Below are 57,671 nucleotides of genomic sequence, written 5' to 3' on the forward strand. Positions count from 1 at the left end.
GAGAATCGCCAATACGTTCATGGTATAATAGTTTTATAATGAACGCTTTGGCGATTCATTTGTATTTGATAATTCGTTATATTAACTTAAGTTTCAACTACTTCTGTAATTTTTACCGAATCATTGTATTATTGCATGTGTGATTATTTTTGCAGATACAATGTTTTTCTTAAATTTATGCAGATGAGAACAGTAACACTTGTAAAGCCCATTATGGGTATCGTAATGGTTCTGTTAGCAATTGCTCTTTTTGGCTGTCAGAACCAAGTAGAGGAGCCGTTGTTTACCGAATCAAATCAGATGGCAGATATGCCATTGAGCCGTTCAACCTTTGGAGAACTTCCTTTTCTTCAAGGTGCAGATTTATCGTATGTAAATGAGCTACAAGATGGAGGGGTAAATTACACCAAGGATGGTAGCTCGGTGGATCCGTATAATCTCATTAAGAGTTACGGAGCGAATCTTGTTCGTGTACGTCTTTGGCATAACCCTACATGGACCAAGTATTCAACTCTATCAGACGTAAAGCGTAGTATTCGCAGGGCTAAGAATGAAGGTTTGAATGTCCTGTTAGATTTTCATTATTCAGATGCTTGGACAGATCCACAAACAAACATAGTTCCTGAAGCATGGCGTCCCGTCGTTAAATATTCAGATATACTTGCAGACTCGGTTTATAACTATACTTATCGCATTCTCGAACACTTGAATGAGACTAATCTGCTTCCAGAACTGGTTCAGATTGGTAATGAGACCAACAATTCAATAATGGTAGCGGACAATGCAGATCTTATACCCACTAACTATGTTAGGAACACAAAACTTTTCAATGCCGGTTTGCAGGCGGTAGCCGATTTCAATTGGAATAATGGGAAAAGCATAAAGACGGTTCTTCATGTTGCTATGAATCCAAATGACGCAATGTTCTGGGTCGCAAGCCATAAAAAATATGGATTAAAGGAATTTGATATGCTTGGAGTCTCATATTATCCCCAATGGCAGGACTATACACCAGCTCAATTAGGTGAGTTCGCATCAAATCTGTATTCTGCTTATGGTATAAGGCTCTTTGTTGCAGAGACAGGGCATATATGGACTCGTGCATGGAATGATCAGAATATTAATCTCATGAGTAAAATGTGTATGGGATATCCTGATACACCATGCCCTCAACTGCAAAAAGACTATATAATCGAAATAAAAGAAGCTTTGCTTGCTAACGGAGGGGCTGGATATTGTGTTTGGGAACCGTTTTGGGTGTCAGCTGATAATCAAACTCTTTGGGGTGTCGGCTCAAATTGGGAAAATGTAGCATTTTTTGATTTCAATAATAGCTTGTTCCCTCACTGTGGCATTGAAGCTTACGGAGATTTCAACGTTAAGGTTACTTTTGAGGTTAATATGTGGAATGCAGGAAGTGATGCCAAAGGCTATATTACAGGTGATTTTACTGATGATGGCTTTGGCAATTGGCAGATAATCCCGATGAAGCAAGCATCCGAAGGGTCTTCAGTATATTATTTTGATACATATCTATGTAGGAATCAAACAGGGAAATATTATTTCCTTTCTGATTCCACTTGGACGAGTCAAGAATATATCGGAGGCTATCAGCAAGATCGATATTACGATGTTAACACCTCGGACAAATGGCAAAAATTCGCTAAAAATTTTGGAGAGGAATAGCTATATAACGTAACTCAAAAATAATAGTATCCCCCTTCTTAGCCATACTGCAATATAGCAGAAAGCGGACAGAAGGGGGATTTTTCTTATTGAAGTCCGATTTGTTGCATTGAATGTCCGATTTATGATAGCGTACTGCTCTAATTTATTAAGCCTACTGCCTTAAAAATTAGTAATTTTGCATTATTAAATATATTCAGAAAACATGGCTATCAAAAACCTTAAATTTAAATTGCATAGGCTGGCTGTCCTAATAGTGATTGCCTGTATATCGCATTATGTATCATCTGCGCCACAATTGCCAGAACCGGAATTGTCGTGGAAGAATGTTGCTGTAGATGGTAAAAAGACTGCTGTATTCAGTCTTTTTAATGACAGCCGGGGTATTATGTGGCTTGGGACTAATAGAGGGTTATATTTTTATGATGGAGTTACCACACATTCTGTTGGCGAAAACGAATTGTTCGGCACGCAAATATATTCTATAGTCGAAAAAGATAACAGTCTGTTTTTGGGAAGTAACAATGGATTGCTTGTGTATGATTATTCTACAGGGACAGTAAAGCATCATCCGTCAACCAATCCAAAAGAAATTCGGTCTTTGCTACTTGCTGATGATGGACTTTGGATAGGGAGTCTAAATGGAGTGTTTCGGCTGAATTTGTCGAACAATGAGCTTACTGATCTCTCTTCAGGTCTCCCACATAAATCAGTGTACTCATTATTACGAGATAGCCGTGGAATTTTCTATGTCGGAACATACAATGGGCTTGCCAGATGGGACAACCAATCAGGAACATTTCATCCCGTAAAAGTTAAGATCGACAAATCAATGTCTGGCTCTCTTTTCGTCAACTGCCTTCTTGAATCTGAAGATGGAGAAAGTATCTATATCGGTGGTGAAGGTTTTTTATACAAATACACTCCTTCCAGTGAAAGCTGGAATAAAATTATTGATGTTGGGAATAACAATGTTAAAAGTCTGACAAAAGGTAATAATGGACATGTACTGATCGGCACAGACAATGGAGTATTTGATATGTTCAATGATACCATTCGACATTATCGCCATGATTCAAGACATGAGTTAAGTCTGGCTGACAATGAAATATGGTGTATTTACGCGGATTTACAACATAATATATGGACAGGACATGAACGGGGATTTTCAGTAGCTTCAAATTCTACATATATTAGGACTATAAAACTTAGTGTCTTGGCAAATTCTGGGGAGGGAAACGAAATACATGTAATTCATCGTGACAGCAAAAGTAATTTATGGTTGGCCGGGACTAATGGTGCCATCAAGTTGTCAGATAACTCAAAACCGTGTTGGTATCGTCATTCAGATATGTCTAATTCATTATCTCACAACCGCGTCCGCTCTATTCTTGAAGATAATGAAAATCGGATATGGCTTGCTACCGATGCGGGCATAAACAAATTTAATGAGGAAACGAATAATTTTGATGTATTTCGCATAATAGATGAGAACGGGGAGCATAATTCAAATTGGGTCTATGCTTTGATTGAGGATGGTGAATATTTTTGGACTGGGAGTTTTCTTAACGGACTTCATTCAATCAGTAAATCTAAATTAAATGATAAAGGCGGCATTATCATCTCTGATTACTCTTTGAACGCAGAAACAGAGTTTCCGGATGGCAAGGCCTTGTCAAATAATCTCGTAAATAATATAATAAAAGACAGTATAGGCAATATATGGATACTCTTGTTTCGCGACAATGTGCTTACAAAATTTAATCCTGACACAAAAGTCTTTAAACGCTTTGATATTTTCAATTTAACAGAAGGGGGGTATCCCACGAATATATCTATTGATAGACAAGGACGTATTTGGTGTGCATATAAGGGAGGTGTGATCATTTTCAATAAAAATGACAACTATGATATAATAAAATTCCCTTATACCAACAGCGATGAGACTATTTTGGCTCTCGGACAAGTAGGAGATGGAATGTGGGTATCGACTCAAAGTAACGTATGGAGTATTGACGGTCATTCGTTAAATACCACTCTTTTACCTATCCCTCAAAAATCATATACCGCAGTTTACGAAGATACCGTAAGCAATAAAGTTTTCCTTGGCGGCACTGATGAAATTCTTGAGGTTGACAAATCTATTATAGATAATGGATTTGATTTTAAGTCGATAAAGATGATATTGAATGATAGAGGTGCAGGGCTTCTAAACCTGTCTGACATAGAAGGCGGCTGTACGAAACTTAAAATTCCGTATGGCGGGAGCTTTACACTTGTAGTAAGCACATTGAATTATTCACCTGAATCCGTACAGCGTTATATGTACAAACTTACAGAATCGCCTGACGATACTGTTGGTGAATGGATTGTAATGCCGGAAGGATCGAACAGCATCTCGTTTTCCGATTTGAAAATGGGGGACTATACTCTTTTGGTGAAAACCGTAGGTTCTCCCATAAGTCCAGTTGCAATTCCAATAACTGTCAATCCTCCATTGCTGATGTCTTGGTGGGCAATATGTGTTTACATTCTGGTTGCCTTCCTCATCGTCTATTGGATTATATGGTTCACTCGCAAGCGTAACCTCCGCTCTTTCCGTGAACAAGAACGTCAGGCGGCTTTGGAGAATGTTGAAAAAAAGCTGACTTTCCTTTCAACTATCTCACACGATTTGAAAACACCACTTTCTATGATTCTTGGACCAGTCAGCCTCATGAAAGAGAAAGCCAAAGATGCCGAAAGTAAAAAGAGTCTTGAAGCCATATATGATAATGCAGTTCGCTTGAACAATATGATTCATCGGACACTTGAACTGCAACACCTTGAGGATACGGATGAAAATCTACTTATCATATCAACTTTTGATGTAGTAGAGTTCTGTAAAGGTGTGTTTGAAGTTTTTCAAGAGAACAATCCTCAAAAGAAATTCATATTCCATTCATCATGCACTCAATTACTGATAGAGGCTGATGCCGTAAAGTTTGAATCTGTGATCACTAATCTTTTGTCAAATGCCTGTAAGTATTCTGATGATGGTGCTACTATTTCATTAGGTATCAGTTCCCATGACAACGAAGTTGAAATCGTGGTTTCTGATGATGGCATAGGTATTGCCGATATAGACCAATCCCTTGTATTTCAACGTATGTTCCGTGCTCCATCAACATCAAAATTACACGAAGGTACAGGACTCGGTTTGTATCTTATAAAGAAATATCTGGAATTAATGAAGGGCAACATCAACCTCTACAGTAAGGAAGGACAGGGGACCTCTTTTGTCGTGACTTTGCCACTTTCTGAAAAGGCTTTGCCAATTTCAACTAAAAATAATTCCAATGAGGATAGTAATAAGGCAAAAGTTTTGGTAGTAGAAGATAATCTCCAGATTTCTTCGTTCATCACGGAAGTCCTGAAGAATGATTATATATGCCTTGTGGCAGAGAATGGTCGTGCCGGACTCGCCATTGCCGCATCATTTTTGCCCGACCTTATTATTGCTGATGAGATGATGCCGATAATGAGCGGACTTGAGATGGTCAAACGAATGAAACAACATCCACGCCTATCATCAACACCCATAATCATGCTCACTGCTAAATCTGACAATAAGACTGAGTATGAAAGTATAAAGTTAGGTATCGATGTGTTTATGACAAAGCCATTCGAGCCTACGGCACTGCTTGGACGCATAAAACAATTATTGAAATCGAGAACAGATATAAAAGAAAAAGTTAGAATAGAAACCATAACAGAAGCTGAAGCCAAACCAATAGAAGCTGAATCTATTAATGAGAAATCTCTTGCAAAGATTGCGAAGATTATAGAAGATAATATATCAGACCCGGACTTGAATGTCAACCTGCTTTGTGAAAAAAGCGGTATCCCCAATAAACAACTGTATCGTCTGATAAAGAAATATATCGGTACTGCCCCATTGGATTATATCAGGAGTGTTAGGTTACAGAAAGCGGCTGTGCTTCTAAGTCAGCATAGATTTACAGTGTCTGAAATCAGCTATATGGTAGGATTCAAATCCCCCTCCTATTTTGCGAAATGTTTTCAAAATCAGTTTGGTATCAAGCCAAGCCTGTACCAATCAGATGATGAGTCAATAGGCAAAAAACAAGACAATTAAACGCATTTTGCCCTTTTTCTTGTTGTCAAGTCTTGTTTGTTGCATCATTTGTCCGATAATTGAGAGTCCTGCATCTATCAATATTGTAATTTTGTAAACGACAACAGGTACATATTGATTAGGTAGAAAAGATTGTTTTTAAGTTTTAGAAATGGCTAATACCATTTGACCACCTTAAATATTTTCAAATTAAACAACAATACGCATTTCTAATGGACAAAGCAATCGGCCATGTCGAAATAAGGAGTTGGTTATTGGGAATACTGTTCTCAATTCTCCTTATACCAGTTTCGGCTTATGCCCAAATTCAAAGGACAGTTACTGGTACTGTCATTGATGAAACCGGGGAGCCTCTTATCGGCGCAACGGTTAAAGTTGTAGGTGAGCCAATAGGTGCTTCCACCGATTTTGACGGATACTATGTCCTTAAAGTGCCTGCAACAGCGAAACAACTCGCATTTTCATATGTGGGTTACAACAATCTCGTGGTTGATATTACGTCAAATGTCATTGATGTGACAATGAAACCTAACAGCGAGGTTCTTGACGAAGTTGTTGTAATCGGTTATGGTGTCCGTAAAAAGGATGATCTTACCGGGTCTGTTTCAACCGTAAGTGAGAAAGACTTCAATAAAGGTATGATTTCATCACCGGAAGAGCTTGTAAACGGAAAAATTGCCGGTGTGCAGATTGTGAATGGCGGCGGTTCTCCAACATCCGGTTCAACAATCCGAGTCCGAGGCGGTGCATCTCTTAATGCGTCAAATGACCCTCTTATTGTATTAGATGGTGTACCAATGGAGGTCGGCGGTTCTGTAAGTGGAAGTGGAAACTTTCTGAGTCTTATTAACCCCAATGATATTGAGAGTATGACCATTCTAAAAGATGCGTCATCTACTGCAATTTACGGTTCAAGAGCATCTAATGGTGTCATCATCATCACTACTAAGAAAGGAAAAGGTGATGGTATAAAGGTTTCATTCCAGACAACCAATTCTCTTTCTACCAAGACCAAGACTTCTGATATGCTCTCTACCGATGAGTTTATCGGAATTGTAAATGAACTTGGTACAGAGCGCCAGAAGTCTCTTCTCGGCAATAGCCGTACTAATTGGAATGATCAAATATATCAGACTGCATTCGGAACAGATAATAACCTTAGCGTTTCAGGGCGAGCTGCTTCGTGGTTGCCTTTCCGTGTTTCGGCCGGAGCATATTATCAAGATGGTATATTAAAGACCGATAATGCAAAGCGTTTTACCGGTAATCTCAATCTTACACCATCATTCTTCCACGATGAACTTCGTTTTCAGTTCAGTCTTAAAGGTACATATTCAAAGAACCGTTTTGCAGATACTGACGCGATATGGGGCGGAGCAACTCTCAATCCTACAATTCCTGTATATTCCGGTAAAGATGCTTTCGGTGGATATAATGAGGCTGTGGATGTAAATGGAATACCGGTTACAGGAGCTCTTGCCAATGCTCTTGGACGACTGAATCAATATAAATCGACATCAGATGTATATCGCGTCATCGGTAATATTGATGTGGACTGGAACATTCGATGGGTGAAAGGCTTGAGACTTCACGCAACCGGTGGTTACGACTGGTCAAAAGGGGAAGGGCATATATATGTCCCCAAAGAGGCTATATCATATTATACAACAGGCGGACGAGATTACAAGTATGGTCCTCAGAAGAACTATAACCGGCTTCTGACTGTTTATGCTAACTATAACCGTGATTTTGATGCAATCAACTCAAATATTGATGCAACATTCGGTTATGATTACCAATATTGGAAATATACAACTCCGTTCTATGCAATATTAAATGCCGATGGTGTGCAGCAATCAACTTCGGCCGCAACGGATCAGAGGCACTCGCTCATATCGTATTATGGTCGTTTGAACTATACGTTAATGAATCGCTATCTCTTGACTGCTACTGTGCGTCGGGATGGTTCGTCACGTTTTTCTAAAGATAACCGATGGGGAACGTTCCCGTCCGTGGCTCTCGCATGGCGTATCTCACAGGAAAACTTCTTTGAACCTCTTCGCGGTTGGGTTAATGATTTGAAGCTAAGAGCCTCGTATGGTGTTACCGGGCAGCAGGACGGTATCACAAACTATGGCTATATCCCGGTTTATACTCCAGGTCTTGACGGCGCACAATATCTTTTTGGCGGTAATCCTGTCTATACATATCGTCCTGAAGCCTATAACCCTGATCTGAAATGGGAAACGACTAAGTCTTGGAACTATGGAGTTGATATAGCACTCCTTGAAAATAGATTTACATTCTCCGCAGATTACTATACCCGCAAAACCGAGAATCTTCTTGCTACAGTCCCGGTACCGGCCGGAACAAATTTTGATAAACTAATGCTGGAAAATGTTGGCAATGTTGATTCAAAAGGACTTGAACTCGCTCTGACAGCTCATCTTATAAGCAATAAAGACTGGTCGTGGGATGTGACTGCAAATGCAGCATGGCAACAGGTCCGTATTAAGAATTTGACTTTGACCCCCGGAGCTCCAAGTCCTGATACAGAAGTTGGACCTTGGATTGATGCCTATCAGATGCAGGTATTCTCTACCGATTATGCACCATATTCGTTCTATCTTTATAAACAACTTTACGACCAAGAAACTGGCAGACCGATAGAAGGACTTTATGCAGACCTTGATGGTGACGGACAGATAACCAACAATGACAGATACCACAGCCATTCACCCGCTCCTGATTGGATCCTTGGGCTTTCCACTCAGCTTAGATACAAGAAATGGTCTTTATCAACCTCTTTAAGAGCCAACCTCGGAGGTTATATATTCAATGGAATGGCTATGAATACCGGTGCTTGGGAAACTATGAGCTACAATGATTATCAGCTGAATAATCTCAATCGCAGTTTTCTTGACACTCGTTTTACCCGTCGTCAATTCCTTAGCGATTATTATCTTGAGAACGCATCATTCCTTAAAATGGATAATCTCCAACTCGCATATGATTTCGGTCAGATTTACAAAGGCATGAATCTCCATGTTTCAGCTATGGTTCAAAATGTATTCACAATAACCAAATATAAGGGTGTGGATCCGGAATCAAGCAACGGAGTTGACACTGCTGTTTATCCTCGTCCCCGAACATATTCAGTAACTATCGGTCTCAATTTCTAATATAACAACAATGAAAAGAATAAATATATTATTGGGCCTTGTCATGGGAATCGGGCTATTGCTATGCGCATGTACTGACGACCTCGATCAAATGCCCGTAACCGAAACCACATCAAATGATGTGTATTCGGAAGCAGCGAACTATAAAATGGTTCTTGCAAAAATCTATGCTTCCTATGTTCTTGCAGGGCAAGGACAAGGTGGCGATAACGGCGACCTTACCACTATCAATGGACAGGACTTCTCACGCGGATATTTTAATCTTCAGGAAGCTGCGACTGATGAGGTTGCCAATACTTGGTTATCCGGAAACAACCTTGTTGATCTTACATACATCAACTGGAGTGCAAAAGACTCATGGGTATCGGACACTTATTATTGGTTGTTTTTCAACATTGCTCTATGTAATGAGTTTCTCCGTAACTGCTCAGATGAAGCAATATCAAAGTTTTCATCTTCCGAACAAGAAGAAATCAGAGCGTACAAATCTGAAGCTCGTTTTATGAGGGCGTTTAGCTATTGGATGGTTCTTGATTTGTACCGTAAGGGACCAAAGGTTGACGAGAATACACCCGTGACCGGATTCATTCCCGAGGCGTATGATGGAATAAGCCTTTTCGATTTTGTTGAAAGCGAGTTACGGGAACTCGTTTCCGAAGGTTCTTCTTCTTTATCTGACACAAATGAGTATGGCCGTGCAAGCAAGCCAACTGCTTTGGCACTTCTTGCCCGCCTTTACCTGAATAGCGCGGTTTATCGTGGTTCTGTAGATACTAAATACTATACAGAATGTATAACAGCCTGCCATAAGGTAATCTCAAATCCGGCATATTATCTTGAACCTGACTATGCAAAACTTTTCAATGCAGACAATCATAAACGTTCCCACGAAATTCTGTTTGCAATGGTTTGTGATGCGACAACATCGGTTACATGGGGCGGCGGCACTTATCTCGTTTGCGGTTCATGCGGCAATTCAAGCACACAAGATCCGGCCAAATATGGTTTGACAAACGGATGGGGTATGTTCCGTGCACGTGGTGAGATTACTTCCAAGTTCGGCGATGTAAATAATACAAATGATACACGAGCTATGTTCTATACTGATGGTCAGGAACAGTCCTTCACCGGCGCTATAGACAATCAATCTGAAGGTTATTTCTTTGAGAAGTTTACGAACCTTACTGATGAGGGGGAGGCTGCTTCAAATTCTGCAGCTACCGGATGCTCAACAGATTATCCAATGCTGCGTCTTGCTGACGTATATCTTATGGCAGCGGAAGCATTCCTGCGTGGTGGTGCCGGAATTTCGCGGTCAGAGGCCCTTGACCTTGTAAATGAGGTCCGTCTCCGTGCATATAACAATGATGAAAGTGGCAAAATTTCAGATGCAGATTTTACTCTTGACTTTATGCTTGATGAGCGTGGTCGCGAACTTTATCTTGAATCTGTAAGACGCACGGATCTTATCCGCTTTGGGAAATTCACTTCCAATGCCTACATCTGGCAGTGGAAGGGCGGAGTTTTGGACGGTCGCTCAGTTAACGACCGATACAATATTTATCCTATCCCGGATACAGATCTTACAGCAAATCCTAATCTTACAAATCCTCTATATTGATATTGAATCATGAAATTTAAGAATATAATAAGGACGTCTTTGCTGTCAGTAATCATGGCTCTAAATCTGGTTTCATGTGACAGTGACATCGATCCGGTGTACGTTCTGCCTACCGATACGATTTCATTGGGTGGCGCTTCAGGGGATATAGTGTTAACCCCCGATAACCCGCAGGCTCTTGCCATGACTATCTATTGGAGTGGAGATGGTCGGATTGCACTAAGCGATACGCTTCTCCAAGCTCCCATAAATGCTTCCGTGGAAACAATCCAGCTTTCCCGCGATGAGCAATTTTCTAATGTCATAGACCTCAGCGTTGATAAGGGTGTACGTTCTCGTCAATTTCTGTGTGAGGAACTGAACTCTCTCTTAGGACGTCTCGGATACATTGCTGATGAGAAATCTCCACTTTATATAAGAATTCGGTCTGTTCTTGCAGCAAACATAGAGCCATCTTATTCATCTGTGATAAAAGTCATGGTTCAGTCTTATAGAATACACCTTATTTTGGGAACTGTCCTTGACAAAGATTGGAATGAGACTTCCATGAAACTTGCATCGCCTGAAGAAAACGGCATTTATCAGGGATTTATGGGAGTTACCGGTTGGACAAACTGGTGGTTCCGGGAGGCGAACAATATCGTTTGGGGAAATCTTGGTGAAGCAGGTAAAACATTCCACGCATCCTCTGCTGATGACCATTGGAATTTTTGGTTCCCGGATCCTGCCGGATGTTACTTCACAACACTGAATACTCAGGAAGGATGGTGGAGCGGTCTGCATATTGATAATCTTACCGTAGCTGGAGATATTTCAGGAGAGATGGAATATAATCTCAAGACCAATCAATGGTTCTTGCCGGTAAATTTATCAAGTGCATCGACTGTAACAATTACAATAAACGGTAAAGGACACCTCTATAATAAGGAAACAACAGATATGGGACCTGCAATAGAGCAGAATGTGGCATTTGGCGGGGATAGCGAAAACCTTACGTTCGGTGAAACAGGTTCGAATATATCAGTAAGCCTTCCAGCCGGAGAAACTATGCTCGTTCTTGATTTGACAGACCCATTGGAATTTAAGGTCGGTGCTGGCGAAGCCGCTCCTGAACCTGAGGCAGAACCGCGTCTCTATTTCTCCGGAGTTGTGAATTGGAATGGTTTCGATGACTATATTTCACTCTATGATGAAGGCTCATTAGCCTATGGAGGAGCTCATTGGATAGATTCCGAATGGGGATATCGTGCATACCCACAGCCAGACTGGGCTACGGCATATAAAGCAGCCGATGGAGCAACACCATTAAGCGGAGGTCTCATTCTGGCAGAATCTGACGGTAATATTCCAGCACCGGAAAAAGGACTGTATGTGATGGATTTCATGATGAAAGAAATGACATATAAACTTACTAAAGTAGAAACTGTTACTTTCACGGGGCTTAACGATGACTGGTCAGAGCATGTAATGACTCAATCTACGGATAATCCTGAAGTATTCACAGCAGAATTCGTTAAGGAGAAAGAAACTCCCTGGGGAGTAAAAGTTCTGATCAATAATGATTGGAGCCTGTTCTTCGGAGGCGGAAATGGAAATCTAATGCTCGGTCATTCTGATGCAACTACAGGATTTGATGGAGACAACGCCCTGACCATTGGTGAGACATACATCCTCAGGGTTGATCTCGGAACACAAACATATTCATATTCTCTTAAATAAAAGACTTCAATGAAAATGACAACTATAATTTCCGTTTGCGCATTGGCTGCATCCATTGTATGTGGATCATGCTCAGAGGACGGCCCTGTTACTAATCCAAGACAGGAAACCACAACAACTATTGAGAAAGAAACAGGGTTCGCCAGAGGCGCAGATGTCAGCTGGCTCACTCAGATGGAATCAGAAGGTCGCAAATTCTATACTCCCGGGGAAGACCGCCAGGAAATGGAGTGTATGACCCTTCTCCGTGACCACTGTGGTGTTAACTCAATACGTTTACGTGTTTGGGTCAATCCTAAGGACGGATGGAACAGCATCGACGACGTGGTACTCAAGGCACGTCGAGCAGAGAATCTTGGTCTGCGCACCATGATTGATTTCCATTTCTCTGATACATGGGCTGACCCCGGTCATCAGGAAATGCCGGACGCGTGGAAAAATCTCTCGTTTGATGAGCTGACCAAGGCAGTTGCGAATCATGTTACTGAAACGCTCAATGCTTTGAAAAAAGCAGGTGTAACACCTGAATGGGTACAGGTTGGTAACGAAACCACACCTGGTATGATGCTTCCGGTTGGCTCTGTTGACAATCCAGTACAACTTACACAACTTAATAACGCCGGTTATGATGCAGTCAAATCTGTATTCCCGGATGCTAAGGTCATTGTGCATCTTGATGGAGGAAATAACCAGTGGGCATACGACAGAATGTTTGACATTCTTGAAAGCAACGGAGGCAAATATGACATGATTGGGATGTCTCTTTACCCCTATTGGGCAGAGCAGCAGGGCGAAACCGGAGGATGGTTGAAAGTTGCAGATGATTGTATCGCAAACATCAATCATTTGAAACAGAAATACAACAAACCGGTGATGATTTGTGAGATAGGGATGCCTTATGATCAAGGAGAAACTTGCAAGCAACTCATCACTAAAATGATGGCCACGGATGTTGAAGGCATCTTCTATTGGGAACCACAAGCTCCCAATGGTTACAACGACGGGTACAACCTCGGATGTTTTGATAATGATGCACCCACAATAGCATTAGATGCTTTCAAAACTAAATGAAGACAATGAATATACATTCTTTTATAATAGTAATGGCTCTTTCGGGAGCCATTACTTTAAATCTGCACGCCGAGAGGATTGAAACAACCCTAAATACTGGTTGGGAATTTACCAAAGGCAGTCCTGAAACCTCAACGAAATGGCAGCAGGTTCGAGTTCCGCACGACTGGGCTATATACGGACCTTTTGACCGTGCAAACGATATTCAAACAGTAGCTGTTGAACAAAACGGCGAGAAGGAGGAAACCGTAAAAACAGGACGTACAGGAGGTCTTCCATTTATTGGCAAAGGAACATACCGCACCACATTTGATGTGTCGGATACTACCGGACGATGTATAACGCTTGTATTTGATGGAGCAATGAGCAATGCCCATGTAAAAGTCAATGGACGTGAGGTTGCTTATTGGCCCTATGGGTACAATTCCTTTTATGCAGATGTGACCAAGGCTGTCGTGCCCGGTAGCAATGATATGATAGTCGAGCTTGAAAATTTTGAGCGAGCTTCCCGATGGTATCCCGGAGCCGGACTGTATCGCAATGTCCATGTGATAAATACCGACCGTGTACATGTGCCGACATGGGGTACATACATCACAACTCCATACGTTTCTGCCGAGAAAGCCTCAGTTCATCTTGAAATAGAGATTAAAGGTGCAAATAAGGGAGAGAAGATTGACGTTGAGACAAAAATATTATCTCCTGATGGAAAAGTGGTGGCAGAAAATAATGCTCCATACATTGCTCATGGACAGATTCACAGTCAAAACTTTTTGGTTCCTAAACCGAATTTATGGAGTCTCGAAACCCCTGCCTTATACACAGCTGAGACACGTATTCTTATAAATGGCTCAGAAGTTGATGCATATGATACACGATTCGGTATCCGCAAACTTGAATATCTTCCGGATCAGGGATTCTTTCTCAATGGTAAACCCACAAAGTTCAAAGGAGTGTGCAATCATCATGACCTCGGTCCTCTTGGTGCTGCTGTCAACAAGTCTGCTATCCTACATCAGGTAGAGCTAATGAAGAATATGGGAGCAAATGCAATCCGCACATCTCATAATATGCCGGCTCCAGAATTGGTGGAGATTTGCGATGAGCTTGGAGTAATGCTTATGATTGAACCGTTTGATGACTGGAGTTTCCGTCCAAAATCACCTAATGGTTACGGTGCGTTTTTCAACGAATGGGCTGAAAAAGATATTACCAACATGGTCAAGCGGTACCGCAACAATCCATCGGTTGTGATGTGGTCGATTGGCAATGAGGTTCCGAGTCAATGGGGCCCGGACGGAGTATCGGAACTTACTATGCTTCAGAATCTGGTAAAATCTCTTGATGAAACCCGTCCTGTCACCTGTGGCATGGATCAGATTGGTTCGGTACTGGACAATGGTTTTGCGGCTTCTCTTGATATTCCCGGATTTAATTATAAGCCTCAATATTACAGACTGGCTTATGAAAAACTTCCGCAAAAGATGATTCTTGGTTCTGAAACTGCATCCACTGTTTCTTCAAGAGGTGTATATCATTTTCCGGTATCATTTGTTAAGGAGCATAACGCAGTCCTACATAATGACCACCAATCGTCAAGCTACGATAATGAAACATGTGACTGGTCAAATACCCCGGATATTGACTTCTACATGGATGAACAGCCTTGGGTTCTCGGGCAATTCGTCTGGACAGGCTTTGACTACCTCGGCGAGCCATCACCGTATGATACTGACGCATGGCCGAGCCATAGTTCAGTATTTGGTATTGTTGATTTGGCATCATTGCCCAAAGATCGTTATTTCCTTTATCGTTCTCATTGGAACAAAAATGATGCGACACTTCACATACTTCCTCATTGGAATTGGAAAGGTCGAGAGGGTCAAATCACACCAGTATTCGTATATACCTCGTATCCAAAAGCCGAGTTATTTATAAATGGGAAAAGTCAGGGAATACGAGAAAAGAATGATTCAACACTCCAAACCCGCTATCGACTCATGTGGAATGAGACAAAATATGAACCCGGAGAATTGAAGGTCGTAGCGTATGACAAGAACGGTAAAACTGCTGCCGAAAAAATAATAAGGACTGCCGGCAAACCGCATCATATCGTATTGTCAACCAACAGAGATACCCTTGGTGCCAATGGTAATGATCTTGCATACATTACTGTTCAGATTGCTGATAAAGATGGTAATATCATTCCTACAGAAAACCGAAAGATTAAATTTACTGTATCTGGTTCCGGTAATTTCGAAGCGTCCGCTAACGGTGACCCTACATCGCTTCTATCGTTTCAGGAACCGGAAATGAATCTGTTTAGCGGAGCAGCTACAGCAATTGTTCGTAGTGGAAATGAAAGTGGAGATTTGATATTTACGGCAAAGGCCGACGGAGTTAAACCCGCATCGCTTACATTAAAGGTAAAATAAATTTAGGGTAAAAAGATTGTTTAAGGCTTCCTCATCGGGATAGTCAGAATATCCCGATTTTAACATATAATTTCAATACAATGAAAAATAAACTTATAAAAGAATTCAAAAGCAGATTCAATGAAACCCCGTTCTTTTATGCGTCTGCGGGACGCATAAACCTTATTGGCGAACACACCGACTATAATGGCGGATTTGTTTTCCCCGGTGCCATTGACAAAGAAATAATGGCGGCTATCGCACCAAACAGTACTGACAAAATTCGCGTGTTCTCAATCGACATCAATGAGTATGCCGAATTTGGTCTCAACGAGGATGATGCCCCTTCTCAGTCATGGGCACGCTACATTTTCGGTGTAGCACGCGAAATCCTCAAGCGTGGCGGTGTGGTCAAAGGGTTTGACGCCGTTTTTGCTGGCAATGTGCCTCTCGGTTCAGGTCTCAGTTCTTCAGCCGCTCTTGAGTCCTGCTTTGCCTTTGCTCTCAACGATTTGTTTAATGACAACGGTATCGACAAGTTTGAGCTTGCCCGCATCGGTCAGTCAACAGAGCACAATTATTGTGGTGTCAACTGCGGCATTATGGACCAGTTTGCATCTGTCATGGGGCAGAAGGGTAAGCTGATGCGCCTTGACTGCCGCTCGATGGAGTTTGAATATTTCCCCTTCAACCCCGAGGACTATGAGCTTGTTCTCATCGACTCGCGTGTGAAGCATGAACTCGCCGACTCCCCCTACAACAAGCGTCGCCAGTCGTGTGAGCGCGTGGCAAAATGTCTTGGTCTTGAAACGCTGCGTGATGCGACAATGGAGATGCTTGAATCAATCCTCCCTGACATAACCGCCGAGGATTATTTCCGCGCAAAATTTGTCATTGAGGAAAAGGATCGTGTGCTTGCGGTCTGTGATGCTCTCACTGCCGGCGACTATGAGACAGTAGGCCGGAAGATGTATGAGACCCACCGCGGTCTGTCAAAGGACTATGCTGTTAGCTGTGAGGAACTTGACTTCCTCAATGATATTGCCAAAGAATGCGGTGTCACCGGCTCGCGCATCATGGGCGGAGGCTTCGGCGGCTGCACCATAAACCTTGTGAAGAAGGATCTGCGTGATAGCTTCGTGGAGATAGCCAAAAAGAAGTTCAACGAGAAATACGGACACGAGCCGAAAGTCTATCCCGTTGTCATAAGCGACGGAGCGCATAAGGAGGAATAGTTATGGACAGCAAGAAAACAGTATTGATATCAGGGGGAGCCGGTTACATAGGCTCCCACACGGCGGTTGAGCTTATCAATGCCGGTTATGACGTGGTTATAATCGACAACCTTACCAACTCGGAGCGTGATTCTGTCGCTGGAGTTGAGAGAATCACAGGCAAAAAAGTAGCTTTCGAGGTGGTTGATACCTGCGACAGAGCACAGCTCAAAACGGTGTTCGACACCTACACGTTCGACACAGTCATACATTTTGCCGCATACAAGGCCGTCGGCGAATCAATGACTGAACCGCTCAAATATTATCAGAACAACCTTGTTTCGTTCATGAACATCGTTGCAATGATGAAAGAGTATGGCCGCTCCAATATACTTTTCTCATCGTCGGCAACTGTCTATGGCGATGCTGAACATCTCCCCGTTACCGAACAGACTCCACGTCAACCAGCGACATCACCATACGGCAACACCAAGCAGATTGCCGAGGATATTCTTCGCGACTGTTGTCGTGCATACGATAATGTCAAAGGAATAGCGTTGCGCTATTTCAACCCTATCGGCGCACATCCGTCAGCTCTTATCGGTGAGTTACCTCGTGGTGTTCCAAATAATCTTGTACCGTTTATCACACAGACTGCCGCCGGTATCCGTGAGCGGCTGAGCGTGTTCGGCAACGATTACGACACTCCTGACGGCACTTGTCAACGTGACTATATCGACGTTGTTGATCTCGCCAAGGCTCATGTCGCCACAGTCGACCGCATGACCTCCGGAAAGATGAAAGAAAACTATGAAATCTTCAATGTCGGTACAGGGCGTCCGGTCTCGGTACTTGAACTTCTCACCACATTTGAGAAAGTCAACAATCTCAAACTGCCTTATGTAATCACCGACCGTCGCCCTGGCGATGTGCCTGCTGTATGGGCTGAGACATCACGCGCCAACGAGCTCCTTGGATGGAAGGCAGAGCGTTCTATCAACGAGACACTGAAAGCGGCATGGGAATGGGAAAAGCATGTAAGAAAAATCAAATAAATAATTCAATGAAACCAACATTATTCGTTCTCGCCGCCGGAATGGGCAGCCGTTATGGTGGGCTGAAGCAGCTTGATGGTCTCGGACCTCATGGAGAGACTATAATGGACTACTCAATTTACGATGCCATCCACTCAGGATTCGGTAAGGTGGTGTTTGTTATCCGTAAGGACTTCGAGCAAGATTTCCGTGACAAGGTGCTTGCAAAATATAAAAGTCATATCCCTATGGAAGTGGTGTTCCAGTCAATCGACGAACTGCCCGATGACTACACCTGTCCCGATGACCGAACAAAGCCATGGGGTCCGGCTCATGCCGTAATCATGGCTACCGGAGTAATCAATGAACCGTTTGCAGTAATAAACTCCGATGATTTCTATGGCCGCAATTCCTTTGAGGTACTCGCCAAAGAATTGATGCGTCCTCGCGATCGCAAAGGCGACTACTGCATGGTTGGCTTCCACATCGGCAACACAATGACAGAGAACGGTGGGGTTAACCGTGGCGTATGCCAGACCAAAGATGGATTGTTAACTTCTGTTGAGGAGTGCAAGGATATCGCCTACAACGATAATCATGAGATTGTCTACACAGATGCAGACGGGAAAGAGCATAAGCTTGAAGCCAATGTACCCGTGTCAATGAATATGTGGGGCTTCACGCCTGATTATTTCGACTTCGGTATCCGTGAGTTCTCACGTTTCCTCTCGGAAAAGATCAATGTCCCAAAATCTGAGCAGGTAATCCCTGATGTAGCTGACGCACTGATTAAATCTGGCGAGGCAACGGTTAAGGTTCTTGACACCGATTCACGCTGGTTCGGCGTGACGTATGTCGATGACCGCCCCGGTGTAATTGCAAATTTTGCAGATCTTCATAAATCAGGCCTTTATCCTGACAAACTCTTTTGATTTATTTTAAGGTAAAATAAGATTGTTATGAGGGGTTCTGATATTTCGGAGTCCCTCTTTTTTTAAGACTTTACTATTATAACCATATTTTCAACATGAATAGAATTCTCATTGTAGATGCCTCCGAATCCGACCGTCGGCTTATGTCGGGCTTGCTTGTCAAGTCCGGCTATGAGCCGATTGCCGTTGGGACGATGGAGGCTGCAAAAGACGAGGTGGCGAAACTGCCACCCGGAGCAGTGATTGTCGCGGACGCTTCACTCCGTGACAGCTCTGCAAAAGAGTTAATCAACTGGCAGAAGGCCGAAGGATTCACGTTCCCGGTCATCGCCATAGTGAACAACCTGAACGGTCCCGACCTTCTTGAAGTGATGAAAGGCGGCGGAGCGGTAGATGTGGTGCAACGGGCCGGCATTGACAAGCAGCTCGTTGAAACGGTAGGCAAATACGCCAAGCCGGAGAATATCGTAATCCAGCTTGACAACGCCCTGATTCCTCGGAGAAGCAACAGCTTCCGTGAAATAGGAAAGGCTATCGGACGAGTCGCCACCACGAACGCCAACTGTATCATTTTCGGAGAAAGCGGTATGGGAAAGGAACAGATTGCACGACAGATCTATCTCCAAAGTTCGCGGACACAGAAGCCTTTGAAGGTTCTTGAAGCCGGAGGCGCGCCGCTTGTCGGCAAGCATGACCCGGAGTCAGACCGCAGCGAAATCTATAACCGCATCGAGGGTTACTTTCAGGAAGTGAAAGGCGGTACACTGATTATCAAGAATATCCAGTTGTTGACATTCGAGACGCAATCAGTATTACTGCACATTCTTGAACAGGAACACCCCGATGTGAGAATAATCAGCACTGCAAACGGAAATCTGTTGAAGATGGTAGCGGACGGTAGCTTTCGCGACAATCTTTTCTATATGCTCCGGCAGAGGAGCATTACTGTACCATCTCTACGAGAATCAACGGAGGATATAGCTGATATTGCGGACTATCTTCTTCAGAGATATGCTCAGAAGAAGCAGCGACCGAAACAGCATCTTGACGCATCTGCGATAAAGGTATTGAAGCTGCATCCGTGGCCCGGCAACGTCCGAGAACTGAAAGACACTGTTCTTTTCGCCGCCTTCCATGCAAAAGAGGTTGCCATTACCGCTGAGGACATCAGATTTGACGATGCAACCCCCGAAACAGCGGAGGATTTGACCCATCGCAATCCCAAGTACGAGCGGGACAATATCATCCGGGCATTCAAAAGGGCCGGTACATGGCGAGGCGCGTCAAAGCTACTTGGTATATCCGAAAGAGCCTTGTTTGAGCAACGTAAGAAGCACGGAATCAATGCTGATGGAAAAATCGAGTCTTGACAACCTCAGGAAAATTTCGTAACTTTGCAACGCAAATAGCAAATAAATAGCGATTGAAGCGTCAATCGTCTTAACCATATTCATATCATAACACCGCATTTTGTTTTGACGAAAATCTGGTAAATTTTTGAATACAAGAGCAAATGCGTGAAAGTTATGCTATGCGCAAGCATAGCGTGCTGTCACGTTTTCTTGTATGGGTTTTACCAGAACCTTCGTTAATAAGCGTGATTAGCACGCTATTTTTTTTACCCTTATCTGAACCTGATACCATAATATAAAGTCGGCATAAATCGGCAAGCTGTCAGAATTGTTCTTCTGCCATAAAGATTTAACTTTCAAAATATTTTGCCGATATAAAATTCAGCAACACAGCATATTGTCGATATTAACCATCGTTAAACAACCCTTTTCATAATCCCTTCGGTTATAATTGCAAACGAGGCGCAATCCTCGATAAGTCTAACGTAAAAACATATAACCGCATGGAGATTACAACTCCCCCAAACGCATCAGGCTTCAGCAGGAAGCCCAAATCAAAGAGCGGCAAATCAGACCGCAGCCGCAAGACCCGCAACCGCAGACCCGGCAACAATCCTATGGATGAACTGCCCGCGGATGCCAACGCGTGGCTGTTCGGATCAATGTTCCTCATGGCAGCCGCCAGACTTCTCGCACCTTTCTTTTCATACAGACAGGCGAAAACCACGGCAACGTCCGCCACACCCGAATAAGCGTATGGCGCAGACTACCGACAAGGACGCGGATTTCAAGACTGCCGCGCAAGCCTATGTCTCACTCGTAGAGCAGCGTGCCAGAAGCCCCTGCCTTTATCCCGCGAGAGACAGACCGCGACTGACCTTCCACGGAGAGCCTGTAATCCTTCTCGACGACATCATAACCGGGCTTGACATCAGCGAGAAGACAATAAGGCGATACCGCGACGCAGGAAAAATCAAGGTCTATGAGAGCATAGAGGGAAACATCAAGTTCGTCCTTCAATGCGACCTCGACGAGTTTCTCGAAAAGTGCTTCATTAGTTCGTCCCATCCAGACTACAGGACTGTGAAGTGCAGAACCAACTCCGGCGGAAACGCCAAAACAACCACCACTAAATCATAATTCATTATGGACCAGACTCCCGATCAGCAGGAAGTGCTGATGGCCCGCGACAACACAAGCGGGAAAGTCGGGGCGGTCGTAGGGCAGAATCCCGACGGCACCCCCAAGATGGCGGACGTAAAGTCAACGCCTCTCAGTGAACTCATCAAGTTCAACAAAGGGCAGAACCCCCTCGAAGCGTTCATGTCGAATTTTCTCCGGCAGGCCAAGAACCCTACGATGTTCAGCTTTTTCAGACTGCCAGCCGACAGGTATGAAATGGTCGCGCCCGCAATGGCGGACATAATTCAGGAAGCGGAGAAAAATGCAGAGATGCTCAGACCCTACGCGGTGGAAACGGACGTCCCCGCCCAGACGGTAAAACCTGAGCAACAATCAGTTCCGGAGCCTCCGGCTCAGCAGGAACAACAGGCAGTCGAGACACCCCAGCCGCCACAACAGGCACAGACCCCGGAGCCTGAACAATCAGCGCAGGCACAACAGTCCCAACAGCCTGAACAGACACTCGCGGCACCTGTCAGGAATGCCCCCATAAACGCGGACAGCATCGACTGGGACAAGATACAGAAGCAATGGGGCATCACACGCGAAGATCTTGAAAAATCAGGGGCACTCGACCAGATGGTCTATAACCACAAATCGCCGCAGCTTTTCACTGTGACGCCACAATTCGGCGACGAGAAGTTCTCGATTCAGGCAAAACTCTCTTTCCGCACCAACCCCGATGGCTCATATTCACTTGTGCCACATTTCGTCCGCAACGAGCCGCAGCTCGACAAGGAATACAAGGGCTATACATTCACCGGCGAGGACAAGGCTGAGCTGCGCAAGACCGGCAACCTCGGCAGGGCGGTGGAACTTGCCGACCCCAAGACCGGGGAAATCAAGAGATGCCTCGTGAGCATAGACAGGCTCACCAATGAAATCGAGTCAATGCCGATAGACAACATCTATATCCGGCGCAAAGTGGCGAACATAGAACTCGACATGCAGGCAGTCGGCATACTGAAGAACGGCGGCACCATACGGGCGCAGAGCGTCGAACTGCCAAACGGCGCGAAATTTGTCGCCGACCTGCAATACAACGTATCCAAACGTGATGTCGTTTTCGTCAACTCCGATCTCTACCGCCAGTTGCAGGGACAACAGAACAGCCGCCCGCAACAAGACCAGTGGCACAATGCCGACGGCACTGTCAAACGCCTTGCCCACTGGTGCAAGATAGAACTGAGCGAACAGCAGCAGAATGACTATCTTGCCGGTAAGAAAGTCCTCGTGGGCGAGGCAAAAGACAAATTCGGCAACGACTGCACCGTCTATTTCCAGTATGACCCGGAAAAGCGCGCACCTGTAACCACGCGGATATATCCAGACCGCAACAATGTGGTGGGCATCGCCGAAGAAAGCAGGACACAGATGGCTGTCAACAATGACGGTGCCACAAACGAGGCCACCAAGAACGTGAAAGAGCCTCTCCAGCGCGGACAGACCGCGCCAAAGGACGAGAACCAGCAAAGGCAGCAGAAGCCCAAAGGTCCCAGACCCTGACAGCCTCTCACCATCCGTCCACAATCAACATACACTGTGATTCAACCGATACGGTAGCCGGGTTATGACTGTAATCCCGACCACTGAATCCACGTCACGTCCGTAAATATCCCGTCCGGCAACCGTATCACCCAGACAAGTTATCCCTACGGCACGGGGATAAGGGCAATCCTGTCCCCGTGCCTTCAATAAATTCACCCTAAACCCACATTAAATTATGATCCTTATTATCTGCGAGAGCATTCTCGCCACCAAGACCGTCGCCATAGCACTTGGCGCAAACAACGAGACAAGCGAGGGCATCCACACCTCAGGTACATTGACAGTTGCCACAGTGCCGCCCCGTTTCATCCGCCACACGCCCCTCGGTGAGATGGCTGACGGAAAAAGTCCGTTCATCCCGGAGAAATTCAGGATGTCCGTCACCGACAAGGAACTGGAACGCGAGCTGAAGCCCCTGTTCCGTGAGGCATCCGAAGTGGTGTTCGCCTCCGACGGCGGAGCCGACGCACAGGCGCGCTTCTTCAACATCTGCCGCCACTTCCGTGTGGGCTGTCCCCGAAGCCGTATGTGGATGACCCGGCTCAGCTACGGCGCAATCCGCGGGGCATTCCATTTCCGTGAGTCGGGCCGTCACCTCCACCGCCTCGCCCAGACCGGACTCGTGTCAAAAGGTATGGATATGCTGTTCGGCTACAATATCAACCAGACCTTACTGCACTTCGGGATTCCCGCCTGCAACCTAACCCGTCAGGAGGCTGTCTCGCTCTTGTATCTCGGAGAACTCTCCGACCATATAGACTATGTGCAACTGCCGGCAAATCCCGCATATTCAATCCTCGTCAACGCAAACAGCGGCACGGTGTTCGAGTCCGCAGAGTCATGGGACGATGAGGCGGATGCAGGAGCCGCGCTCGAATCCGTACCCACAGGCGAAACAGTACCCGCCACACTGACCATAGAGGAGACCGACAGGTTCAACATGCGTTTCCACACGCTCCTGACACTCCAGATGGACGCCTTCAACAATCTCGGCTTCATGCCCGGCAAGACGCTGAAAGTTGCGCAGAAACTTTATGACAGGGGGCTTATATCGTCACCTCTGACCGACTGCCCGCACCTTCCCGAAAAACTGCGGGGCCACATCATGACGGTGTTCCCCGATGCCGGAGGCTACCTGTGGGGAGACAACGGGGCGACAATCGACAGCCACGCCATAATAACCCTGCGCGCCGCCGACGAGGTGCTGACCGCGAGCGAGCTGCAACTCTACCGTCTTATCCTCAACCGTATGAGGGCAGTAATGGAGCAGAACCCCGTCCGCAAGTATGCCACACTGGAGTTCACCGTCGGCGACAACCGTTTCAGCCGCCGCTGGGAGATAACCGGCGACGCCTATGACGTGACCGAGACAGGCTCTTTCCAGACTCAGGTCGAGATTGCCGATGCAGGGGTGTATCCCTTCGACCGCCCTGTGGAGTCAAGAGCGTTTTCCGATGTCATCTGCAATCTCACGACAGTGGCAGGCTGTGTCGATGAGTTCATGCACACCGGTGTGCCGTACACGAAGGAGACAAACGATTACGGCAGCGCGATGGGCAGTCTTGTTAACAAGGGACTCGCCATGCTTGACGGCGACGGGATATACCTCACCCCCGAAGGGCAGGCAATCTATGACCAGTTTTTCGGACACGAGATAGCCGAGATGATACTGACATGGCAGTTCGAGGCGAACTACCTCTACGAAGGCGACCAGACCGGACGCGGTGTAATCGAAGGCTTCTCCGGCGCGCTTCTTGACCTGATCGGCGAACTTGACCCCGGATGCGGGGCATAATCCGCTGTCTCCGGCATTCCTATCCAAAAATAATCGGCACTACATAGCTGAAAATCGGATAGAAATCGCTAACTTTGCCACTGAATCGCAGTCATAATTTATTTTGATTGTGGATTTAGTGGTGAGGCAGCGGGAGGGATACCCGCTGCCTTTTTTAACATCCTTATCCACCCACCGCTAAATCCCACAAATAATTATGGAAGTATTACTAATTGAGAAGGATACTCTTGACTGTATTCTCGACGAGCATGAGCTTCTATGCAATATGGTCATAATAATGGCTAACCGCCTGCGCCGAAAGGAAACTGCCGATATGATGACCTCAGCCGAGGTCTGCGATTTTCTCCATATAGGCAAGACAACCCTGCAATCGCTCAGAAACAACGGAAAGATAGGCTATATCAGAATAGACGACGGAAGCGTAAGGTATCCTGTGATAGAAATTATCCGTTATATGGAGTGTAATGGCATTCATTCTAATAGTGCCGCCTATGGGGAATGAGATTATAACCAAATCGGATATGCGTATTATCGCAGCCCGTTCGCAATCACAAAAAGCGTTTGAGGCAGTCGGTATAATACGAGACAGCCATCACCCAGTGCTTGGTGGCATCTGTTTTCTTGATGACAAGGAAGTTGCAGAACACCTAAAAGTGACAAGGCGGACAGTACAGAACTATCGGGACCGGGGGATTCTGTCATATTATATGATATGTGGCAAATGCCTCTATCCTGAGCATGAAATACAACAGATGCTTGACGAGAATTTCCATCCGGCATATTACGATTAAGCAGCAAACAAATGATGAGCGGCAACCGAGAATTTAACTCGATTGCCGCTCTGTCATTTATGTGACATTACGATTTTTTGGGTCGTCCGCGCTTAGGCAGGGGAGGACGCTCGAACGTGGTTGGCTTCTCTGGCAACGGTTTGATGTCAACTTTCAGACTGTCGAATTTATCTCTCATGCGTCCCATATCTTCGGATACGGTCTGGTCAAGCATTGTGGCATAAATCTGAGTCGTGGCAATGTCTTTATGCCCCAGCATCTTCGACACTGTTTCGATAGGCACATGATTGTTGAGCGACATTGTAGCGAACGTATGGCGCGCGATATGGGTTGTCAGATGCTTCTTGATGTCCGCTTTTGATGCTATCTCATCAAGATACGAGTTCATGCGCTGGTTTGAGATGACCGGGATTACGGTATCCTTTTCCACAACACGGGGATGGCTCCTGTATTTCTCCATCAGTCTGCGCGGTATCTCCAGTATCGGGATAACGCTCATCTCGTCTGTTTTCTCACGGGCCTTGCGTATCCACATCTCTCCTTTGTCATCAGTGACGATATGTTCGCGTTTGAGGGTTGAGATGTCTGCGAACGCCAGTCCTGTGAAGCAGCAGAACACGAAAGTATCGCGCACGAGGTCGAGACGGGGAAGTTCGCTGAGGTCAAGCTCTATGATACGCTGGAGTTCGGTCTCAGTCAGTTTTTCCCTCTTCGGCTTTGTGCGTACATAGCGTTTGCCTACGAATGGATCATCGTCAATCCATTTGTTCGCGATGCCGGTGCGTACCACGCTTTTGAGATAGCGGATATAACGGACGGCGGCATTGTTGGCACAACCCTTCTTTATTCGCAGGAAATGCTCGAAGTCGTCAACCATTCCGGAAGTCAGTTTCTTCATCGGAATATCTTTCACATCCTGATTGTCGATGAGGAATTCCTCCAGATACTTTACGCATCGCTCCCAACGCAGGCGCGTACCCTCGCAGATGTCGCCGCGCTCGTTCCTGTCCTTGACCTTCTTGTTCAGCTCTCTGAACGCTTCACAGAGCATCGTCGGCTTTTGCAGCTTGCCGAGGAAGGCTTTTTTAAGGGTGTCGGGATTTACCATCTCATCACGCATCACGAGCTGATTGTGTATCTCGCAGATTTTGGTACGGATGGTGTCAAGATAACGGTTCAGTTCAAGGTCTTTCTTTGTTTTACCTTTCGACTGACCTTTGGACGCGTCCCAGTTGGCGGGGGCTACATACCTGTTGGTATATACCTCCGCACGTTGCCCATTCATTGTTATTCGTAACAGAATGGGAAATTCGCCCTCCTTGTTCGGGCGGCTTCTCCTGACCATGAAGTTCAGAGAGAAGTAACACTCATTGGATAATTTCATTTGTCATGTGGCTTTAATGGTTAAACTAAAGATACATAATTTTTCTCGGTTATACAAACTGTAAATCCGAAGGACAAATGAAATTTCCGGGTTTGCGAGGTGGCAAAACAACCAAATCCACGAATAATGTAGAATTGCCACCTCGAATTGCCACCTTTTCATAACTATTTTTAACTATGACGATAGCTAAAAATGCGTCAAGGAACAGCTGAGGACAATATGCCTAACAAACTCTGGCTGATGTTCAGGATTATTCTTTTGCCACCTGCAACCACCCTGCGAGGTGGCAGATATATAATGGTTTCTATCCTTGTAAGGCTTTGAAAAATAATGAAATATAGTCTTTCGAGGTGGCAAATTATGGTGGGAATTTTATTGCCACCTTTTTGCACACCCGCAGTTTCAATATTTTGCGCCGGACGGGGACAAGGGTAAAAAGAAAAACCTCTGAAAATCAACGATTTTCAGAGGAATTCGTCGGTCTGATAGACCCTTCTGTGACCCCGGAGAGGCTCGAACTCTCGACCCAATGATTAAGAGTCATTTGCTCTACCAACTGAGCTACGGAGTCATGTGCATGTTGTCCTTTGACTTTTGCGATGCAAAGTTAAACACAAATTTATTTATGGCAAAATTTTTTGCATATAATTTGCAATGTTTTTTGTTTTGCAGATGAATTTTGAGGATGAATCCGTAATGCTGATTCCTTAAGGGTGTTATATTTAGGGGCAATCAACGGTAACGGCAGTCGTTTATGACTGTATGGACGCAGACGATATATAATTTTTGCTTTTCAAAATATAATTACAAGAAATACGGATAATCATAGGCCCACAGGGTATCGTATGATTATCCGTATAAGTAATTAACCTAAATGTTATATTTCGGGATAACCCGGATTCTGTTTCAGATTGGGATTGGTATTGAGTGTGGTGCGTGATAGGGGCAGCCACATTGTATGGCTGTCGTTATCAGGCTCTTTGTCCCACCAGCGACCGGTGTTGTATACTCCGAACCGGCAAAGTGTCTGGCGGCGCAACCCTTCGGCAAGGAACTCTCGTCCCCATTCGTCAAGCAATTCCTGCTTGGTGAGCATGCTTCCATCCTCCGGATACAGGCTGGGGGAACCGGCAGGATAGTTGCGTCTTCGCACTGTATTGAGCAGTCTTTCGGCTTCGGCTTTATTGCCTTGGTTGAAGCGTATCTCGGCGAGGTAGTATATCACTTCAGGCAAGCGCAACATGGCGTAGTCCGATTCTATTTTGTTGGGGTCATCGGAGGGGTAAAACGGGTATTTGATTATGCACCATCCCGAATTCTGGTCGCCGGAGGTCATGGTTGATGCAGCAGTGACAGCGCCGTTAGATGGTTGCGGCGAGGGACTTGACGGGTCTGTATCGCGAAATATTCCCACTTGGTCACGTATATATAGCTCGTAGGCTCCGTTATCGGAAGTTACATTCTTGGTCACCCCGTTATCATCGTATGGCAGATATCCGTAAAGGAAGAGCCCTTCACGTTTACTGTTGCCCAGATTCTTATATTTTTTCAGCCTTACATCGTCAGGATACTTCATGAACTTGCGTACAGGTTTGCCAAGTTCAAATGCATATTCGTTGCCGTCAAGGTCAAGGCCCGGCTGAAGGGCATATTTGGGATTGCAGTTGCCCCAGTCGGTGAAGCCGAAGTATTTTGGAGAGAGAAAGGGTGCTACCTGCCAGAACATTTCGGTGCCGTAAACCCAATGCATACCGCCGAAAGATGACGGGAAGCCATAGAGTATTTCGTTGGAATTAACATTGTCCCAGTCAAAAGGCGCATCCCAGCGCGAGTCAGGTTCGTAGAATCCGTAGTCGCCGCGGAGTATAGCCTCACAGTACTCTGCGGCTTTATCCTCCATATTCTCATCAATCCACCAGCTTGCATTCATATACAGGCGGGCTAGCAGAGCCGCGCAGGCCCCTTTTGTCCATAATCCTTGATTGATGCCGTTGCCATTTGCACCTTCTTTGGCATTTAATTTAGGCAGTGATTCAAGCAATTCCGTCTCGAGGAAGGTGAATGTCTCTTTGGGTGTGGCCTGAGAGGGAAGTTCCGATACTGGATAATCTGTCACGATAGGGATATTATGGTACAGGTCAAATATGGTCATGTACATCCAAGCTCTCAAAACCCGGCTCTGGGCTATGAAGTCGTCGATTTCATGTTTGCTGACCCCGAGTTTCTCTCCGTCGATATGGCTAAGGTCGGAGATGCTTGAATTGCACAAGCCGATGCCACGATAGGTGTCATCCCATGTCCATCTTACAAATCCGTCGTCGATAGTCCATGTATGGTAGTGGTAGCGGCAGAATTCGCCGCCGTTGTACCAATGCTCTTCGCGCTGTACCGTCATGTAGTGGTCGGCCGAGAGCTCACCCATCCAGTACAATCCTTGTGTGTTTAGCCAGTATGCGTGGCCAAACGGGCGCAAAAAGCCTTGTATCACGTTCTCCCGTGTTTTGTAGAAGCCTTCCTGAGGGATAATGTCATATGTCTTTTCGTCAAGATCGGTACAGCCGACCGATAAGAGCAACAGGGTGGTCGCTATTATGTTTCCAAGAGTTTTCATGTTGATAAGAATATATAAATTTAGAAGTCGATTTGCACACCAAACAGATACTGACGTGTCGACGGATAGTATCCTGTCTTACTATACGGAATGCCGGGTTGAAGTCCATTGACGCAATAAGCGTCGGGGGCCAGCCCCCGGTTATAGCTACGTATCGAGAAGAGATTGCGTCCGGTAAGATAGAACCGTACTTTTTCGATATATCGGTTTATCTTCCATGTATAGCCCAGTGTTGCCACATCAAGTTTGACAAAATCGCCGTCATGCACGAAGTAGCTGCTATGTACATTTTTTCCCTCGGTTATATGGGCGTTTTCGGAATAGGCCGACTTCAGTACGTTGGTGCCGGGAGCCGCCCCCATCACTCCATAATAAAGATCCTGAGCATCATAAATCTGATAACCGAAAGCTCCGCGGAAATAGAGTGTAAGGTCAAGGTTGCGATAACGGAAGTTATTTGTGAGTGAAGCGGTAAATTCAGGCATGCCGTTACCCACTACGCATTTGTCGGCATCGGTGCCTTGCGATACGGGTATCTTCTCGCCGCTTTTGTCGTAGACAAGCCAGTTGCCGTTGTCATCAACTCCCGCATACCTGAATGTATAGAAGTTTCCTACGCGCTGGCCCTCTTCTATGCGCTGTACCGGACCGGGGTTGCCGGGATAGGTGGGGAAGCCGTCCATCCAATAGAATTTCTGTCCTTCGTACAGCCGGTTGGAGAATGATACAAACTTGTTGTCTGATGTCGAGCCTATAAAACTTAGGGTATAATCGAAATCTTTTGTCCTCACGGCATTATAACGGAGTTCTATTTCGATGCCGGTATTTTTCATTGTGCCGACGTTGACATACGAATTGGCTATGACATTAGGCGGCACAGGCACACTATAAGTGCCGAGGAGGTCGCTCTGCTTGCGGTTGTAGTAATTGACGGATCCCTCCAGTTTATAGTTAAGCAGGCTGAAGTCTATGCCGGCATTCCAGTTCTTGCCTTTTTCCCATTTAAGGTTTACGTTGGGATTGGAGTTGATGCCCCATCCTTGTATATATTGTCCTTTATAAAAAATGAGGTCATAAGATGCCATGGTGGCAAGTGACTGGTAGCTTGCGAAGTCCTGATTTCCGGTCTCTCCGTAATCGGCCCTTATTTTCAGGTCGTTTATCCAGTTTATGCCACGCATGAAGTTTTCCTGACTTATGCGCCATCCGGCCGATACGGCAGGGAAGTTGCCCCATTTGTTATTGGCGCCGAATTTCGATGACCCTTCGTGGCGTATCGAGGCGGTAAGGAAGTAGCGGTCATTAAAGCTGTAGGAGAGTCGCCCGAAGAATGCTATGAGTTTTGAGTCGTTTCGGTATGATGACATGCCTTTGCGGCCGGCTGTCGCTCCCATATAGGCTCCTGCTCCAAGATTGTCGGCTCCGAGAAGATCAGATGCGAAGTCTTTGTTTTCAGCGCTTAATCCGTCGTTGACAAAATACTGGTAGGAATATCCGCCCATAAAGGCGACGCGGTTTTTGGCGTTGCTGAAGCCGTAGTTGACAAGCCATTCGAGTGACTGCTGTTTGTTTTTGTCATAAGAACGCTTGGCCTCACCGTCAAAACCGGATTCTTGGGCTACGGTAGATGTCGACGGACGAAACCATGAGTAGTCATTCTGTATAATCTGCTGCGCCAGAGTTATCTGGGTGCTGAGCGAGTGACGCTCATCCTTGCATAACGCAGGAAATAGATTGACTTTAAGTGTGCCGTCCCAGTTCAGGAAGGTGCGTTCACCGCCATTCTGCTCGATTTTCAAGCGTTCTACAGGGTTGTTGGTCGCGTAGGCTGTGATGTAAGTGTATTTCCCGGGATTGTCCTTATCCATTACCGGAATAGTGGGGTTTATCATTATGGCTTCACGGAATGCATCGTAGTCGGCGTTGTTGTACTTGACATTGCGAGGAGTCACATTAAGAATGATTTTATATAAATCGTCTTTTCCGGTATGGTTCACGGTCATGCGTGCGCCTACCTGACGCTTGCCGGCTCTCAGGTCGATGCCGTCAGTGTCTTTATAGTCGACCGTGGCACGATAATTGGTGCGTGATGTGCCTCCCGACACGGTAAGTGTATGACTATGCGATACTCCTGTCTTTGAAATGGACTTGAACCAGTCGGTGTTTGCTCCATAGTCATCGCCGCGGTTGTATTTGCGGAATTCGTCGGCCGACAATACATCCAGCTCGCGTATAGGGTCGGTTATGTTTATGAAGCCGGAATAGGACGTGTGTACATTGCCGTCTACAGCTCCTTTCTTGGTCGTAATCACCACTACACCGTTGGAGCCGCGCGTACCATAAATGGCCGAAGCCGCGCCATCCTTAAGGACGTCAATGGACTCGATGTCATTTTCGTTGATGTTGTCGAGGCTTCCTCCGGGCACTCCGTCGATTACCACCAGCGGTCCGAGGCCGGCATTGCGCGACGATACGCCGCGTACCTGCATGCTGACGCTCGAGTTAGGGTCGGCACCGGTGGAGTTTTCAACTGACAGTCCGGGCACTTTACCTTGAATCTGCATGGCCGGATTGCCATTGCCTATCTGGAGCATGTCTTTGCCGGATACGTGCGACACGGCGCTTGTAACCTCCTTTTTCGAGATGCTGCCATAGCCGATGACTACCACGTCATCGAGCATATGTGACTCTTCGTTCATTGCGATGTGGAGCGGTTTGCCATTATTGGCTGTCACTTCAACGGTTTTGTATCCTATGTATGATATCGAAAGTACGGCGCCGGGCTGAACGCTAATGCTGAACCGCCCGTCGGCATTGGTGACTGTACGATTGTCTTTCGTGCCTTTTTCCCATACGGTAGCTCCGATAACAGGCTCGTTTTCGGAGTCAATGACTGTACCCGATACTTGCTGCTGCGCCCACAGTGCAGGTGTGATGCCGCACAGCAACAGGCATAACACAATCCTGAAAGCCGGCAACAGCTCTCTTAAATTAAAATTTTTCATGTTTGAGTGTAATAATTGGTTAGAATTATAAAATGCCGGAGTGATATTACTTCTCCGCAAAAGTGTTGAACGAATGGGGCTTGACAGTGGCTTCAAGATAGCGGTCGCCGATTTTTACTGAGATGCGGTCGGGGGTGTCCTTGAAGTTGCCGGCAAAAACTATATGTTTTCCTTCGGCGGTTCTTGCTACAAGCACCGGCTTGTTGTCGTCGCCAAGGGCTTTGTAAGCCACAATATCCGTACCGGGGGCAATAAAACCGGCATAATGTCTTACCGCATGATATTCAGGAGTATAGATGGCGGTGCGCTTATTAGAGTCCACGCGTATCAGTGCGTTTTGTTTCCATCCCCACGGACTCTCGCCATTGTCGGCGAGGATAAAGTTCCAGAAAGTATATTCGTTGCATCCGTTGCCGAGATAGTGGTTTATCAGTTCAAACGTGTGTTCGCCGGCTTTCCAGTCAAAACTGCCCCAGCCGCATTCACTCTCCGAGCACATGTAACTCCATTCAGGGTGCATTTTGCGTATGTGAGGCAGTACCTCGCGTCCCTCCCACTGGAAACCGATGCCGCTTATTTGAGACTGAAGCTCTTTGTCGGACAAAACGGCCTCAACATGGTCGCGTCGGTTAGTATTGAACGTGCCCATGTACAGTTCTACTTCAGGATGCAGGCGTTTAAGTGTCGGAGCCAGATAATCGCGGTTGAATCTAATTGATCCGTCGGCTGTCCATGCGCAGCCCGGATATGGCGTATAACTGTATGCCTCATTCTGGTATATGACGCGGTCTATCGGTATATTCTGCTCGCTGTAGGCGTCGATGAACCTGCAGAACATATCGGCGTAGGCCTGCAGATGACGAGGGTCCTGAATGAAATAGTCATTTTCGGCTATCTGTCGGGGAAATACTCCGTCTCTGCTGCCTGTAAGCTTCATTTCGTCAGGATCGGTTTTTGTATCGGCACCTGCATAAAGAAGATAATCAAGTTTCGGTGACATATTGTTGTACTGACTGCTCAATACGGGATAGTCCCCGTTTATTTTCATCCAAGAAGGAGGACTCCAAGGCGACACCCAGAAGCCGAGCGAGGGATTGTATTTCTGAGCCGCACGTATAAAGGGTATTATAGATGTTTTGTCGCGGTCTATGTTGAAGTAGCGCAGTTCAAGGTCGCCCTCGACTTCGTCGCAGCTATACCAAGAACGGGCATAGTCGTTAGCGCCCATAGATATGCGTCCGCGCGTTATACGCAAATCGCCGTCGGGAGCAAACACTCGTGCCAGTATTGTATCCTGTTCCTCTCGGGTAAGTATGCACAAGGCATCCCAATCAAGTTCATTGAATGTTACTCCCCAGCCACTGAATGTGACTATTTTTTCTCCGTCACGGACCGATATGTCCGGAGTGCCTGTCGGCTTATTGCGTAATTTCAATCCGGATTGGCACCACTCTTTTCCCTCCGTACTCTCAGTCCATTGATATGTCTGCGCCTGTACGGATGAAACAAATGTAACAAAAGCTCCTGCTGTGAGGAGAAAACTTCGCACTTGTCGATTCATGTTCATTGATAGATTTAATTTGTATTTTTAGAACATGCAAAATAAGTGAGAGCCCTGAAAAAGAGCGAAATAAATGCGTCACAAAACCATATCACAGAAATCTCTCAGGTGTAATATGTTACATTTATCACGCTATATAAGTTACATTTGTTATATTATCAATGAGCTGCGTCACACGGCGCGGTACAATCATTGGCCCTTTTTTGATGTAGAGTCATATGTCTTGGCGATTTTATATTGGCCGGGCAATACGCCAAACATCTCTTTAAATAATTTGCTGAAATAAGTGGCGGTGGAAAATCCGCAACGTTGTGCCACTTCTTTTACAGGCAGTTCTGTGGCAGCCAAGAGAGCGGCAGCCTTCTTAAGCCGTATGCTGCGGATAAATTCTACAGGTGATTGTCCGGTCTGTACCCGCAATTTACGGTACAGATTCATGCGGCTCATACACAGGTCGCTGCTGAACTGCCCGACATTGTAATGCGGGTCGGAAAGATGCGCCTCCACCAAAGCTACCGCTTTATTGAGGAATTCCTTGTCGAATTTTGGGAGAGACGTAGCATCGGCACGTATATCCAAAGTATTAAGCGCTACCTCTTTGCGCCGGCGATGCAGTTCGAGCAGCTGGCTTATGCGTCTTGAGAGCCACAATACTCCCAGCACAAGCGATATGGCGATTAAGCCGTAAATAAGGTAAGCCCACCATGTCTCATACCATGCCGGCAACCGGCGCAATGTCAGGCTTATATACGGCTCTCCCCAACAGCCGTATCGGTCGGTAGCCTTCAGCTCCAGCTGATAAATGCCTTTGGGAAGACGGTTAAAGTATGCCGTGTTGCTGCCTGCGGGCAAGTAGGTCCATGATGTCTGCCATCCTTTGAGCCGATAGGCATAACTGACTTGACCGGCATGAAGATGGTCCAGAGTCGAAAACGCTACTTTACAATCGCCCTGATGCGGCAGCAGATCAACTTCATTCTGTTCAGTGCCGATAAAAATATGTCGGTCGCCCGCAGTTATAGATGTCACAACCGGCCGTACTGAAGATGCCGTCGTGTCATCAAGGTCGGCCGAGGAGGTTATGATGCAGAATGCTCCCATGCCGCCCACGCACACCTTGTTGCCGTCTATAAGTCGCACACAATGCATGTAATCCATCTTAATGCGGCTGTCGGAACTGTGAAAAATGCGGAAAGCATTGTTGGTAGGGTTATACTCTTTTAAATATTGGTCAGTGAGTATCCATATATGGCCCGATTTGTCCGCCTGTAGACTCTTTATGCTTTCACCGCCCCACAGACAATGATCATTCTCACGTGTCAGCACATTATGTCGCGGCTGATAGCTATATATGCTTCCTTGCGATGTCGCGGCCCATATGGTGCCGTTTGGAGCCACGGCTATCGAGCAGTATTCATCGCCTTTATCAATAACAGTTATCTCGCCGTCTGTTGACACATGGATGAATCCGTCTTTTCCGGCAACGGCATATATCTCTCCGCCGGTAGTCGCGGCCAATTGTCTTATTGATCCGGTGCCTCCGCACACTTTGTTGATGTAATTGCCCGATACCGACATTTCATATATGGCATCCTCAGTACCTATCCAAAGGCGATTGCGACTCTCGTGCAGAGCGGTTATATGTTCGGCTCCGGTTACGGACAAGCAGTACTCAATATGGATGTCCATGTCTTTATGAGTGAAACGCAGGAGCCGGTTTGCGTTGACAGCCCATATGCCCGACCCTGTGGAACACTTCTCGATCCACTTCTCTGTATACGGATAGTTCTCGACATTCCGGCTGGCGTAGGATATGCGGTCGGTAGCAGGATGATATAGTGTAAGATTATCTCTTCCTTGCCATATCCAATAATAATCGTCTTCTTTCACCACGGCATCAGCCATAACCGGATATCCGGTAAGACGTTTTGTCGCATCTACAGGATAACGCTCAATCTTGTCCTCGTCGAAAGATATGATGAACGTGTGAGGTGTGTATGCCGGGACCCAGATATTATTGTCGCGGTCTCTGAAAAGCAGATCGATCACTTTCTTACCTTCGGGAAGAAAAGAAGCGGTCGATACAGGTTGCAATTGCCCGTCGGTCATATGATAAAGATAGAGGTTGTCAATAGCGGCGACCCATAACATACCGTAAAGAGAATCATATATAAGATTGAGCACAATACCGGCTCCGCTATTGTCCGGTAGGAATTCTGGCAGTTTCTTGATGTGCCAGCTGTCAGACGACAGACTGTCGGGGGCTGTACAGCTGAGGACGCCGCCACCCCATGTCCCGACAAAGAACTTTCCGCTGTGTATATCCTCATACATGCAGGTCGGATTGGAGGGAAAGTCCCATTTCTCTTTTATGAAACTGTCTGAGACAGGATCATATTTCAGTATCATGCGGCCGGTACACAGCACACGCAGATTATGTCGGCTGTCTTCATGAAAATAGCTTCCGCTGACAGATGTGCCGTAGATGTTGAGGGAATAGTCTCCAATGACTTTACCACTGCAGTCCAAGTGAAACAGTCCTTGCGGGGTGCTGGTCCATATAGTGCCGTCGGAAGCCGCAAACACTATCCATACCTCGCTGTGGCGCAGTCGCTGGTCATCAACGGCATGTATCGAATAATCATGCTTGTCTATGTAGTAAAGGCCTGTTTTCGTACCGAACCATATATGAGGATGTTCTTTTCCCTCGGCAATACAATAGATGTGATTGCTCAGGATAGAATCGGACCCGATTATATTGAACCGGGAATAGGAGTATCCGAATGGCGAACGAAATACGCTCAGTTCATAACCGTCGTCACGGCACAATCCGCCACCTTCCGTCGCATACCACATATATCCCTCGCGGTCCTGTAGAACCCGATGCACCGGCGATGTGGGGAGCAGATGCTGTGTCGGTAGTTCGGTAACCAATATTCGTTGAGCCGACATACTTGCGCTTACTGATATCAGGAACAGCAAACTTAGCCATATAGCGGTTAGCGGGACTGGTTTCTTCATGCTTTAAATAACATAAGGTTTTACAAAGATAGCCAAAACCCTAAAATTTCGTATCTTTGAGGCGAAAAAAAGAGTGTTTATGAAGACGGTGAATATAATTATGGCAATGGTGTTGACGGTGACAGCGATTGCTGCCGGATGTATGACGTCGAAGCCTTATCGGAAATGCGAGGGTGTCGTATGGGGAACCACGTTTCATATAACGTATTCATCCAATGCTGTGCTTGACGATTCAATACGTGCCATAATGCGTGACGTTGATGAGTCGCTGTCGGCCTACAATGACTCGTCGCTGGTAAGCCGCATAAACCGATGTGAAACCAATGTGACCGACTCTATGTTCCGGAGGGTGTTTACTGAGTCACTGCGCATAAATAAAATAAGCGGCGGCAGATTTGATCCGACAATAGCTCCTCTGAGCCGGTTGTGGGGGTTTGATGCCGGAGAAGAAATAAGCCGTCAGCCTGAGCGGGAGAAAGTCGACAGTATAATGCGATTGGTGGGAATTGACGCGTGCAGCCTTACGGAAGACGGTCATGTCATAAAAAAGAGTTCTCAGACTACATTTAATTTCAGCGCTATAGCGAAAGGATATGGCTGCGACTTGATCGGAGATATGCTGTCACGTAACGGAGTGACCGATTACATGGTGGAGATAGGCGGGGAGATAGTGGTGCGAGGTAAAAATTCACGAGGCTCAGACTGGCGTATCATGATCGATGCACCTGTCTATAACGCCGATTCTGTAGTGCACGACGGTATGGCGGTGATAGAGATTGACTCGTGCGCCGTAGCTACATCCGGCAATTACAGAAATTATAAGATTATTGACGGCGAGGTCATGGGGCATACCATAAATCCGTTTACAGGCCAGCCGGCCAAAAGCAATATATTGTCGGTTACGGTATTAGCACCTCAATGTATAACTGCCGACGCAATTGCCACGGCATGCATGATAATGCCGCTTGACAGCGCAAAGATCATGGTGGAGAGGCTTTACGGAGTATCGGCTATGTTTGTAACCGCCAATGATAACGGAGACTGGGAACTTGTAACGACAACAGGCTTCCCGGAAATAACGCATTAATTCCGAGAAACCCGTCTATAGTTATCCGATAAAATGTTCTATTACTTTCTGATACGAAGCACCGGGGCCACGCTGCGATCGGCATCGGCGGGAAGATTGACGGTAAGGCCGTCAGATGTACGCGAAAACTTCACTTTGCCGTAGCCTATGAGTTCCACGCTTTTGATGCGGCGTTTATGGAATTTTGAATTTTCCGATAATGATTTTACTGTCACGGTGTTGTCGTCAGGCCATGCGAGAGCTATGACGTAGAGATTCTTGGGGGTCTGGGTGAATCGTATGTCTTTGGATGTTGCGGCTGTGTAAGCCCCTTCATTGAAGCCTTGTGCGTTTATGGCTATGTCCGACTCGGCTATAGGTCCTTCTCCGAATATGTGCCACGGGCGTGTAGAGTATATGCACTCGCTGTTTACAGCCATCCAATCGCCTATACCGTTGATAATCTCTTCTTCTTTTTCGTCAAATGTGCCGTCGGCTCGGAGCGGGATGCTAAGCAACAGATTGCCGTTTTTGCTGACAACATCGACAAGCAGCTTGATGACTGATGAGGCAGATTTGTACCAGTTGTTTTTGTATATGTCGGTATTGTAGTGCCATCCTCCTATGCACGAACAGGTCTGCCACGGCTTTTCGGGGATATCATTGGGCGCACCGCGCTCAACATCCCACACCAAAGCCTTCTTTTGCTGATCGGTCAGAATCTTGCCGAACATCACTGCCGAGAAATCACCGGAATGAGTGGCTTGATTGTGATTGTAAAAATGGGCGGCAATCTTCAGTCCGGCGTCGCTTACGGGATAAAACGGCACTCCCGTTACATCAAAATACAGCAGATCGGGGTTGTAGCGGTTTATTACGTCAAGGGTGCGGTTGTAAAAGTTGGTACAATATTCCACCGTAGGTATTGCTACACCGTTGCCCCAGCCCCACTGACGGTGAATCATGCCGTCGCTCCAAGTGCCGTAACTGTCTGGATGGTTCTGGGCGTATAGGTTCTGGGGATCAAGCCCCTCCCACCATTTGCCTTTGCCGTCTTCAGCTGTCAGGCGTCCGTCGTAGGGTACTCCCGCTTTGGCTCCGTTGCGGTCATAGCGCCGGGCCGGCTCGTACCATGACCACGCATGGTCGGCATGTAGGCTCACGCCAAACTTCAGTCCGTGTTTGCGACATGCTTCGGCCCATCCGGCAAGTAAGTCACGCTTCGGCCCTATGGCTTTGGAGTTCCACTCCTGATATTGACTGTCCCAGAGGTCGAAATTGTCGTGATGATTGCCAAGTGCGAAAAAATACCGGGCGCCTATTTTCTTATATAGTCCGACAAGCCGGTCTGGGTCCCACTTCTCGGCTTTAAAGAGCGGAAGTATGTCTTTGAAGCCTACTTCAGAGGGATGACCATAGTTTGCCACATGATGTTTATATTCATTACTGCCCTCAATATATAATGACCGAGCCATCCAGTCGCCTGAGCCTTCGACGCATTGCGGTCCCCAGTGCGCCCAGATACCAAACTTGGCATCGCGAAACCATTCAGGTACTTCGTATTGTGACAATGACTCCCATGTAGGAGCATACTTGCCGGTCATCATGGGCTCCTGTGCTTCCGATATGCATACTTCGTATTCCTGACCGAAAACGACTGTCGGAAGCATGAACATGGCAATAAAAAAGTTGCGATAATACATATTGATAATGGTATTGGTTTATTTTGAGGCAAAAGTATAAACTCTCAATTTTATTTTAGGTAAAAAAATCGTGATAATAATAGGACAAAATCGATAATGCGTGTGCTCGGTTTTTGCAGGTAGAATAATCTTTATTTAATTTGCATTATATTATAATGCTATTTTAATGATTTCTATAAATAAAAGTCCGGATCTGCTGATGCTGAATGTGGGGTATGCCCGTCATGACGGCGATTGGAATTTCCAAGATGTCAGTAGTCCTTTCTCTCGTCTTTACTATGTTACGCAGGGCTCTGCAGAAGTATTATTTTCTGAAGGTAATGTAAAGTTACGTCCTCATCACATGTATATGATACCGGCCTTTAAGCTGCATACAAATTCTTGTGATTCTAAATTCGAGCATTATTATATACATATATATGAAGCGTCTTCAACGGGAACCGGCATAATGGAAAATTTTGATTTCCCGATTGAATTGGATGCAACTCCGGTAGATTTGGAACTTTTCAAAAGCATATGTGAACACAATACCTCAATGGTGTTGAAAAATGTTGATCCGCGTATATACGATAACAAACACTCCCTTATTGAGTGCGTACGGCTCAATAGAGGACGACCTTTGTCTGACCGGATGGAATCGACGGGTATAATATTACAATTGATGTCAAGTTTCATGCGACATGCCCGACCTAAATATGCAATATCTGACAAGCGTATACAACTTGCGCTGGAGTATATCAGTCAAAACATCATGGAGCCTATATCGCTCGAAAATCTTTCGAAAGAAAGTTGTTTGTCACGTGATCATTTCATAAAACTATTTAAACAAGAACTCGGTTGTACTCCCGGACAGTTTATAATAGATCAAAAGCTTAAAAAAGCCCGCCTGATGCTTGCGGCAGAAAACATATCCATAAAGGAGATTGCTTATTCTCTCGGATATGATGATTACTCATACTTTATCCGTTTGTTCCGCAAGCATACATCAATGACTCCGCATCATTACCGCAACAGCTTCAATAAGTAAGAGGCAGTCTGTACGGAGTGTCAGTCAAGACCGTAGCAGTCGGGGTCCATAAAGAAGCGTATAGTGCCACCTCCGGAGGGTGCCGATGTCTTATTGTCATTGCCGGTAGTGCCGGTATTGGTGACAGCGGTTACATGACCGATATTTTTGATTTCTTCAGCCACTTTCTTCTCGCGATTAAAAGTCGGGCTCTTCTCAAAAGCTTCAATAAAGCGGTCGTCATCCATCTGGTTGGGCAGCATGACAATATAACGTGCCTTACCCTTGCTGTCTTTTACAAGATCAAGAGCCTTTGTGCCGTAATCGCGGGCTATGTCCGAATTATCTTCAGCGGCGTCTTTTTTGCCTCCGAAGTGTACTGTGCGCGAAGGTTTGCTCTCTTCGTCGGAGCTGTCGAAGCCGGCTGCAAGTATGGTTATTTTCACCCGTTCCTCAAGTGCCGGATCGTAAGCCGTACCCCATATGACATCCACCTCCTCGTTTATACTGTTGATAAATGTAGTAAGCTCATTGGTCTCTCCGGCCGTGAGCGGCGACTGGGCGTCGGGGTTATAATATAGGTTGAACAACAGTTTCTTGGACGAAAGGATGTCGGTGTTGCGTAACAATGGTGAACATAGGGCGTCTTCGATAGCTTTTGTCACGCGATGTTCGCCTTCGCCGTATCCGCTCGATATAATGGCTACGCCACCGTCACGCAGGGTGGTCTCGACGTCTTTGAAGTCAAGGTTTATTTTACCTTTTGTGGTGATTATTTCCGATATCGAGCGAGCGGCGGTGGTAAGTGTGTCGTCGGCTTTGTCAAACGCGTTGTCAAACGTAAAGTCGGGATATATCTCTATAAGACGCTGATTGTTGACCACAAGCAGTGCGTCGACATACTTTGACATCTCTTCTACGCCGATGTAGGCTTTGCGTATTTTGTTTAGTCCTTCGAAAAGGAAAGGTATGGTGACGATGCCTACCGTAAGAATGCCTTTCTCGTGGGCTATGCGTGCCACGACCGGCGCGGCTCCGGTACCGGTGCCTCCACCCATGCCGCCGGTGATAAATACCATCTTCGTGTTGTCGTTGAACAGCTCCGCTATTCGGTCGGCCGCATCTTCTGCCGCTATACGAGCTTTTTCAGGTTTGTTTCCGGCGCCGAGCCCGTCGCCTATCTGTACCTTTGATGGCACGGCAAGATGCTCAAGAGCCTGACGGTCGGTATTAAGAATGACAAACGATACATTTTCAATATCCTGTTTGTACATGTGGTTTACGGCATTGCTTCCGCCGCCTCCCACGCCGATTACTTTTATTATGGGTTCAGATGCTCTGTCTACGTTAAAGCCCGCATCGGACATCAAAGGTATATTGTCTTCCATCGATTCGTTCATTTTATAAGTTTGTTGAAGAGAGTCATTTATCAGTCATCGGGATCGTTTTCTACAAATAGACCGGCAAGGGTGTCCTGAATACCGCGCCATATGCCTCTTGTCTTTCCGCCCTGATGGGTCGTGTCATCGTGAGTTTTGCCGCCCTTGCGTCCCGAGCCTTTTTCGTCATCTTTCTTGGGCTTGAACCCTTCGTGGTCGTCGGCAAACGGGTCGACAGCCGGCTGTGGTGCAGGCGCCGCTTCGGTACACTCAAGTGTGTTCTGTGCTGCGGCATTAAGCAATGCCACGATGTCGATCATGTCGAAACTCTGCAGGCGGGGGTCGGATATGCGTATGGTGCTCGGTATTGCTCCGAGACGCACAGTGACACCGCTTTGTTCTGCGAGAAGATCGTTAAAGCCGCGCAATTTGGCACCGCCACCTACTATTATGATGCCTGCGGGAAGGTCGGTCGATATGGAGTAGCCCGCATATTTGGCCTGTTCGATAATGTTAAGCACAATCTCCCCTGCGCGTGCACGTATGTAACTGTTCACTTCTACCACGTCGGCACCGAAGTTGTGCAGTTGTCGAGCCTTGGGCTCGGCGTTTACGGCGTCACCAACTATGCGTTTCACTTCATCGGCACGTTCCTCGGTGAGATTCGTGGCCATTATATCGCGTGTGATGTTGCGCGAGCCTATGGGTAGAGTGGCAAGATAGTGTAGCGCTCCGTTTTTATATACCGATACGGTTGTTGTCTCGGCTCCGAAGTCGACGAGCATGCATCCGAGTTTCTTCTCGTCGGTTGTCACGACAAGATCGGCTATGACATTCTGCCTTACGTATGTGCCTTTTATAGAAAGTTGCTGGCGCTCAGAAAGGGCTATGTCAAAGTTGCGCAATATCTTTGGCTTGCATGTTATAAGATTTATGTCGGCCCTTATGCTTTTACCGAGAGTGCCTACCGGGTTGGAACATTCGAGATTGTCTACTACAAATTCACGCGGACACACGTCAATCACGCTACGGTCTGACAGGCCGCACTGCTTGGCCTCTTCGTTGATCTGCGCTATAATCTGTGCGGTTATTGCGGTCTCGACGTCATACTGTCTTACAACCTGTCGAGAAGTAGTCATCGTAGACCTTCCTCCGATGGATATGTATACACCCTTTATTTTTCGCGGATGTATATTCTGGTAGTTCTCGAGCTTGCGCATAAGAGACTTCACCCGGTTGCTTACCTCCTCGACATTCTGTATGGTACCGTACCGCACAATCTCCACGGCATAGTCATCCTCTACGGCAAGCAGGGTAAGTACACCATCGTCGTTTACTGTTCCGACGGCCGCTCTTATGTGTGAGCTTCCGATCTCCAAGGCTACGATATATTTCTGTTCCATTTAATATGACGTATAATTTTAATTACTTTTTTTATTACCGGCTGTCTTTTTGTGCTCCACGGCTACTCCGGCGCTGTCGCCGACAAGCATGGTGCCAATGTCGGGCAGCTCTTTTTCAGCGTCAAGATCGACTGCGCTTATTGCATGGTGAAGTCGTTTTACGCGTCGTGTGGCTACAAGCTGTCCTCCCCATTTTACAGTCAGGGTGTCATAAAAGTCCCATCCTTTTACGGGCAATATCTCTTTGTAGGCTCTTTTAAGCCGGTAAAACTTGTTGTCAAGGTCGTCCATGTCGCCTATGTTGATGACATGTCCGTGTATAAGCGGTATTAGGATTATGTTGCGGCGGTCCTCGACCTTGATGTGGGTTATCAGCGAGCACCAAGTGGAGTCGTTGTCGATATATCGTACCAGAGGCAGGATATCGCGGGGATGAAACAACGAGTCAAAGCGGCCTGAAATGACCGGGACATCGGTGTGATAACGGGCGTTGGCCGATATACGCTTGCCGTCCTTGTTTATGTAATAGGACCGGTCGTGCTCGAATATACGGGCTACAGGGTGGAGCGGATCCACCTCGATAAGCACGCGGCCGTCGGTAGTTGTGACACACCGCACCGACTCGATTTTGTCTATGGTCGACAGTATGTTTTCAATACTGTCGATGTTTATGCCTTTAAGCAGCATGCCCGGCGCGCGGTCGGGCAAGTCGCCTATTTCACGCGCTATCTCCCGTGCTGTCACAAACCGAGTGCCCACGGTGTCGGTGACCCGGATGTCAACACCCGAGCATCGAGCCGCGTCAGCCTGCGTACGTGACCACGATACGGCCACGACCACATAGGCCAGCAATAAGACGGTTATAACACAGCGCAGAATCTTGTTCATCGGCCGGAATATGCTATTTTTACTATTTCTGGCAGGCTGTCGCAAATGTCGCCGGCGCCTGCAGTCAATAATATCTCAAAGTTACGATTTTTAATCGTTTCTGTCAAATCACGCTTGTCAATGATGGTTTTATCGGCGGTTGTTATGCGGTCAAATATTATCTTTGAGGTCACACCGGGTAGCGGTTGTTCACGTGCCGGATAGATGTCAAGCAGTATGACTTCGTCGGCAAGCGACAGGGCTTCGGCAAATTCAGGCGCGAAATCCCTTGTGCGGGAATACAAGTGGGGCTGGAAGGCCACCGTAAGTTTTTTACCGGGATAGAGTGCCTTGACAGAAAGTATAGATGCTTTCAATTCATCGGGATGGTGGGCGTAATCGTCTATTATCGCCCTTACCGGATCATCCTCTTTAAGCCAGAACTCGAAACGGCGTTTGGGGCCGAGGAATGAAGCCACCGCCTCGCGTGCTTTATCGGCGTCCATTTCGCCTGTCAGATGACATGCCGCAAGAGCCGCCACTGCATTTTCAATGTTGATTTCTACAGGCACACCAAGATTGATGTCGCGTACAACGCAGTCGGGGCCTATGAAGTCAAACACGATAGAGCCATTGCCTCGGCGTATGTTCTCGGCATGAAAATCACCCTTGTCGCGTGAGTAAGTGTATACCGATACTCCTTCTACGGGCCGGGGCACCAGTTTCAGACCTTCATGAAGCACGAGCGCACCACCGGGGCGTATAAGCGATGTAAAATGGGCGAAACTCTCCAGATAGGCTTCTTCTGTGCCGTAGATGTCGAGATGATCCGGATCCGTGGCAGTAATGACGGCGATGTAGGGTGACAGACGGTGAAACGAGCGGTCATACTCGTCAGCCTCTATGACAGAGTAAGGAGATGTGGCGCTCAGTATGAGATTGCTTGAATAGTTGCGCAGTATGCCGCCGAGAAAAGCGTTGCATCCGACAGGACAAGTGTTCATTATGTGGGCCGCCATGGATGAGGTGGTTGTCTTGCCGTGAGTGCCGGCAAAGCATAATCCGTATGTGCCGCGTGTGATGCGCCCGAGGACTTCGGCGCGCTTCACTACTTCGTAGCCCCGTTCACGGAAATATGACAGCTGCGGATGACTGTCGGGGAGTGCCGGTGTATAGACGACAAGCACTCCGTCGGGATTGTCACGGAAATCCGCGGGTATTGCCTCCACAGAGCTGTCAAACACGATGTCGACGCCCTCTTTCTGCAAAGCACCGGTAAGTTCCGTGGGTGTGCGGTCATATCCTGCAACCTTATAGCCCAAAGAAAGGAAATAGCGCTCGAGAGCGGCCATACCTATGCCCCCGGCTCCGGCAAAATATATCTTTTTCTTATCCATCAAGAATTGAGTCAGTTTTAAAATACCCTTTAATCTTTTTCAGCAAGTATGTTATATATCGTGTCGACAATCTTTTCGTCAGCGTCGCGAAGAGCCATCTCCTTTACGTTTCGGGCCAATGTCGCGCAGCGTTCTTCATCGTTAAGAAGCGCCACAACTTCGTTGCCGAGTCTTGCCGGAGCATCGGAGTCAAGAATCATGACCGCGGCGTCACATTTCACCAAAGCTTCGGCATTTTTACGCTGATGGTCTTCGGCTACATTGGGCGACGGAATGAGTATTGTCGGTTTTCCTAACAACTGAAGTTCTGAAATTGTTCCGGCTCCTGCTCGCGACACCACAACGTCGGCTGCTTTATAAGCAAGATCCATGCGCGATATGAACGGAGTGGCTTTTACCACATTATTATATTTGTCGGCCATTTTTCGGCACTCGTCGGCATACAGTTTGCCGGTCTGCCACAATATGTAACCGCCCGCATTTTCAATCTTGTTGAATGCTTTAGCTATGCTTTCGTTGATGGTGCGTGCCCCGAGGCTGCCACCTATCACAAGCACTATCTTGCGGTGAGAGGGCAGTCCGAGTTCTTTACGGGCTTCCTCTTTTGACATGTCGGACGACAGTATGTTCTGCCGCACGGGGTTGCCTGTAAGGATTATGCTTTCCTGCGGGAAAAAGCGCTCCATTCCGGGATAGGCCACACATATGGCCTTGGCCTTCTTTGCAAGCAGCTTGTTGGTCACGCCGGCATAAGAGTTCTGCTCCTGCAGCAAAGTGGGTATGCCATGTTTCTGCGCTTCTTTGAGCATGGGTCCGCTGGCATATCCGCCTACGCCTATGGCCATGTCAGGCTTAAAGTCGCGCAGTACTTTCTTGGCGCGAAGCATACTTTTTGCCAGACGTGCCAGTACCCTGACATTGCTCAGTATTTTTTTTCGGTTGAAGCCGCTTACGGGCAATCCGATTATATCATAACCCGCAGCCGGTACACGTTCCATCTCCATGCGGCCCTCCGCTCCGACAAAGAGTATTTCCGTGTCGGGATCGCGGCGACGCAATGCGTTGGCTATGGCCAGTGCCGGAAATATATGTCCTCCGGTACCGCCTCCGCTTATAAGTATTCTATAATGTTTCATAATTGGTTTATTCTGTTAAAATTGTACGGGATTCGTGGCCCTCATGTCTTCAGGCAGCGATGTAAGCTCCTCTTTCACAGCCTGTCGCGAGCCGTTTTGGACTGCTGTGCGGCTTACGCTCAGCATTGCTCCAAAAGCTATAGAGGTGACAAGTATTGATGTGCCGCCCTTGGAGATAAGCGGCAACGGCTGTCCCGACACAGGGAATGTGCCGGTGGTTATAGCCATGTGAAACAAAGCCTGAAGCACTATCATCACTGCCATGCCCATAACCAACAGTACGGGAAAAGCCCGGTGGCACTTGCGTGCGATGACACCTGCACGTGCGAGCAGCCCGAGATATAGCAACATCAACGCTATGCCGCCTATGAAGCCGAGGTCCTCCAGAATTATGGCAAAAATATAGTCGGAAAAAGCGAGCGGCAGACGTGCGGTCTCTCGTGAATTGCCGGGAAATACGCCTATTAATCCTCCGTTGGCCTGTGCCATGTAGGCATACATCTCCTGCCGGTTGGTAGCGGTAATTGGCTCTTCGTACTTTGGAACATCGGAGAAGAAGCGGTCCATTCGTGCTTTCCATGTGCCGTGACGCTCATCTTTCTGTCGTGCATCCTGAACCACTACTGCGGTGGTTGCGGCGCTTTCGGCCGGAGCGGAGTTATCCTTAAGAGTCTTGACGGCGAGCAGTCCCACACCGATAAGGCCATATACACCGAGCACAAGCAGGAGCTTTTTCAACTCGGTGCCGCCGATAGTCATCATAGCCACACTTATGGCCATTAGCAATATTGTATTGGTAAGACCCTGCTTGAACAGTACGCCGCCAAAGGCAAGCACCACACAGGCCGATACAACTATGCCTTTGTTGCGTACACCGATGCCCTTGGGCTTCTGCGCTCTTGCCATGATTTTCGCTATCACGAGCACGGCCGAAATCTTTATGAACTCCGAAGGCTGTATGGTGATGCTGCATATGCTGAAACTTCGCCTTGCCCCGTTGACGATCTCGCCGAACATGGTTACATATAGCATGGCGCCTATACTAAGGAAGGCCACTATCCATGCAAGGCCGAAAAAGTATTTGTAATGCACTTTCTCAAGATACCACACAATGGCCACTCCCGCTGTAAGCATGACAAAATGACGCATGATGGGGCCATAGACTCCCGACGCGGCGACTTCACGGCTCGATGCACTGCACAGCTCAATGATGGATATGAGGCACAGCATAATGAATATGCCCCATATCGACTTGTCGCCATGACGCTTGTACGGGATGGCGCTTGCCGGTTTTTCCGGTGCGGGGGCAGTCGCCGTTGCACCACCGTCGGCGCCGAACATTGATATGTCGTTGTCGTTCATAACCGGTATGCTTTTATTTTATCTGTTAAGTCTTTTTACTGCATCTTTGAACTGGCGGCCGCGGTCTTCGTAACTGCTGAAGAGGTCAAAGCTGGCGCAACAGGGCGACAGTAGTACGGTGTCGCCCTGCTGGGATACGGATGCACATGTGTCAACCGCCTCTTGAAGCGAGTGGGTGTCGTATATGGCTTCGACCTTGTCCTTGAAAAAGTCGAGGAGCTTCGTGTTGTCTTTGCCCATGCACACTATGGCTTTTACTTTCTTTTTTACGAGCGGCTCTATCTCGGTGTAGTCGTTGCCTTTATCTTTGCCGCCGAGTATGAGCACCACATTGCGCGGCATACTCTCGAGAGCATACCAGCATGAGTTCACGTTGGTGGCCTTGGAGTCATTGATGTAGCGTACTCCGTCCACGGTATCGACATATTCAAGGCGGTGCTCCACTCCGTCAAAATCCTCAAGAGCACGGCGTATGTCCTCTTTTTTTATGTCAAGCAGACAAGCCGAGAGGCCTGCAGCCATTGAGTTGTACAGGTTGTGCAGTCCGTGCAACGACAGGTCGGTGCGGGGCATGGTCAGCGATATATGGTCGGTGTTGAGTACCAACTGGCCGTTGTCGTCGACATAAGCCTCTGAATTTTTTTCAAAGTGTTCGCCAAACGGATACATGGCCGCCTCTGTTTTTATACGGTCTAACTGAGCGGTAATCACGGGGTCGTCCTGCCAATATATGAAGGCGTCTTCCGGGGTGAGGTTGCGTATTATCCGGAACTTGGCGTTGATATAGTTCTGCATCCTGTAGTCATAGCGGTCGAGATGGTCAGGAGTTATGTTGAGCATAACCGCCACGTTGGCTTTGAAGTCATACATGTTTTCAAGCTGAAAACTGCTGAGCTCGATGACATATACATCATGTTTCTCCCGGGCCACCTGAAGAGCGAGGCTTTTGCCTACATTGCCTGCGAGACCCACGTTTATGCCTGCGTTTTTAAGTATATGGTAGGTGAGCAGAGTAGTCGTTGTCTTGCCGTTGCTACCGGTTATGCACACCATCTTTGCGTCGGTGTAACGTCCGGCAAACTCTATTTCTGATATTACCGGTATGCCGCGTTGTGCTATTTTCACCATTATGGGTGCGGTGGGAGGTATGCCGGGACTCTTTATTACTTCGTCGGCATTCAGTATCAGCTCTTCTGTATGCTTTTCGTCCTCAAAAGGTATGGCTTCAGCAGCAAGCTGTTGGCTGTAACGTGCCGTTATTTTGCCGAAGTCTGACAAAAACACGTCAAAGCCTTTATCTTTTGCAAGAATGGCGGCGCCTACACCGCTCTCGCCGCCTCCGAGCACTACTATCCGTTTCATATTGATTGTTATCTGATTTTTAATGTCACAAATGTTATTACCGCCAGAAATATGCCTATAATCCAGAATCGGACTACAATCTTGGACTCAGGAATGGCTGTGAGCGGACGCCGCAAAAGTGCGTCAGACTCGGCCGCCGACTTCTGGTAATGATGATGCAGGGGCGTCATTTTGAATATGCGTCGTCCGGTGCCATACTTCTTTTTGGTTATTTTAAAGTAGGCTACCTGAAGTATGACCGACAGGTCCTCGATAAAGAAAATGGCACACAGAATAGGCAGGAGCAGCTCTTTGCGTATGAGTATGGCAAAGACCGCTATAATGCCGCCTATGGTGAGGCTTCCCGTGTCGCCCATAAATACTTGCGCGGGATAGGCGTTATACCATAGAAAACCGATGAGGGCGCCGATGAATGCCGCCATGTATACCACCATCTCTTCCGACCCCGGTATATACATTATATTAAGGTAGGAGGAGTATATGATATTGCCTCCGAGATAGGCCATTATGGCAAGGGCCGTGCCTATTATGGCCGAGGTTCCAGTGGCGAGTCCGTCAAGGCCGTCTGTCAGATTGGCTCCGTTGGAAGTCGCTGTAACGACAAATATGACGACGATGATAAATAGAAACCATCCGCCGGCCATGGCATATTTGCCCATCCATCCGGTCAGGTAAGAATAGTCGAAATTGTTGTTTTTTACAAACGGTATGGTGGTCTGCGGGGCTTTTACATCCTCTGCCCTGTATTGAACCACTATCTCATGATTTTCTATATTTTCGACTTCGACATTTTCTCTCATCACTATCGAAGGACTTACAAGCATGGTTATGCCTACAATAAGACCCAGACCTACCTGTCCTACGATTTTGAACTTGCCCTTTAGTCCGTCTTTGTCGCGTCGTGCCACTTTTATGTAGTCGTCAAGAAATCCGAGTGTGCCGAGCCATACGGTAGCTACGATCATAAGCAGCATGTAGACGTTTGACAGGTTTCCGATGAGCAGACACGGTATGAGTATTGATATTATTATGATGATACCGCCCATGGTGGGGGTGCCGGTTTTTTTCATCTGACCTTCGAGCCCGAGGTCGCGTATTATCTCGCCGACCTGCATCAGCTGCAGACGGTCGATTATGCGCCGGCCAAAGACTATGGCTATGAACAGTGACAAAACAAGTGCGGCACCTGAACGGAACGTGATGTAATCCATCAGGCGCGCTCCGGGGAAATCAAATTTTTCCAGATACTGAAACAGTGAATATAACATATTTAAATCGTCTTTGTCTGTTAACGTGACTCTTCGATAACTTCACATACGACCTCCCTGTCGTCAAAATGGTGCTTGACGCCTTTTATCTCCTGATAATCTTCATGTCCCTTGCCGGCTATGAGTATCACATCGCCGGCATTGGCAAGAGCGGCAGCCGTGCGTATGGCTTCGCGGCGGTCGATTATGCTGAGAGTCTTTTTGCGGCCTTCCAAGTCAAGACCGGCCTCCATGTCCTGTAGTATTTCTGCCGGCTCCTCGTCACGCGGATTGTCGGAAGTCAGTATAAGACGGTCACTGCGCAGAGCGGCTTCTTTGGCCATGATGGGGCGTTTGCCCTTGTCGCGGTTGCCGCCGGCGCCTACCACGGTTATTATGGAGCCACGCGAGCCTACAACCTCTCGTATGGCCTGAAGTACATTGACCACCGCATCGGGAGTGTGGGCATAGTCCACGATCGCGGTAAAGCCTTTGGGCGAATGAAACGCCTGAAAACGTCCGGCCACAGGCACAAGACGGCTCATATTGACAAGCACTTGTTCTACAGGCCAGCCGAGCAATACCGACGCTCCGTACACGGCCGTAAGGTTGTATGCGTTGAATTTGCCGGTGAAAAGCACTTCCACTTCACGTCCGTTAAAATTCATGGTCGTACCGTTAAGACGGCTTTCGATGATGCGTCCGTTGAAGTCAGCTCCTGTGCGCAAAGAGTAAGTGTACTTCCGGGCGGCTGTGTTCTGCAGCATGACGTTGCCTGCTTTGTCATCTATATTGGTGAGAGCAAATGCCGAACCGGGCAGGTCATCGAAAAACGATTTTTTTGCGGCAAGGTAGGCGCCGACGGTTTTGTGATAGTCGAGATGGTCGCGTGTGAGATTGGAAAAAATGCCTCCGGCGAAATTAAGGCCGGAGATACGGTGCTGATGGGCCGCATGCGAGCTTACTTCCATGGACGCATAACGGCATCCGGCATCAACCATGCGGCGCAGAAGTGCGTTGATGGTCAGCGGGTCGGGAGTAGTCTGGGCTGTGGGCACTGCCTCGGTTTCGATGTAATTGCATACAGTCGACAGCAGTCCGGCCTTATAGCCCATCAGTCGGGCCATTTCATAGATGAGCGTGGCTGTAGTGGTCTTGCCGTTGGTGCCGGTGACTCCGATAAGCTTTAACGACTTTGAGGGATTGTCCCACCATTCCGAAGCGAGGTAACCCAAAGCCACCGCCGAGTCGCTTACCTTTATATATGTAATGGATGTTTCGATAAATTCGGGGAACTCCTCACATACTATTGCGGCTACTCCGCTATACTGCAGCAGCGGTATGAAAGAGTGGCCGTCGACTGTGGTGCCGCGAACAGCGACAAACAGAGCTCCTGTAGTGACTTTGCGTGAATCGCTTACCACATCGGTTATTATTTTGTCGTCGGAACCGATGATCTCTTCGATCATGATTGAGGAAAGCAGTTTTGAAAGGGATTTCATAACCTTGTATCTTGATTTTTTAGTTATCGTTTTTATTGCGCCAATGTCAGCATAACACGTTGGCCGGGCTTGAATGACGCGCCCGGAGCTATGGACTGCGACACTACGTATCCTGAACCTCTGAACGACACGTCGACACCGACGCTTTCAAGCATATTGATAGCATCGCGCAGGTTATAGCCTATTACTCCCGGCATGCCGGCGTTATGTTTTTTAGGCGTGAATTTCTTAACATTGGCAATTGACAGATTTTCGCGGATATTTTTGTGCCGTGACTCCTTTGTGGCCGCGTAAAGCGTGGGGCGGCTGTCAGGCATGTCTCCCGACCGGTAGTCGGAACTGTTCATCAACATGCCGCGTGAGAACATTTTCAAAGCTATGTTCTTTAGCACCGTACCGCTGGTGCTGGCGGCGCCAAACATGTTCTGTCGCGGATGACATGTCAGTACTATGCAGGAAAACAGCGGTTTTTCGGCAGGGAAGAATCCACAGAACGCAAGTCGTTTTTTGCCGGTATTGTAAGCTCCGTTTTCGATTATGTAGCAGGTGCCTGTCTTTCCGGCTATTTTTACGCGTTCATTGCGCAGAAGTTTTCCGGTACCGTGTTCGCCCCATACCACATCGGTGAGCATGCCGCGCATTTTTTGCGCGGTGGCCGGAGAGCAGGCTCTTCCTGTGCCCATGTGGGTGATAGGCAATACTGAGTCTGTGTTTTCTCCGATAAGTCTGTCGACAAGCCGTGGCTTTACATACACTCCGTCATTGGCTATGGCGTTGTAGATTGACAAAGTATAGAGAGGCGGTATTTCGGTCGAATATCCGTAGCACATGCGCGATAAGGCTATGCGGCCCCCTCGGTTGTTGGCCACGGAGTCTATGCGCGGCGGACGTTCTCCGGCGATACCCGTATTCATCGGGTCGAGAAATCCAAGACCTTTCAGTCGTGAATAAAACGCGCCCGGATTGTCGCCGTAACGCGAAGTTATGATTTTGGCCATACCTATGTTTGACGAGCGTTCGATAACTTCACGTATGGGCATTGATGCCGTGCCGTGAGAGTCGGTAATGGCGCGGCCACCGGCATATTTGAATGCGTGTCCTGTGGTGATGACCTGTTCTACATCGTTGACTATGCCGTCTTCGAGAGCTATCATCATCGACAAGGTTTTTACAACAGAGCCGGGCTCGTAGCCGAGTACGGCGCGGTTCATGCCTTCGATATACTCGTTTGAGTACGGGCTTTTTTCAAGATTGGATATGGCCTTGATGTTGCCGGTGGATACTTCCATGAGTACGGCCACGCCCCAGTCGGCATCGCAGGTCGTAAGCACATTGTTTAGCTCGTTCTCCACAATATCCTGCATGTTTATGTCTATTGTGGTGCGTATGTTATAGCCGTCTACCGGTGGTACGTCAGTCCAGTTTACGATGTCTTTTGTCAGCGGCACCTTTTTGGCAAGTCCCGGTTTGCCGTAAAGAAGAGAGTCGAGTGCTTTTTCAAGTCCCGATATCCCGTGTACTTCTCCCGATACAGGGTGTATGCCCACGCCGCCTATACTGCGTCGTGCCATAGCTCCGTATGGATTGACACGGCGGTTTACCCGCTCTTTGGTGAGCCCGGTCTTGTTGGGATTCTTTATTTTGAAGAACGGAAATGTAAGCAGTTGCTGATATTGCGCGTAAGATATATTGGACAGAATTTTGTAGGCACGCGGACGCTTGTTTTTATCTTGTTGGAGCGGTTTTTTCAACCGTTGCAGCCATTCCTGACGTGTCCTTACCGGGAAATATGTGGCCAGCGAATCGGCCAGCGAATCCAATGCCAGTATATAGCGGCCTTCAAGGAAGCGTTCACAGCGGTAGTCAATGCGTATATTGTAGAAGCAGAGATTGGTAGCCAGTATCTGTCCGTTTGATGACAATATGTCGCCTCGCTCGGGCGTGATAGTGTCAACGCGCGACAATTCGCTCATGGCTTTTTTATTCCATTGAGCGGCTGACAGAACTGAGTTGTCAAAGGCCTTGTAGGCTATACGGCCGGCAAAAAGAAGTATGAAGCCTATCACGAGGATATAGCGCAGAAGTATGTGGGTGCGGTTCTCTTTCTTCATTGTTTAACTTAATTCTGCAGTTTGTAAGGCGGTTGATCCTGTATTTTAAGATGGAGGTTCATCGTGTCGACAAGTTCCTGCATCGACGACTCGCGTATACGGCTCATGTAGGTGCTGCGCTCTCTTATGCGTTCGGTCTCGATGACTTCAAGCGTTTGCTCGAGTTTGCGTATCTCCTCCATGCGGGTCAGGCACTGGTATCTGTTGGTGATAAAGACGAGCAACATCACCATGACGGTAAGTACGGCTTTCCAGTGGCGGAGAAAAAAGTCGCTTGAGAGGACACGTCCGTGTAGTGCCTTCTTGATTATGTTATCGTTTTTTTTGTCGGTCGCTTTTTTTGCCATTGCCTGTGATGTTGTTGTATTACGGCGTCATTACTTTTTCAGCTATGCGGAGTTTGGCGCTTCGCGAGCGCGGATTTCGCTCGACTTCGGCATCATCGGCCACAATAGGCTTTGATGTGAGCAGACGGAAGGGTGAGAGATTTCGTCCGTAAAAATCCTGTTCCACACGGCCTTCAAGATTGCCCGAGCGCATGAAGTTTTTTACAAGTCGGTCTTCGAGCGAGTGGTAGGTGATGACGGCAAGACGTCCGCCCGGCTTCAGAACCTCAAGTGACTGTCGTAAAAATTCACTCAATGCTTCGATTTCGTTGTTGACGGTTATGCGTAGTGCTTGAAATACCTGTGCAAGTTCTTTTTTCTCCTTTCGGGGATTCATCAGTGGACGCACAGCCGACAGGAGGCCCTCCACTGTAGTTATTGGCTCAGTTGATCTGGCTTTGATGATTGCCGAAGCTATACGGCGTGAATTTTTAAGCTCACCATATAGATACAGGATGTCGGCAAGCTGTTCTTCGCTGAAGTTGTTGACATACCACTCGGCCGATCGGGAAGCATTGCGGTTCATGCGCATGTCAAGTGCCCCTTCCCAACGAAACGAGAAACCGCGCTCGGGGTCGTCGAAATGGTGAAATGACACTCCAAGATCGGCAAGTATGCCGTCAACTGCCGTAACTCCGTGGAAGCGCAGAAAATTGCGCATATAGCGGAAATTGCTGTATACAAATGTAAATCGCGGGTCGTCTATGGCGTTGGCCATGGCATCGGCATCTTGGTCGAAACCGAATAGCCGGCCGTCATCATCAAGACTTTCCATTATGGCGCGTGAATGGCCGCCACCACCGAAGGTGACATCAACATACGTGCCTGAAGCCTTGATGTCAAGGCCGTTTATCGCATCGTCAAGTAGCGCCGGTATATGATATGCATTATGCTGCATGTTGTGTCATTGAAGTCGTTTATAATAAGGTCGTAAAGTTAGCGAATTAATTTAAAATTTACATACATAAATTTCGACTTTTTTTCATAAATTTATCAACACCGCAGAAACATCGCTACTACAGCTGGTTTTGAGCATTTTCAATCCGTGGCTTCAAATATTTACAATTGTAAATTACTTCAGGGCGACCAGTATTTTTGTCAGCTCCTCCACACCTTTTCCTGCGCCTGTTTTCAGTACTGTGACTCCGGGCGGTACGCTTGCCGGATTGGGGTCTATGTAAAATACAGGTACCCCCGGTCGCACATAATGTAGTAACCCGGCCGCAGGATATACATTAAGCGAAGTGCCGATGATGACGAATATGTCGGCTTGGCTAACCAGTTTCGTGGCTGGCTCAAAGCACGGAACCGCCTCTTGAAAAAATACAATATGAGGCCTTACGTGATGACCGTTTATAATTGTGTCAGGAGTAGTGTCGAGAGAATCGGACTCCAATTCATATATTTGTGTGTCATTGTCAATGGCTCGGACCTTCATCAACTCGCCGTGCAGATGAAGCACATGCTTGCTGCCTGCACGTTCGTGAAGATCATCGACATTCTGTGTGATGATATAAGTGTCAAACCATTCTTCAAGTTTGACAAGTCCTTTATGGCCGGCATTTGGCTGTGCCTTCATCAAGTCATGTCGGCGGGCATTATAGAAATTGTGTACAAGGGCCGGATTTCTTTCAAATCCCTCAGCACTTGCCACATCCATTACCGGATACTGCTCCCAGAGTCCTCCGCTGTCACGAAAAGTTGATATACCGCTTTCGGCACTCATGCCTGCGCCAGTAGAGATAACAAGTTTTTTTCTCATACCAAACTGTTTTATTATATATCGCAAGTTACAAAAAATAAAACAATCCGGGCGAAATATTGTCAAATTACAGAAATTAAATAAGCTTAAACTGCTGAAATACAGTGATGTCAATTTTTGTCCTATAAAAAAGAGGCAAAAAAATTGCATAAACAAAAAAAACATCTTAACTTTGCATCGCAAAAACGCAGAAAGGTGCCATAGCTCAGTTGGTAGAGCAAAGGACTGAAAATCCTTGTGTCCCCGGTTCGATTCCTGGTGGCACCACCTCAATGATGAAACTCAGTTTACCCTGTATAGTATGGGTCAACTGAGTTTCTATTTTAATAGCTGATTATCTTGGGGTTAGCCTTCCCTAAGTTCTGTCAATACCCTGTATAGTTTGGGGTATTTTCGCAGTGTTGTGGCTTAGACCAGTCAGTGATGTGCATATTTTGTGACAGACGAAACGTCATCACTAACTGATTAAAGCAACGTAATGATTACAATCAACTATCAGATGTTCGGAACCAAAGGGTTCCAACTCAGATTGAGGCTCTATCAGGACGGCGAGACGAAGTTTATCAACGTCACCAAAATGCTGAAAGGAGCCATCCAGAAGAAACACTGGAACCAGAAGAAGCAGCTCTTTATCCCAAGCTGCCCCTTCAGCGATGAGAACAATGCCATACTCGTTCAGTTCCGACAGAAGTTCGATGAAATGGCTATAAACTGGACCGGC

Annotated in this window: 39 protein-coding genes and 2 tRNA genes (1 of these 41 running past the window's edge); 21 read left to right on the forward strand and 20 right to left on the reverse strand. The window is 47.0% G+C overall.

Annotated elements, in window-relative coordinates; translation table 11 throughout:
• Window positions 1-183: 183 nt before the first annotated feature.
• The 17 genes from FW767_RS07640 to FW767_RS07720 all read left to right on the forward strand — a co-directional run bounded on the left by FW767_RS07640 (window position 184) and on the right by FW767_RS07720 (window position 25,679).
• Window positions 184-1,686, forward strand: a complete 1,503-nt coding sequence (locus FW767_RS07640) for a glycoside hydrolase family 53 protein (RefSeq protein WP_205523863.1) — start codon at window positions 184-186, stop codon at window positions 1,684-1,686.
• 205 nt (window positions 1,687-1,891) lie between these two features.
• On the forward strand, window positions 1,892-5,824 hold the full coding sequence (locus FW767_RS07645) for a two-component regulator propeller domain-containing protein (protein ID WP_150980460.1): 3,933 nt from the start codon (window positions 1,892-1,894) through the stop codon (window positions 5,822-5,824).
• 212 nt (window positions 5,825-6,036) lie between these two features.
• Window positions 6,037-9,006 (forward strand): SusC/RagA family TonB-linked outer membrane protein, encoded by a 2,970-nt coding sequence (locus FW767_RS07650; protein ID WP_150980462.1) that lies wholly within the window; start codon window positions 6,037-6,039, stop codon window positions 9,004-9,006.
• A 10-nt stretch (window positions 9,007-9,016) separates the two neighbouring features.
• Window positions 9,017-10,627, forward strand: coding sequence for a RagB/SusD family nutrient uptake outer membrane protein (locus FW767_RS07655; protein WP_205523864.1), 1,611 nt, complete (start codon window positions 9,017-9,019; stop codon window positions 10,625-10,627).
• Between the two features lie 9 nt (window positions 10,628-10,636).
• Window positions 10,637-12,346 (forward strand): DUF5114 domain-containing protein, encoded by a 1,710-nt coding sequence (locus FW767_RS07660; protein ID WP_123612376.1) that lies wholly within the window; start codon window positions 10,637-10,639, stop codon window positions 12,344-12,346.
• Window positions 12,347-12,355: 9 nt separating this feature from the next.
• Entirely contained in the window at window positions 12,356-13,417 is a 1,062-nt protein-coding gene (locus tag FW767_RS07665) for a glycoside hydrolase family 53 protein (protein ID WP_123612377.1), read from the forward strand.
• Complete coding sequence (locus FW767_RS07670; RefSeq protein WP_370015545.1) at window positions 13,414-15,852, forward strand: glycoside hydrolase family 2 TIM barrel-domain containing protein; 2,439 nt, start codon at window positions 13,414-13,416, stop codon at window positions 15,850-15,852. The genes FW767_RS07665 and FW767_RS07670 overlap by 4 nt, the downstream gene beginning before the upstream one ends.
• Before the next feature lie 80 nt (window positions 15,853-15,932).
• Complete coding sequence (galK, locus tag FW767_RS07675) at window positions 15,933-17,066, forward strand: galactokinase (RefSeq protein WP_123612378.1); 1,134 nt, start codon at window positions 15,933-15,935, stop codon at window positions 17,064-17,066.
• Window positions 17,067-17,068: 2 nt separating this feature from the next.
• The gene (gene galE, locus FW767_RS07680) at window positions 17,069-18,100 is read left to right on the forward strand and encodes a UDP-glucose 4-epimerase GalE (RefSeq protein ID WP_123612379.1); all 1,032 of its coding nucleotides are present in this window, start codon (window positions 17,069-17,071) and stop codon (window positions 18,098-18,100) included.
• An 8-nt stretch (window positions 18,101-18,108) separates the two neighbouring features.
• The gene (locus FW767_RS07685; RefSeq protein WP_123612380.1) at window positions 18,109-19,011 is read left to right on the forward strand and encodes a glycosyltransferase family protein; all 903 of its coding nucleotides are present in this window, start codon (window positions 18,109-18,111) and stop codon (window positions 19,009-19,011) included.
• Between the two features lie 95 nt (window positions 19,012-19,106).
• Window positions 19,107-20,381, forward strand: a complete 1,275-nt coding sequence (locus tag FW767_RS07690; protein WP_123612381.1) for a sigma-54-dependent transcriptional regulator — start codon at window positions 19,107-19,109, stop codon at window positions 20,379-20,381.
• A 485-nt stretch (window positions 20,382-20,866) separates the two neighbouring features.
• A complete protein-coding gene (locus tag FW767_RS07695) occupies window positions 20,867-21,115 on the forward strand; it encodes a hypothetical protein (RefSeq protein ID WP_123612382.1) in 249 nt (82 codons plus the stop codon).
• A gap of 4 nt (window positions 21,116-21,119) precedes the next feature.
• Window positions 21,120-21,503: a MerR family transcriptional regulator gene (locus FW767_RS07700; RefSeq protein WP_123612383.1), complete on the forward strand. Its 384-nt coding sequence runs from the start codon at window positions 21,120-21,122 to the stop codon at window positions 21,501-21,503.
• Between the two features lie 6 nt (window positions 21,504-21,509).
• Complete coding sequence (locus FW767_RS07705) at window positions 21,510-23,051, forward strand: DUF4099 domain-containing protein (RefSeq protein ID WP_123612384.1); 1,542 nt, start codon at window positions 21,510-21,512, stop codon at window positions 23,049-23,051.
• Between the two features lie 217 nt (window positions 23,052-23,268).
• Entirely contained in the window at window positions 23,269-24,888 is a 1,620-nt protein-coding gene (locus tag FW767_RS07710; protein ID WP_123612385.1) for a DNA topoisomerase, read from the forward strand.
• A gap of 196 nt (window positions 24,889-25,084) precedes the next feature.
• Entirely contained in the window at window positions 25,085-25,390 is a 306-nt protein-coding gene (locus FW767_RS07715; RefSeq protein WP_123612386.1) for a helix-turn-helix domain-containing protein, read from the forward strand.
• Entirely contained in the window at window positions 25,353-25,679 is a 327-nt protein-coding gene (locus FW767_RS07720) for a helix-turn-helix domain-containing protein (RefSeq protein ID WP_123612387.1), read from the forward strand. The genes FW767_RS07715 and FW767_RS07720 overlap by 38 nt, the downstream gene beginning before the upstream one ends.
• Window positions 25,680-25,746: 67 nt before the next feature.
• Here FW767_RS07720 and FW767_RS07725 read toward each other — a convergent pair whose 3' ends face one another.
• The 6 genes from FW767_RS07725 to FW767_RS07750 all read right to left on the reverse strand — a co-directional run bounded on the left by FW767_RS07725 (window position 25,747) and on the right by FW767_RS07750 (window position 37,261).
• The gene (locus FW767_RS07725) at window positions 25,747-27,063 is read right to left on the reverse strand and encodes a site-specific integrase (RefSeq protein ID WP_235898084.1); all 1,317 of its coding nucleotides are present in this window, start codon (window positions 27,061-27,063) and stop codon (window positions 25,747-25,749) included.
• A gap of 498 nt (window positions 27,064-27,561) precedes the next feature.
• Window positions 27,562-27,634 (reverse strand) — tRNA-Lys (locus tag FW767_RS07730).
• 306 nt (window positions 27,635-27,940) lie between these two features.
• The gene (locus FW767_RS07735) at window positions 27,941-29,674 is read right to left on the reverse strand and encodes a RagB/SusD family nutrient uptake outer membrane protein (protein ID WP_121698710.1); all 1,734 of its coding nucleotides are present in this window, start codon (window positions 29,672-29,674) and stop codon (window positions 27,941-27,943) included.
• A 20-nt stretch (window positions 29,675-29,694) separates the two neighbouring features.
• Window positions 29,695-32,679, reverse strand: a complete 2,985-nt coding sequence (locus FW767_RS07740) for a SusC/RagA family TonB-linked outer membrane protein (RefSeq protein ID WP_121698711.1) — start codon at window positions 32,677-32,679, stop codon at window positions 29,695-29,697.
• Between the two features lie 46 nt (window positions 32,680-32,725).
• On the reverse strand, window positions 32,726-34,246 hold the full coding sequence (locus FW767_RS07745; RefSeq protein WP_449405091.1) for a glycoside hydrolase family 30 protein: 1,521 nt from the start codon (window positions 34,244-34,246) through the stop codon (window positions 32,726-32,728).
• A gap of 183 nt (window positions 34,247-34,429) precedes the next feature.
• Window positions 34,430-37,261 carry a helix-turn-helix domain-containing protein gene (locus FW767_RS07750; RefSeq protein ID WP_147438724.1) on the reverse strand — a complete coding sequence of 944 codons (2,832 nt, stop codon included), beginning with the start codon at window positions 37,259-37,261 and terminating at the stop codon, window positions 34,430-34,432.
• Window positions 37,262-37,340: 79 nt separating this feature from the next.
• Between FW767_RS07750 and FW767_RS07755 the strand changes: the two genes are divergently transcribed.
• A complete protein-coding gene (locus tag FW767_RS07755) occupies window positions 37,341-38,348 on the forward strand; it encodes an FAD:protein FMN transferase (protein WP_121698713.1) in 1,008 nt (335 codons plus the stop codon).
• A 41-nt stretch (window positions 38,349-38,389) separates the two neighbouring features.
• On the opposite strand, the gene FW767_RS07760 is transcribed toward FW767_RS07755, so the two are convergent.
• A complete protein-coding gene (locus FW767_RS07760; RefSeq protein ID WP_121698714.1) occupies window positions 38,390-40,030 on the reverse strand; it encodes an alpha-L-fucosidase in 1,641 nt (546 codons plus the stop codon).
• Window positions 40,031-40,703: 673 nt separating this feature from the next.
• On the opposite strand from FW767_RS07760, the gene FW767_RS13135 reads away from it, so the two are divergent.
• A complete protein-coding gene (locus tag FW767_RS13135) occupies window positions 40,704-41,057 on the forward strand; it encodes an AraC family transcriptional regulator (protein WP_205523865.1) in 354 nt (117 codons plus the stop codon).
• 20 nt (window positions 41,058-41,077) lie between these two features.
• On the opposite strand, the gene ftsZ is transcribed toward FW767_RS13135, so the two are convergent.
• From ftsZ to FW767_RS07830, 13 genes are all read right to left on the reverse strand, one after another.
• On the reverse strand, window positions 41,078-42,403 hold the full coding sequence (gene ftsZ / locus FW767_RS07770) for a cell division protein FtsZ (RefSeq protein WP_121698843.1): 1,326 nt from the start codon (window positions 42,401-42,403) through the stop codon (window positions 41,078-41,080).
• A 62-nt stretch (window positions 42,404-42,465) separates the two neighbouring features.
• Entirely contained in the window at window positions 42,466-43,818 is a 1,353-nt protein-coding gene (locus FW767_RS07775) for a cell division FtsA domain-containing protein (protein ID WP_121698716.1), read from the reverse strand.
• An 18-nt stretch (window positions 43,819-43,836) separates the two neighbouring features.
• Window positions 43,837-44,706 carry a cell division protein FtsQ/DivIB gene (locus FW767_RS07780; protein ID WP_121698717.1) on the reverse strand — a complete coding sequence of 290 codons (870 nt, stop codon included), beginning with the start codon at window positions 44,704-44,706 and terminating at the stop codon, window positions 43,837-43,839.
• Window positions 44,703-46,082, reverse strand: coding sequence for a UDP-N-acetylmuramate--L-alanine ligase (locus tag FW767_RS07785; RefSeq protein WP_121698718.1), 1,380 nt, complete (start codon window positions 46,080-46,082; stop codon window positions 44,703-44,705). Before FW767_RS07785 ends, FW767_RS07780 begins: the two co-directional genes overlap by 4 nt.
• 29 nt (window positions 46,083-46,111) lie before the next feature.
• Window positions 46,112-47,218, reverse strand: a complete 1,107-nt coding sequence (gene murG / locus FW767_RS07790; protein WP_121698719.1) for an undecaprenyldiphospho-muramoylpentapeptide beta-N-acetylglucosaminyltransferase — start codon at window positions 47,216-47,218, stop codon at window positions 46,112-46,114.
• A 15-nt stretch (window positions 47,219-47,233) separates the two neighbouring features.
• The gene (locus FW767_RS07795) at window positions 47,234-48,580 is read right to left on the reverse strand and encodes an FtsW/RodA/SpoVE family cell cycle protein (protein ID WP_121698720.1); all 1,347 of its coding nucleotides are present in this window, start codon (window positions 48,578-48,580) and stop codon (window positions 47,234-47,236) included.
• An 18-nt stretch (window positions 48,581-48,598) separates the two neighbouring features.
• Window positions 48,599-49,942: a UDP-N-acetylmuramoyl-L-alanine--D-glutamate ligase gene (gene murD, locus FW767_RS07800; protein ID WP_121698721.1), complete on the reverse strand. Its 1,344-nt coding sequence runs from the start codon at window positions 49,940-49,942 to the stop codon at window positions 48,599-48,601.
• 8 nt (window positions 49,943-49,950) lie between these two features.
• Complete coding sequence (gene mraY / locus FW767_RS07805; protein ID WP_121698722.1) at window positions 49,951-51,210, reverse strand: phospho-N-acetylmuramoyl-pentapeptide-transferase; 1,260 nt, start codon at window positions 51,208-51,210, stop codon at window positions 49,951-49,953.
• A 20-nt stretch (window positions 51,211-51,230) separates the two neighbouring features.
• A complete protein-coding gene (locus tag FW767_RS07810; RefSeq protein WP_121698723.1) occupies window positions 51,231-52,691 on the reverse strand; it encodes a UDP-N-acetylmuramoyl-L-alanyl-D-glutamate--2,6-diaminopimelate ligase in 1,461 nt (486 codons plus the stop codon).
• Between the two features lie 32 nt (window positions 52,692-52,723).
• Entirely contained in the window at window positions 52,724-54,802 is a 2,079-nt protein-coding gene (locus FW767_RS07815) for a penicillin-binding protein (RefSeq protein WP_121698724.1), read from the reverse strand.
• Between the two features lie 8 nt (window positions 54,803-54,810).
• Window positions 54,811-55,149, reverse strand: a complete 339-nt coding sequence (locus tag FW767_RS07820) for an FtsL-like putative cell division protein (RefSeq protein ID WP_121698725.1) — start codon at window positions 55,147-55,149, stop codon at window positions 54,811-54,813.
• Window positions 55,150-55,168: 19 nt separating this feature from the next.
• Window positions 55,169-56,086: a 16S rRNA (cytosine(1402)-N(4))-methyltransferase RsmH gene (rsmH, locus tag FW767_RS07825; protein ID WP_121698726.1), complete on the reverse strand. Its 918-nt coding sequence runs from the start codon at window positions 56,084-56,086 to the stop codon at window positions 55,169-55,171.
• Between the two features lie 174 nt (window positions 56,087-56,260).
• Window positions 56,261-56,950, reverse strand: a complete 690-nt coding sequence (locus FW767_RS07830) for an SIR2 family NAD-dependent protein deacylase (protein ID WP_148464451.1) — start codon at window positions 56,948-56,950, stop codon at window positions 56,261-56,263.
• Between the two features lie 194 nt (window positions 56,951-57,144).
• Between FW767_RS07830 and FW767_RS07835 the strand changes: the two genes are divergently transcribed.
• Window positions 57,145-57,217, forward strand: a tRNA-Phe gene (locus tag FW767_RS07835).
• Window positions 57,218-57,428: 211 nt separating this feature from the next.
• Window positions 57,429-57,671, forward strand: partial view of a tyrosine-type recombinase/integrase gene (locus FW767_RS07840; RefSeq protein WP_123477308.1) — the beginning only. 1,020 nt of this gene lie beyond the right edge of the window; only the first 243 of its 1,263 coding nucleotides appear in the window; it begins with the start codon at window positions 57,429-57,431; its stop codon lies beyond the right edge, outside the window.

Source organism: Heminiphilus faecis, from assembly GCF_008728965.1.
GTDB classification, from domain to species: domain Bacteria; phylum Bacteroidota; class Bacteroidia; order Bacteroidales; family Muribaculaceae; genus Muribaculum; species Muribaculum faecis.

Bases quoted from the DNA above. Each gene is read 5' to 3' on its own strand.
- FW767_RS07740 (WP_121698711.1), bottom strand. From the start codon at position 32,679: ATGAAAAATTTTAATTTAAGAGAGCTGTTGCCGGCTTTCAGGATTGTG.
- mraY (WP_121698722.1), bottom strand. From the start codon at position 51,210: ATGTTATATTCACTGTTTCAGTATCTGGAAAAATTTGATTTCCCCGGA.
- FW767_RS07725 (WP_235898084.1), bottom strand. From the start codon at position 27,063: ATGAAATTATCCAATGAGTGTTACTTCTCTCTGAACTTCATGGTCAGG.
- FW767_RS07720 (WP_123612387.1), top strand. From the start codon at position 25,353: ATGGCATTCATTCTAATAGTGCCGCCTATGGGGAATGAGATTATAACC.
- FW767_RS07710 (WP_123612385.1), top strand. From the start codon at position 23,269: ATGATCCTTATTATCTGCGAGAGCATTCTCGCCACCAAGACCGTCGCC.
- FW767_RS07645 (WP_150980460.1), top strand. From the start codon at position 1,892: ATGGCTATCAAAAACCTTAAATTTAAATTGCATAGGCTGGCTGTCCTA.
- FW767_RS13135 (WP_205523865.1), top strand. From the start codon at position 40,704: ATGCGACATGCCCGACCTAAATATGCAATATCTGACAAGCGTATACAA.
- FW767_RS07830 (WP_148464451.1), bottom strand. From the start codon at position 56,950: ATGAGAAAAAAACTTGTTATCTCTACTGGCGCAGGCATGAGTGCCGAA.
- FW767_RS07650 (WP_150980462.1), top strand. From the start codon at position 6,037: ATGGACAAAGCAATCGGCCATGTCGAAATAAGGAGTTGGTTATTGGGA.
- ftsZ (WP_121698843.1), bottom strand. From the start codon at position 42,403: ATGTCCGATGCGGGCTTTAACGTAGACAGAGCATCTGAACCCATAATA.
- FW767_RS07660 (WP_123612376.1), top strand. From the start codon at position 10,637: ATGAAATTTAAGAATATAATAAGGACGTCTTTGCTGTCAGTAATCATG.
- murD (WP_121698721.1), bottom strand. From the start codon at position 49,942: ATGAAACGGATAGTAGTGCTCGGAGGCGGCGAGAGCGGTGTAGGCGCC.
- FW767_RS07700 (WP_123612383.1), top strand. From the start codon at position 21,120: ATGGCGCAGACTACCGACAAGGACGCGGATTTCAAGACTGCCGCGCAA.
- FW767_RS07760 (WP_121698714.1), bottom strand. From the start codon at position 40,030: ATGTATTATCGCAACTTTTTTATTGCCATGTTCATGCTTCCGACAGTC.
- FW767_RS07780 (WP_121698717.1), bottom strand. From the start codon at position 44,706: ATGAACAAGATTCTGCGCTGTGTTATAACCGTCTTATTGCTGGCCTAT.
- FW767_RS07815 (WP_121698724.1), bottom strand. From the start codon at position 54,802: ATGAAGAAAGAGAACCGCACCCACATACTTCTGCGCTATATCCTCGTG.
- FW767_RS07685 (WP_123612380.1), top strand. From the start codon at position 18,109: ATGAAACCAACATTATTCGTTCTCGCCGCCGGAATGGGCAGCCGTTAT.
- FW767_RS07690 (WP_123612381.1), top strand. From the start codon at position 19,107: ATGAATAGAATTCTCATTGTAGATGCCTCCGAATCCGACCGTCGGCTT.
- murG (WP_121698719.1), bottom strand. From the start codon at position 47,218: ATGAAACATTATAGAATACTTATAAGCGGAGGCGGTACCGGAGGACAT.
- FW767_RS07745 (WP_449405091.1), bottom strand. From the start codon at position 34,246: ATGAACATGAATCGACAAGTGCGAAGTTTTCTCCTCACAGCAGGAGCT.
- FW767_RS07695 (WP_123612382.1), top strand. From the start codon at position 20,867: ATGGAGATTACAACTCCCCCAAACGCATCAGGCTTCAGCAGGAAGCCC.
- FW767_RS07795 (WP_121698720.1), bottom strand. From the start codon at position 48,580: ATGAACGACAACGACATATCAATGTTCGGCGCCGACGGTGGTGCAACG.
- FW767_RS07820 (WP_121698725.1), bottom strand. From the start codon at position 55,149: ATGGCAAAAAAAGCGACCGACAAAAAAAACGATAACATAATCAAGAAG.
- FW767_RS07640 (WP_205523863.1), top strand. From the start codon at position 184: ATGAGAACAGTAACACTTGTAAAGCCCATTATGGGTATCGTAATGGTT.
- rsmH (WP_121698726.1), bottom strand. From the start codon at position 56,086: ATGCAGCATAATGCATATCATATACCGGCGCTACTTGACGATGCGATA.
- FW767_RS07670 (WP_370015545.1), top strand. From the start codon at position 13,414: ATGAAGACAATGAATATACATTCTTTTATAATAGTAATGGCTCTTTCG.
- FW767_RS07755 (WP_121698713.1), top strand. From the start codon at position 37,341: ATGAAGACGGTGAATATAATTATGGCAATGGTGTTGACGGTGACAGCG.
- FW767_RS07750 (WP_147438724.1), bottom strand. From the start codon at position 37,261: ATGAAGAAACCAGTCCCGCTAACCGCTATATGGCTAAGTTTGCTGTTC.
- FW767_RS07715 (WP_123612386.1), top strand. From the start codon at position 25,085: ATGGAAGTATTACTAATTGAGAAGGATACTCTTGACTGTATTCTCGAC.
- galE (WP_123612379.1), top strand. From the start codon at position 17,069: ATGGACAGCAAGAAAACAGTATTGATATCAGGGGGAGCCGGTTACATA.
- FW767_RS07655 (WP_205523864.1), top strand. From the start codon at position 9,017: ATGAAAAGAATAAATATATTATTGGGCCTTGTCATGGGAATCGGGCTA.
- FW767_RS07785 (WP_121698718.1), bottom strand. From the start codon at position 46,082: ATGGATAAGAAAAAGATATATTTTGCCGGAGCCGGGGGCATAGGTATG.
- FW767_RS07735 (WP_121698710.1), bottom strand. From the start codon at position 29,674: ATGAAAACTCTTGGAAACATAATAGCGACCACCCTGTTGCTCTTATCG.
- FW767_RS07705 (WP_123612384.1), top strand. From the start codon at position 21,510: ATGGACCAGACTCCCGATCAGCAGGAAGTGCTGATGGCCCGCGACAAC.
- FW767_RS07775 (WP_121698716.1), bottom strand. From the start codon at position 43,818: ATGGAACAGAAATATATCGTAGCCTTGGAGATCGGAAGCTCACACATA.
- galK (WP_123612378.1), top strand. From the start codon at position 15,933: ATGAAAAATAAACTTATAAAAGAATTCAAAAGCAGATTCAATGAAACC.
- FW767_RS07665 (WP_123612377.1), top strand. From the start codon at position 12,356: ATGAAAATGACAACTATAATTTCCGTTTGCGCATTGGCTGCATCCATT.
- FW767_RS07810 (WP_121698723.1), bottom strand. From the start codon at position 52,691: ATGAAATCCCTTTCAAAACTGCTTTCCTCAATCATGATCGAAGAGATC.